Origin of the sequence: Flavobacterium sp. UW10123 (genome assembly GCF_040538975.1) — a bacterium.
GTDB lineage: Bacteria > Bacteroidota > Bacteroidia > Flavobacteriales > Flavobacteriaceae > Flavobacterium.
In genome coordinates this window covers 1-57,671 of sequence record NZ_JBEWQE010000011.1, presented here as the reverse complement: position 1 = coordinate 57,671, position 57,671 = coordinate 1, and the positions used below count along the sequence as shown (strand labels likewise).

The 57,671-nt window shown below is 33.1% G+C and carries 52 protein-coding genes and 2 pseudogenes (1 of these 54 running past the window's edge); 26 read left to right on the top strand and 28 right to left on the bottom strand.

Annotated features, from left to right (window positions below):
• Positions 1 to 525, bottom strand: the start of a protein-coding gene (gene ychF, locus ABXT06_RS13990; RefSeq protein WP_354591298.1) for a redox-regulated ATPase YchF. It extends 570 nt beyond the left edge of the window; 525 of the gene's 1,095 nt are visible here — the first part of the coding sequence; it begins with the start codon at positions 523 to 525; its stop codon lies off the left edge, out of view.
• Positions 526 to 820: 295 nt separating this feature from the next.
• Between ychF and ABXT06_RS13985 the strand changes: the two genes are divergently transcribed.
• Entirely contained in the window at positions 821 to 3,487 is a 2,667-nt protein-coding gene (locus tag ABXT06_RS13985) for a TonB-dependent receptor (RefSeq protein ID WP_354591297.1), read from the top strand.
• A gap of 186 nt (positions 3,488 to 3,673) precedes the next feature.
• Here ABXT06_RS13985 and ABXT06_RS13980 read toward each other — a convergent pair whose 3' ends face one another.
• Both ABXT06_RS13980 and ABXT06_RS13975 read right to left on the bottom strand, forming a co-directional pair.
• Positions 3,674 to 4,705 carry a hypothetical protein gene (locus tag ABXT06_RS13980; RefSeq protein ID WP_354591296.1) on the bottom strand — a complete coding sequence of 344 codons (1,032 nt, stop codon included), beginning with the start codon at positions 4,703 to 4,705 and terminating at the stop codon, positions 3,674 to 3,676.
• 300 nt (positions 4,706 to 5,005) lie between these two features.
• Positions 5,006 to 5,356, bottom strand: a complete 351-nt coding sequence (locus tag ABXT06_RS13975) for a 4Fe-4S dicluster domain-containing protein (RefSeq protein WP_111366760.1) — start codon at positions 5,354 to 5,356, stop codon at positions 5,006 to 5,008.
• Positions 5,357 to 5,548: 192 nt separating this feature from the next.
• On the opposite strand from ABXT06_RS13975, the gene ABXT06_RS13970 reads away from it, so the two are divergent.
• The 6 genes from ABXT06_RS13970 to ABXT06_RS13945 all read left to right on the top strand — a co-directional run bounded on the left by ABXT06_RS13970 (position 5,549) and on the right by ABXT06_RS13945 (position 10,490).
• A complete protein-coding gene (locus ABXT06_RS13970) occupies positions 5,549 to 6,622 on the top strand; it encodes an acyl-CoA reductase (protein WP_354591295.1) in 1,074 nt (357 codons plus the stop codon).
• Positions 6,623 to 6,715: 93 nt separating this feature from the next.
• The gene (serC, locus tag ABXT06_RS13965) at positions 6,716 to 7,786 is read left to right on the top strand and encodes a 3-phosphoserine/phosphohydroxythreonine transaminase (protein ID WP_354591294.1); all 1,071 of its coding nucleotides are present in this window, start codon (positions 6,716 to 6,718) and stop codon (positions 7,784 to 7,786) included.
• A gap of 149 nt (positions 7,787 to 7,935) precedes the next feature.
• Positions 7,936 to 8,886 (top strand): D-2-hydroxyacid dehydrogenase, encoded by a 951-nt coding sequence (locus ABXT06_RS13960; RefSeq protein ID WP_354591293.1) that lies wholly within the window; start codon positions 7,936 to 7,938, stop codon positions 8,884 to 8,886.
• Positions 8,887 to 8,988: 102 nt separating this feature from the next.
• Complete coding sequence (locus tag ABXT06_RS13955) at positions 8,989 to 9,552, top strand: DUF937 domain-containing protein (protein WP_129748632.1); 564 nt, start codon at positions 8,989 to 8,991, stop codon at positions 9,550 to 9,552.
• A 169-nt stretch (positions 9,553 to 9,721) separates the two neighbouring features.
• A complete protein-coding gene (locus ABXT06_RS13950; RefSeq protein WP_354591292.1) occupies positions 9,722 to 10,156 on the top strand; it encodes a DUF6146 family protein in 435 nt (144 codons plus the stop codon).
• 31 nt (positions 10,157 to 10,187) lie between these two features.
• Entirely contained in the window at positions 10,188 to 10,490 is a 303-nt protein-coding gene (locus ABXT06_RS13945) for a DUF6787 family protein (protein WP_354591291.1), read from the top strand.
• Here the strand turns inward: ABXT06_RS13945 and ABXT06_RS13940 are convergent.
• The gene (locus tag ABXT06_RS13940) at positions 10,487 to 10,783 is read right to left on the bottom strand and encodes a hypothetical protein (protein WP_354591290.1); all 297 of its coding nucleotides are present in this window, start codon (positions 10,781 to 10,783) and stop codon (positions 10,487 to 10,489) included. The genes ABXT06_RS13945 and ABXT06_RS13940 overlap by 4 nt on opposite strands.
• A gap of 222 nt (positions 10,784 to 11,005) precedes the next feature.
• Here ABXT06_RS13940 and ABXT06_RS13935 point away from each other — a divergent pair.
• The 4 genes and pseudogenes from ABXT06_RS13935 to ABXT06_RS13920 form a co-directional block, all read left to right on the top strand.
• Positions 11,006 to 11,218 (top strand): annotated as a pseudogene (locus ABXT06_RS13935) (ATP-binding cassette domain-containing protein); the annotation flags it as partial.
• 216 nt (positions 11,219 to 11,434) lie between these two features.
• Positions 11,435 to 11,884: pseudogene (locus tag ABXT06_RS13930) on the top strand (ABC transporter ATP-binding protein); the annotation flags it as partial.
• 121 nt (positions 11,885 to 12,005) lie between these two features.
• On the top strand, positions 12,006 to 12,770 hold the full coding sequence (locus tag ABXT06_RS13925) for a TIGR02757 family protein (protein ID WP_354591289.1): 765 nt from the start codon (positions 12,006 to 12,008) through the stop codon (positions 12,768 to 12,770).
• Positions 12,771 to 12,872: 102 nt separating this feature from the next.
• Positions 12,873 to 14,219 (top strand): DEAD/DEAH box helicase, encoded by a 1,347-nt coding sequence (locus ABXT06_RS13920; RefSeq protein WP_354591288.1) that lies wholly within the window; start codon positions 12,873 to 12,875, stop codon positions 14,217 to 14,219.
• 116 nt (positions 14,220 to 14,335) lie between these two features.
• Here the strand turns inward: ABXT06_RS13920 and ABXT06_RS13915 are convergent, their stop codons facing one another.
• Positions 14,336 to 15,448: a lactonase family protein gene (locus ABXT06_RS13915; RefSeq protein ID WP_354591287.1), complete on the bottom strand. Its 1,113-nt coding sequence runs from the start codon at positions 15,446 to 15,448 to the stop codon at positions 14,336 to 14,338.
• Positions 15,449 to 15,698: 250 nt separating this feature from the next.
• Here ABXT06_RS13915 and ABXT06_RS13910 point away from each other — a divergent pair, with 250 nt between their 5' ends.
• The 5 genes from ABXT06_RS13910 to ABXT06_RS13890 all read left to right on the top strand — a co-directional run bounded on the left by ABXT06_RS13910 (position 15,699) and on the right by ABXT06_RS13890 (position 20,767).
• A complete protein-coding gene (locus ABXT06_RS13910) occupies positions 15,699 to 17,627 on the top strand; it encodes a BatA domain-containing protein (protein WP_354591286.1) in 1,929 nt (642 codons plus the stop codon).
• Between the two features lie 155 nt (positions 17,628 to 17,782).
• Positions 17,783 to 19,033 carry a dihydroorotase gene (locus ABXT06_RS13905; RefSeq protein WP_354591285.1) on the top strand — a complete coding sequence of 417 codons (1,251 nt, stop codon included), beginning with the start codon at positions 17,783 to 17,785 and terminating at the stop codon, positions 19,031 to 19,033.
• A gap of 4 nt (positions 19,034 to 19,037) precedes the next feature.
• Positions 19,038 to 19,364 (top strand): hypothetical protein, encoded by a 327-nt coding sequence (locus ABXT06_RS13900; RefSeq protein ID WP_354591284.1) that lies wholly within the window; start codon positions 19,038 to 19,040, stop codon positions 19,362 to 19,364.
• Between the two features lie 140 nt (positions 19,365 to 19,504).
• The gene (locus ABXT06_RS13895; RefSeq protein WP_354591283.1) at positions 19,505 to 20,149 is read left to right on the top strand and encodes an alpha/beta hydrolase; all 645 of its coding nucleotides are present in this window, start codon (positions 19,505 to 19,507) and stop codon (positions 20,147 to 20,149) included.
• Positions 20,150 to 20,197: 48 nt separating this feature from the next.
• Positions 20,198 to 20,767 (top strand): cysteine hydrolase family protein, encoded by a 570-nt coding sequence (locus tag ABXT06_RS13890; RefSeq protein ID WP_354591282.1) that lies wholly within the window; start codon positions 20,198 to 20,200, stop codon positions 20,765 to 20,767.
• An 87-nt stretch (positions 20,768 to 20,854) separates the two neighbouring features.
• Here ABXT06_RS13890 and ABXT06_RS13885 read toward each other — a convergent pair whose 3' ends face one another.
• From ABXT06_RS13885 to ABXT06_RS13875, 3 genes are read right to left on the bottom strand one after another with little or no spacing between them, the layout of a single operon-like run.
• The gene (locus ABXT06_RS13885; protein ID WP_354591281.1) at positions 20,855 to 21,283 is read right to left on the bottom strand and encodes a hypothetical protein; all 429 of its coding nucleotides are present in this window, start codon (positions 21,281 to 21,283) and stop codon (positions 20,855 to 20,857) included.
• A gap of 44 nt (positions 21,284 to 21,327) precedes the next feature.
• Complete coding sequence (locus ABXT06_RS13880; RefSeq protein WP_354591280.1) at positions 21,328 to 21,831, bottom strand: hypothetical protein; 504 nt, start codon at positions 21,829 to 21,831, stop codon at positions 21,328 to 21,330.
• 12 nt (positions 21,832 to 21,843) lie between these two features.
• Positions 21,844 to 22,608, bottom strand: coding sequence for an MBL fold metallo-hydrolase (locus ABXT06_RS13875; RefSeq protein ID WP_354591279.1), 765 nt, complete (start codon positions 22,606 to 22,608; stop codon positions 21,844 to 21,846).
• Between the two features lie 90 nt (positions 22,609 to 22,698).
• On the opposite strand from ABXT06_RS13875, the gene ABXT06_RS13870 reads away from it, so the two are divergent.
• On the top strand, positions 22,699 to 24,159 hold the full coding sequence (locus ABXT06_RS13870) for a TonB-dependent receptor (RefSeq protein ID WP_354591278.1): 1,461 nt from the start codon (positions 22,699 to 22,701) through the stop codon (positions 24,157 to 24,159).
• Between the two features lie 319 nt (positions 24,160 to 24,478).
• Here the strand turns inward: ABXT06_RS13870 and bcp are convergent, their stop codons facing one another.
• Positions 24,479 to 24,931, bottom strand: a complete 453-nt coding sequence (gene bcp / locus ABXT06_RS13865) for a thioredoxin-dependent thiol peroxidase (RefSeq protein WP_354591277.1) — start codon at positions 24,929 to 24,931, stop codon at positions 24,479 to 24,481.
• A 301-nt stretch (positions 24,932 to 25,232) separates the two neighbouring features.
• On the opposite strand from bcp, the gene ABXT06_RS13860 reads away from it, so the two are divergent.
• Positions 25,233 to 25,895 (top strand): endonuclease III domain-containing protein, encoded by a 663-nt coding sequence (locus ABXT06_RS13860; protein ID WP_354591276.1) that lies wholly within the window; start codon positions 25,233 to 25,235, stop codon positions 25,893 to 25,895.
• Between the two features lie 58 nt (positions 25,896 to 25,953).
• On the opposite strand, the gene ABXT06_RS13855 is transcribed toward ABXT06_RS13860, so the two are convergent.
• The 3 genes from ABXT06_RS13855 to ABXT06_RS13845 all read right to left on the bottom strand — a co-directional run bounded on the left by ABXT06_RS13855 (position 25,954) and on the right by ABXT06_RS13845 (position 28,350).
• Entirely contained in the window at positions 25,954 to 27,018 is a 1,065-nt protein-coding gene (locus ABXT06_RS13855; protein WP_354591275.1) for a tetratricopeptide repeat protein, read from the bottom strand.
• A 553-nt stretch (positions 27,019 to 27,571) separates the two neighbouring features.
• Positions 27,572 to 27,715, bottom strand: a complete 144-nt coding sequence (locus ABXT06_RS13850; protein ID WP_008462533.1) for a hypothetical protein — start codon at positions 27,713 to 27,715, stop codon at positions 27,572 to 27,574.
• Between the two features lie 50 nt (positions 27,716 to 27,765).
• Positions 27,766 to 28,350 carry an RNA polymerase sigma factor gene (locus ABXT06_RS13845; protein ID WP_354591274.1) on the bottom strand — a complete coding sequence of 195 codons (585 nt, stop codon included), beginning with the start codon at positions 28,348 to 28,350 and terminating at the stop codon, positions 27,766 to 27,768.
• Positions 28,351 to 28,863: 513 nt separating this feature from the next.
• Between ABXT06_RS13845 and uvrA the strand changes: the two genes are divergently transcribed.
• Positions 28,864 to 31,659: an excinuclease ABC subunit UvrA gene (gene uvrA, locus ABXT06_RS13840; protein WP_354591273.1), complete on the top strand. Its 2,796-nt coding sequence runs from the start codon at positions 28,864 to 28,866 to the stop codon at positions 31,657 to 31,659.
• Between the two features lie 80 nt (positions 31,660 to 31,739).
• On the opposite strand, the gene ABXT06_RS13835 is transcribed toward uvrA, so the two are convergent.
• The 6 genes from ABXT06_RS13835 to ABXT06_RS13810 all read right to left on the bottom strand — a co-directional run bounded on the left by ABXT06_RS13835 (position 31,740) and on the right by ABXT06_RS13810 (position 39,638).
• Complete coding sequence (locus ABXT06_RS13835; protein WP_354591272.1) at positions 31,740 to 32,039, bottom strand: hypothetical protein; 300 nt, start codon at positions 32,037 to 32,039, stop codon at positions 31,740 to 31,742.
• 228 nt (positions 32,040 to 32,267) lie between these two features.
• Positions 32,268 to 33,917 (bottom strand): mechanosensitive ion channel family protein, encoded by a 1,650-nt coding sequence (locus ABXT06_RS13830; RefSeq protein ID WP_354591271.1) that lies wholly within the window; start codon positions 33,915 to 33,917, stop codon positions 32,268 to 32,270.
• 96 nt (positions 33,918 to 34,013) lie between these two features.
• Positions 34,014 to 35,483: an oligosaccharide flippase family protein gene (locus tag ABXT06_RS13825; protein ID WP_354591270.1), complete on the bottom strand. Its 1,470-nt coding sequence runs from the start codon at positions 35,481 to 35,483 to the stop codon at positions 34,014 to 34,016.
• 36 nt (positions 35,484 to 35,519) lie between these two features.
• Positions 35,520 to 36,806, bottom strand: coding sequence for a glycosyltransferase family 4 protein (locus ABXT06_RS13820; protein WP_354591269.1), 1,287 nt, complete (start codon positions 36,804 to 36,806; stop codon positions 35,520 to 35,522).
• Between the two features lie 50 nt (positions 36,807 to 36,856).
• Positions 36,857 to 39,295, bottom strand: a complete 2,439-nt coding sequence (locus ABXT06_RS13815; protein ID WP_354591268.1) for a YfhO family protein — start codon at positions 39,293 to 39,295, stop codon at positions 36,857 to 36,859.
• A gap of 49 nt (positions 39,296 to 39,344) precedes the next feature.
• Positions 39,345 to 39,638 (bottom strand): DUF4834 family protein, encoded by a 294-nt coding sequence (locus ABXT06_RS13810; RefSeq protein ID WP_354591267.1) that lies wholly within the window; start codon positions 39,636 to 39,638, stop codon positions 39,345 to 39,347.
• A gap of 124 nt (positions 39,639 to 39,762) precedes the next feature.
• On the opposite strand from ABXT06_RS13810, the gene ABXT06_RS13805 reads away from it, so the two are divergent.
• Together ABXT06_RS13805 and ABXT06_RS13800 are read left to right on the top strand one after the other, a co-directional pair.
• Positions 39,763 to 40,731: a transporter gene (locus ABXT06_RS13805; protein ID WP_354591266.1), complete on the top strand. Its 969-nt coding sequence runs from the start codon at positions 39,763 to 39,765 to the stop codon at positions 40,729 to 40,731.
• A gap of 45 nt (positions 40,732 to 40,776) precedes the next feature.
• Positions 40,777 to 41,895 (top strand): GTP cyclohydrolase, encoded by a 1,119-nt coding sequence (locus ABXT06_RS13800; protein WP_354591265.1) that lies wholly within the window; start codon positions 40,777 to 40,779, stop codon positions 41,893 to 41,895.
• 83 nt (positions 41,896 to 41,978) lie between these two features.
• Here ABXT06_RS13800 and ABXT06_RS13795 read toward each other — a convergent pair whose 3' ends face one another.
• Both ABXT06_RS13795 and capB read right to left on the bottom strand, forming a co-directional pair.
• A complete protein-coding gene (locus ABXT06_RS13795; RefSeq protein WP_354591264.1) occupies positions 41,979 to 42,464 on the bottom strand; it encodes a hypothetical protein in 486 nt (161 codons plus the stop codon).
• A 125-nt stretch (positions 42,465 to 42,589) separates the two neighbouring features.
• A complete protein-coding gene (gene capB / locus ABXT06_RS13790) occupies positions 42,590 to 43,849 on the bottom strand; it encodes a cysteate-C-fatty acyltransferase (RefSeq protein WP_095929960.1) in 1,260 nt (419 codons plus the stop codon).
• Positions 43,850 to 44,108: 259 nt separating this feature from the next.
• Between capB and nirK the strand changes: the two genes are divergently transcribed.
• From nirK to ABXT06_RS13775, 3 genes are read left to right on the top strand one after another with little or no spacing between them, the layout of a single operon-like run.
• Positions 44,109 to 45,554, top strand: a complete 1,446-nt coding sequence (gene nirK / locus ABXT06_RS13785; protein WP_502909041.1) for a copper-containing nitrite reductase — start codon at positions 44,109 to 44,111, stop codon at positions 45,552 to 45,554.
• Between the two features lie 16 nt (positions 45,555 to 45,570).
• Positions 45,571 to 46,347, top strand: a complete 777-nt coding sequence (locus ABXT06_RS13780; protein WP_354591262.1) for a formylglycine-generating enzyme family protein — start codon at positions 45,571 to 45,573, stop codon at positions 46,345 to 46,347.
• Positions 46,348 to 46,364: 17 nt separating this feature from the next.
• Complete coding sequence (locus ABXT06_RS13775; protein WP_354591261.1) at positions 46,365 to 46,961, top strand: SCO family protein; 597 nt, start codon at positions 46,365 to 46,367, stop codon at positions 46,959 to 46,961.
• A gap of 318 nt (positions 46,962 to 47,279) precedes the next feature.
• On the opposite strand, the gene ABXT06_RS13770 is transcribed toward ABXT06_RS13775, so the two are convergent.
• The 5 genes from ABXT06_RS13770 to ABXT06_RS13750 all read right to left on the bottom strand — a co-directional run bounded on the left by ABXT06_RS13770 (position 47,280) and on the right by ABXT06_RS13750 (position 52,855).
• Positions 47,280 to 48,503: a hypothetical protein gene (locus tag ABXT06_RS13770; RefSeq protein ID WP_354591260.1), complete on the bottom strand. Its 1,224-nt coding sequence runs from the start codon at positions 48,501 to 48,503 to the stop codon at positions 47,280 to 47,282.
• 269 nt (positions 48,504 to 48,772) lie between these two features.
• Positions 48,773 to 49,504, bottom strand: coding sequence for an iron-sulfur cluster repair di-iron protein (gene ric, locus ABXT06_RS13765; RefSeq protein ID WP_354591259.1), 732 nt, complete (start codon positions 49,502 to 49,504; stop codon positions 48,773 to 48,775).
• 11 nt (positions 49,505 to 49,515) lie between these two features.
• On the bottom strand, positions 49,516 to 51,765 hold the full coding sequence (locus ABXT06_RS13760) for a nitric-oxide reductase large subunit (RefSeq protein WP_354591258.1): 2,250 nt from the start codon (positions 51,763 to 51,765) through the stop codon (positions 49,516 to 49,518).
• Positions 51,766 to 51,857: 92 nt separating this feature from the next.
• Positions 51,858 to 52,385, bottom strand: coding sequence for an azurin (azu, locus tag ABXT06_RS13755; RefSeq protein ID WP_354591257.1), 528 nt, complete (start codon positions 52,383 to 52,385; stop codon positions 51,858 to 51,860).
• 20 nt (positions 52,386 to 52,405) lie between these two features.
• Positions 52,406 to 52,855 (bottom strand): RrF2 family transcriptional regulator, encoded by a 450-nt coding sequence (locus tag ABXT06_RS13750; RefSeq protein ID WP_354591256.1) that lies wholly within the window; start codon positions 52,853 to 52,855, stop codon positions 52,406 to 52,408.
• 200 nt (positions 52,856 to 53,055) lie between these two features.
• Here ABXT06_RS13750 and ABXT06_RS13745 point away from each other — a divergent pair, with 200 nt between their 5' ends.
• Positions 53,056 to 53,835 (top strand): NYN domain-containing protein, encoded by a 780-nt coding sequence (locus tag ABXT06_RS13745; RefSeq protein WP_354591255.1) that lies wholly within the window; start codon positions 53,056 to 53,058, stop codon positions 53,833 to 53,835.
• Between the two features lie 36 nt (positions 53,836 to 53,871).
• Positions 53,872 to 55,386, top strand: a complete 1,515-nt coding sequence (locus tag ABXT06_RS13740) for an FMN-binding glutamate synthase family protein (RefSeq protein WP_354591254.1) — start codon at positions 53,872 to 53,874, stop codon at positions 55,384 to 55,386.
• 261 nt (positions 55,387 to 55,647) lie between these two features.
• Here the strand turns inward: ABXT06_RS13740 and ABXT06_RS13735 are convergent, their stop codons facing one another.
• The 3 genes from ABXT06_RS13735 to ABXT06_RS13725 all read right to left on the bottom strand — a co-directional run bounded on the left by ABXT06_RS13735 (position 55,648) and on the right by ABXT06_RS13725 (position 57,547).
• Positions 55,648 to 56,079: a hypothetical protein gene (locus ABXT06_RS13735; protein WP_354591253.1), complete on the bottom strand. Its 432-nt coding sequence runs from the start codon at positions 56,077 to 56,079 to the stop codon at positions 55,648 to 55,650.
• Positions 56,080 to 56,344: 265 nt separating this feature from the next.
• Positions 56,345 to 56,752 (bottom strand): hypothetical protein, encoded by a 408-nt coding sequence (locus ABXT06_RS13730; RefSeq protein WP_354591252.1) that lies wholly within the window; start codon positions 56,750 to 56,752, stop codon positions 56,345 to 56,347.
• Between the two features lie 6 nt (positions 56,753 to 56,758).
• Positions 56,759 to 57,547 carry a glycoside hydrolase family 88 protein gene (locus ABXT06_RS13725; protein WP_354591251.1) on the bottom strand — a complete coding sequence of 263 codons (789 nt, stop codon included), beginning with the start codon at positions 57,545 to 57,547 and terminating at the stop codon, positions 56,759 to 56,761.
• Positions 57,548 to 57,671 lie beyond the last annotated feature (124 nt).

Sequence of the window (57,671 nt, the reverse complement as noted above, 5' to 3'; positions counted from 1 at the left end):
AGATTTAGCTTGCAAAAGAGCTTCTCTAATTCTGTTTAATAAGGCTTCTTCTGTTTGAGCTTCTTTATTTCCTGTTTTTGCAGCACGTTTTACTTTTTCTAAACGTTTTTCGATTGTTTCTAAATCTTTTAACTGCAATTCGATATCGATAGTTTCTTTGTCACGAATTGGGTTTACGTTTCCGTCAACGTGTACAATATTATCATTGTCAAAACAACGTAAAACGTGAATGATAGCATTACACTCTCTAATGTTTCCTAAAAACTGGTTTCCAAGACCTTCACCTTTACTAGCTCCTTTTACCAAACCTGCAATATCAACGATATCTACAGTTGCCATTTGAACGCGTTCTGGTTTTACCAATTCTTCCAATTTATTGATTCTTGGATCTGGAACGTTTACAACACCAATATTTGGCTCGATTGTACAAAACGGAAAGTTTGCACTCTGCGCTTTTGCATTAGATAAACAATTAAATAATGTTGATTTTCCAACATTTGGCAATCCTACAATTCCTGCTTTCATCTGTTTGTTTCTATTTATTTTATGCGGGTCTTCAAATTTAACCCCTTTACATTAAACCTTGTGATTTAATGCCTTATAATTTACACGTTTTATCATTTTTCTGCCAAAATGCTATTTTTTGGCTTTAAAATTTTGCAAATATAAGATTTAATAGCTCTTGCACGAAGTAAAAATGTTCAATAATATAATTTTAGATATACGTAATGAAATTTTTAAACATTTTATTAAATTTTTGTTAAAAAACATTACTTTTATAAAACTAATCAACAAAAAACAAACCAATAAACCAACAACTATGAGAAAGATTGCATTATTATTATTTCTGCTGAATTCAGCATTTCTTTTTGCCCAAAAAGAGGTCTCGGGTCTTGTAAAAGATAAAACTGGAAATCCTCTTCCAGGAGTTAATATTCTCGAAAAAGGAACTTCTAATGGTGTCTCTACCGATTTTGAGGGAAGCTTTAGAATAAAAGTTAAAGAAGGCGCAACATTGGTTTTCAGCTATGTAGGATTTACAACAGTTGAAAAAACAGCTTCTGGAGATAAAATAAATGTTACTTTAAGCGAAAATGATGGCCAGGTTTTAAATGACGTTGTAGTCGTTGGTTCCAGAAATGCAAAACGTACGGTTGTAAATTCGGCAGTTCCTATTGATGTAATCAATGTAAAAGATGTTACGACGCAAAGTGGAAAAATTGAAATCAATCAGTTATTGCAGTATGTAGCTCCTTCATTTAATGCCAATAAACAATCGGGATCTGATGGTGCCGACCACGTAGATCCTGCTTCTTTGAGAGGTATGGGACCTGATCAGACTTTGGTTTTGATTAACGGAAAAAGAAGACATCAATCTTCTTTAATCAATTTATTTGGAACTCGCGGACGCGGAAACACAGGAACAGATTTAAATGCCATTCCTGCTGCCTCTATCAAAAGAATTGAGATTTTGCGTGATGGTGCTTCTGCTCAATATGGTTCCGATGCCATTGCCGGAGTTATCAATATTGTAACCAATGATAATATTGATGAATTAACTGGTTCTGTTACGTATGGCGTTTTTAACACAAATGCAAAAGGAGATTTCTTGCCAGGAACTCCAAATACAAAAGGATTCAGATTAGATCAAAATGGAAATGGAAATTCATACGGTAAAGATCAGGATTTTGACGGAGGTTCTGTTAGAGTTGCTGCAAACTATGGAACCGGAATTGGCTCTAAAGGCGGTTATGTAAATGTTACAGGTGAATTCTTAAGCAAAAACAAAACACTAAGACCTGCTTACGATTTTAGAAAAGGTTTTGGAGATGCTGAAATGACAGGCGTTAACTTGTTTGCCAATTTAGCAATTCCTATTTCTGATAAAACCGAATTTTATGCTTTTGGCGGAAGCAATTTCAGAGACACAGATGCCTATGCTTTTACCAGAAATGATGGCGAAAGAGTTGTAGAATCTGTTTATCCAGGCGGATATACTCCAAGAATTACGTCTAAAATTAATGATAATTCCATCGCAGCAGGAATTAGAACTGAATCTTCTGGCGGATGGAAATTTGATTTGAGCAATACTTTTGGTAAAAACAAATTCCAATACGACATTAAAGGAACTATAAATGCTTCACTAGAAGAAAAATCTCCTCACGAGTTTGATGCTGGTGGCCATAGTTTGCTTCAAAACACTACGAATTTTGATATTTCTAAAAATTATGGAGATGTTTTAAAAGGTTTAAATATTGCTTTTGGAGCAGAATTTAGAGTGGAACAATTTGAAATTTTTGCTGGTGAAGAAGGTTCATACGCAACTTATGATACAAACGGAAAACCTATTACCGATCCAACAACGCAAAGCGCACCAACTGTTCCAAATCCTGATTATGACCCAACAGATCCGGAATCTTCACCAACAATTCCACGACCAGGAGGTTCACAAGGTTTCCCAGGATATAGCCCTGCAAACGAAGTCAATAAAGACAGAACCAATTTTTCTCTTTATACTGATGCTGAATTAGATGTTACAGAAGCTTGGATGGTTAGTGGTGCTTTACGTTTTGAAAATTACAGCGATTTTGGAAGCACACTAAACGGAAAATTAGCATCGAGACTTAAAATTACAGATCATATCAACGCTAGAGGATCCATAAGTACTGGTTTCCGCGCGCCATCCTTAGCCCAAATTTATTATAATTTACGTTTTACCAACTTTAATGCAAGCGGAGCAACAGAAGTTTTACTAGCTCCAAACGATAGTCCAGTTACAAGAGCGTTTGGAATTGAGAAATTAAATGAAGAAAAAGCGGTAAATGCTTCGTTAGGATTTACAGCTTCATTTGGTGATTTTACAGCTACAATTGACGGATATTATATTCAGGTAAAAGACCGTATCGTTTTGACAGGATATTTTGATGCAAGCGCTTTAAATCTAGGCGTTTCTGAAGCTCAATTTTTTGTGAATGGTGTTGACACAAGCACACATGGTTTAGACTTGGTTTTTTCTTGGAAAAAGGCATTTGATTTCGGTCAGTTTGGTGCAACTTTAGTTGGAAACATTAATGATATGAAAATCGACAAAGTAAAAAACGGCACTCTTGACGAATCTATTTTCTTCGGAAAACGTGAAAAAGCTTTTTTACTGGCTTCAGCTCCAGATAATAAATTTGGTTTAAACCTTACTTACGCAAAAAACAAATTTGATGCTGGTTTAGCTTTTACTCGTTTCAGCAAAGTAGTTTTGGTTGATTATGCTGACGAAGATGATGTCTACAATCCGAGATTGATTACAGATTTAACGTTTGGACATCAGTTTACCAAAAGCTTAAAACTAACTCTAGGTAGCAACAACTTATTTAATGTTTATCCAACTAAACAAGACGAGCAAGGAAATACAGAAGCTGGAGGTTATTGGGATGCTGTACAAATGGGTTTCAGCGGAGCTTATTACTACGCAAGACTTGGATTTAATTTTTAAGAAAGAGCTTCGACTCCGCTCAGCCTGACAATTAAATGAGTTATTTTTTGTCGTCCTGAGCGAAGTCGAAGGACACGAAAGAAACTCTACAAAGCACATCACAAATCATAATGGGCTTCAGTTTTGCTAAGTAACGAAACAAAAAATCCTGAACTAATGTTCAGGATTTTTTGTTTCTATTTATAATTACAATTTAAATTCTAAAGATGCAATGATTGCTTTTTCCTCATCGGTTGCTGTAAATCCTGAAATGTCCCAGTAATTCGTCAGGATTTTGTTTTTCTTATTAAAAAGTGATTTTTCTTTAAAAACATCACTTTCGTTATAAGTGAAATTTTGTTTATTGAAACCTGTAGTTACAAAACTATTTCTTACTTGAATATTTTTAGTTTTATCTTTTAAAACAACATTATAACCAATTTCTTCATTAGAACTCAATAAATAATAATCGGTTCCATCCCATCTGTAATTTATTTTTACAAACGATTTTGTGATGTTTTTTTCACCTTCCTTTGTCTTCTCTTCCACTTTATCAAGAGTTGCAGGAGTAACAGAAATAGTATATTCTACAATAATTTTTTTCAGAGGATCGTAAATGATTTCGAAATTATCAATTGCTTCTTTGGCTTTATCCAAAGGAACAACTGACATTACGTAGTAATCTTTGTTTTTAGAATGTCCTTTGGTTGTAAAATCATATTCCTTTTTTGCTTTTGGAGTCAATAAAGGTTCTAAATATTTAAAATTCAAATAATTCTCCATTATATCATTCAAATTATATCCTTTTAAATCAGCACTTACATCTGCTTCTAATAATCCGTAGGAACGATTTTGCTCAACCAGTAAAGTGGTTGCATTATTATTTTTATCAAATTGAAAATTTACCAATCCATCATTATAATACGTATACTGATTATCGAGCATAAAAAACTCTCTCACATATACTTTCTGTCTATGGGAGATGCTAATTTTCTTTGTAGAATTGTTAACCAATTTCTGAAGTGTTTTTTCTGGAGATTCCTTAGACAAAACTACTTCATCTAATTTATTGTTTTTACTCTTTAAATAAATAACAAATTTTTGATCTCCATTTAAAGAGGTCCAGCGTACAGACAAATCTTCATAGTTAGTCTCAGAAACCTGAACATTAGAGCCACCAGTCAGCATAAAAGTAACTTTCCCTTCTTCATTGCTCAATAAAATCTGCTGGGTTTTCATTATTTTGACGGTAGCATTTTGTATTGGCTCCAAGGTTTCTATATCCTTAACAATAATAGAATACTCTTCGCTTTGTGCAAAAACACTTATGCAACTGAGGAAAACAACAAATAAAAGTAGCAATTTCTTCATAGGCATTGTAATTTTTCAACTAAAATATTGTTTTTCTAACAATTACGCAATAGCCTAAAAATAAAACATTCGCTATCAAGAAAGTAAGGTTTACAAATACCTGAAATCAGGGTAAAAAAAATCCTGAGTTTTTCAACTCAGGATCCTATACAATTTCAAGAACTATTTTTACTCGTTATGTAAAAAAGCTTGTCTTTCTAATAAAGTTTCTTCGTCTTCAACGTGATTATCATCAGGTACACAACAGTCAACAGGACAAACAGCAGCACATTGTGGCTCATCATGGAAACCTTTACATTCTGTACATTTTCCGGGTACAATATAATAGATTTCATCAGAAATTGGAGTTTGCGCGTCATCAGCGTCAACTTCAGTTCCGTCAGGTAAAACTATTTTTCCAGAAAGACTAGTTCCGTCTTTATATCTCCAATCATCTGCTCCTTCATATATTGCTGTATTTGGGCACTCTGGTTCGCAAGCCCCACAATTGATGCATTCGTCAGTTATAATAATTGCCATCTTTTTTAGTCTTAAAGTTTAAAAGTCATAAAGTCTAAAGCCATAAAATCTGTCATAAAGTTTGAAAGTATTAAAGTAAAAGTATTAAAGTCTTTTCAACTTTGGTCTTTCAACTTTTGACTTTTGTCTTTCGACTTAATTATGCTTATTTTTGTGCAAAATTACAATCAAAACAATTCATAAACAAACATTATGACATTAGAAACAAAAAAAAGTGTTTTTGTTGAATTAGGAAAATTTTTAAGTCAGTTTTCTGAAGACGCTTCTGCGCAAAAATCTGACGTTTTATATAATGATATCTTTTTTGATGATTTCAACAACCTGATTCATTTATCACAATCTCATAATGGATGGTACACTCCAGAGCAAGTTTATTTCTCTATACAATCTTGGGCTGAAGCTTTGACAAAAGAAAACATTGACAAATGGCTTTCGGCTTATTCCTTCGACTCCGCTCAGGATGACAAAAATGGAAAAACTGTTGCTTTGATTTTAGCTGGAAATATTCCATTAGTGGGTTTTCATGATTTTTTATCGGTTTTAATTACAGGAAACAAAGCTTTAATCAAAACTTCATCAAACGATCAGCATTTATTGCCATTTTTAGCTAAATATTTAATTGCTGTTGATGAAAATTTGAAAGAAAGCATCACTTTCGTGGAAGGAAAACTGGAAAATTTTGATGCTGTAATTGCTACTGGAAGCAATAATACTTCTCGCTATTTTGAATATTATTTTAAAGATAAACCATCAATTATTCGCAAAAACAGAAATTCGGCTGCGATTTTAACCGGAAAAGAAACCAATGAAGATCTAGAAGCACTTGGTGAAGATATTTTTAGATATTTTGGTTTAGGATGCCGAAATGTTTCTAAACTTTTTATTCCGAAAGACTATTCTTTTGAACCGTTTTTTCAAGCAATGTTCAAATATCAAGATGTTATTCATTATGAAAAATACGCTAATAATTATGATTATAATAAAGCGGTATTTTTAATGAGCAATTTCAAATTATTAGACAACGGATTTTTGACTTTAAAAGAAGATTCAAGTTACGCCTCACCTATTTCAAGTGTTTTTTATGAGTATTATGAAAACCTTGAAGAACTGCAAAAACGCCTTCAGGAAGACACAGATCAAATTCAATGCATTGTTAGCAGCAATTTAACGACAAATAGCATTGCATTTGGCGAAACGCAAAAACCGCAATTGTGGGATTACGCAGACAATGTCGATACTATAACGTTTTTGTTAACAACAAAGTAATAAATTGTTTAATTATTTCGAATATTTTAACGCTTTTTCGGCTCTTATTGCCGAAATTTGCGTCTTTAAAATTTTCGACTATTAACAACAACCATGAAAAAACACAACTACAGCGCAGGACCAAGTATTTTACCTCAGGAAGTTTTTGAGAAGGCATCTAAAGCAATTTTAAATTTTAATGATTCAGGATTATCTATTCTTGAAATCTCGCACCGAAGCAAAGATTTCGTTGCAGTTATGGAGGAAGCTCGTTCCCTTGCTTTAGAATTATTAGGACTTCAAGGAAAAGGTTATCAGGCTTTATTTTTACAAGGTGGTGCCAGCACAGCATTCTTAATGGCTCCATACAACTTAATGAAAGAAAACGGAAAAGCGGCTTATCTAGATTCTGGGACGTGGGCAACTGCGGCGATTAAAGAAGCTAAACTTTTCGGTGAGACTGTTGTCGTAGCTTCTTCAAAAGAAGACAATTATACTTATGTTCCAAAAGGTTACGAAATTCCAGCTGATGCTGATTATTTTCACTGCACAAGTAACAATACCATCTTTGGAACTCAAATGAAAGAATTCCCATCAACAAATGTTCCTGTTGTATGCGATATGAGTTCTGATATTTTCTCACGCGAATTAGATTTTTCTAAATTCGATTTAATCTATGCTGGAGCTCAAAAAAATATGGGACCTGCAGGAACTACACTAGTAGTAGTTAAAGAAGAAATCTTAGGCAAAAACGGAAAAACAATTCCAAGTATGCTAGATTATGCTAAACACATTAAAGGCGAAAGTATGTACAATACTCCACCTGTATTTGCTGTTTACGTTTCTCTTTTAACTTTACAATGGATTAAAGAAAAAGGCGGAATCGCTGCTGTTGAGAAATTAAACAACGCTAAAGCAGAATTGCTTTACGCTGAGATCGACAGAAACCCATTGTTTAAAGGTGCTGCTGCAGTAGAAGATCGTTCAAACATGAACGTAACTTTCTTATTGAACAATCCTGAACATACTGAAACTTTTGATGCTTTATGGAAAGCTGCAAATATTTCTGGATTGCCAGGACACCGTTCTGTTGGTGGTTATAGAGCTTCTATCTACAACGCTATGCCAATTGAAAGCGTTCAGGTTTTGGTTGACGTAATGAAAGCATTGGAATCTAAAGTTTAATCTTTTTTTTCGGTTAATCGTTAATTTGTTTAACTGTTTAATCGTCAAAAAATACTTGCTTTAAAAATATCAAAAAAGAAAAATCAAATAGATTGGCTGATCGATTAAACGGTTAATCGATTAAACCAAATAAAAAAATAAACCCTGCAATGAAAGTATTAGCAAATGATGGAATTTCTAAAAGCGGAATTCTAGCCTTAGAAAAAGGCGGTTTTGAAGTTATCACTACAAAAGTAGCTCAAGAACAAGTGGCTAACTATATAAATGATAACAACATTGACGTAATTTTGGTTCGTAGTGCAACTAAAGTTCGTAAAGATATTATCGATTCTTGTCCTGGTATCAAAATCATCGGTCGTGGTGGTGTTGGTATGGATAATATCGATGTTGATTATGCAAAAAGCAAAGGAATCCATGTAATCAATACTCCTGCTTCATCTTCTGAGTCTGTTGCAGAATTAGTATTCGGACATTTATTCTCTGGAGTACGTTTTTTACATGATTCTAACAGAAATATGCCTCTTGAAGGAGATTCAAACTTTGATGGCTTGAAAAAAGCTTACGCTAACGGAACTGAATTGAGAGGAAAAACTTTAGGTATTGTTGGTATTGGTCGTATCGGACAAGCTACTGCAAAAATGGCTCTTGGTCTTGGAATGAAAGTTATCGCTGCAGATAGCTTTATTCCTGAAGTTGATGTAAAAGTTGAATTCTTCGACGGACAGTCAATCACAACTAAAATCGTTTCTCAGTCTTTAGAATCTTTATTTAAAGAAGCAGATCTCATCACTTTACACGTTCCTGCTCAGGATGGTTACATCATTGGAGAGAAAGAACTTGAAATCATGAAAGATGGTGTTGGAATCGTAAACTGCGCTCGTGGTGGTGTTATTGATGAAGTAGCTTTAGTAAAAGCTTTAGATTCAGGAAAAGTTGCTTTTGCTGGTTTAGACGTTTTCGAAAGCGAACCAAAACCAGAAATGGCAATCTTAATGCACTCTAAGATTTCATTAACTCCTCACATTGGAGCTGCTACAGGAGAAGCACAAGATAGAATTGGTACAGAACTAGCTTCTCAAATTATTACTTTGTTAAGCTAATTAACTATAATTAAATTACTTGCAAGGGATTTATTAACACAGTTTAATAAATCCCTTTCTTTTTTTGTTTAAATTTGATTTGTAATCTAAACCCTAAATATCATGTTTGAACAATTAACCCAATTAGTACAGCAATATGGAGGCGATGCTGTTGTAAACAATAACGCTGTCCCAAATGAACATAATGACGCCGTAATAAGCGAAACAAGCAGTTCTATTTTTGAAGGATTAAAAAAGATTGTTTCTGAAGGAAACACAGATCAGATTGCAGGATTATTTAATGGAAATTCTCCAATAGACAGTTCAAATCCAGTTGTTCAGCAAATTCAACAGCAATTAAGCGGCAATCTTGGTGAAAAATTTGGTTTGAGCAGCGCAGATTCAAACGGAGTTGCTTCCAATTTGATTCCGCAGATTTTAGGCTCTTTAGTTAATAAAGCAAAAGATCCAAACGATAGCAGTTTTCAAATTTCAGATATTATAAACTCCATTTCAGGAAACAGCGGACAAGCTTCTGGAATCATGGATACCATCTCAAAATACGGAATGCAATTTGGACTTGACCAAAACAACGACGGAAAAGTTGATGTTGCAGATGTATTAGTAGTTACCAAAAGCAAAGGAGGAATCGCTGGATTTATCGGAAAGCTGTTTGGAAGCAAATAACTCTTAAGATACCAAATTATATAGGTTCAAAAAAACAAAGGCTTTTGAAGAAAAACTCTAAAAAAGGATTACAAAATTGTAATCCTTTTTTATTAGTAAGAAGTTAAACCTTTGTTACTTTGAACCTTTGCATCTCTGAACCTTAAAAAATTATCGTAACTTTATGGTCATGAAAAAATGCATTTCCATATTAATTATTTTACTTACCATTCTCGCATGTTCTACAGCTTCGAAGAATATTGCCAGCACTGATCCTGTTTCGAATAAAAAGGGAAATGATACCGTTAGAATTGCAAACGATTCATTAGAATACGAAGTTATTATTATCGACAATGGATTCTCGACTTGGCTTGCTTCTCGTGCTTATCCAAGAAACTATTATTCATTGCAATATCTTGAAAACAAAAACTACCTGTATGTAACGGAATGGAATAATCGTTTTTCACAACCACAGCGTTACAACCCAAATCTATACGAAATGTCTATTGACTACCGACCTGACATTCATTACGGCTATGAAGTAAATTACCTAATTTACAATTACATGATTTATTTCCAAAATACTTACAAACAAAAGCTTTGGGGTAACGTTCCTTTAAGATAATATACTATATTTGTAATCATTACAAATAGCAATGAACAGATTAAAAAAACGCTGGGGAATTACCTCCAATTTACAAGCCGTAATTATATTTATCGTTTTTGCCATCACAGGATCGGCATCTGCTTGGTTGTCTAAACCTTTCTGCGTTTGGGTAGGAATTACTAAAGAAGATTTTGGAAGTTGGTTTACACTTATTCGTCTTATTATTATCTTTCCAATTTATCAGGTTTTATTGGTGGCTATCGGAACTATTTTTGGGCAATTTAAATTCTTTTGGAACTTCGAAAAGAAAATGCTGAAAAATATGGGACTTGGTTTTTTATTTAAAGATTAAGCATCATTTTTCTCCTTTGAGAAGAAATAAGTGTAAATCCATGTCAAAGTAAACGAAGGAATAATATCTGTAAACGGAATAATCTCTTCTAGAAAAGTCAAAACTCCTGCAACCTTCCCTACTCTTCCTTTATACATTCTCGCCATAATTATTGCCGCAATAGGCGCCCAGACAACATCGGAGAATTCACCAAGAAACGGAATCGAGAAAGAAATCATACCAATTCCATCCAAAACCAATCCGATGATTAATTTTGACATTCTGTTATCTTCTACAACTTCTAAATCTTGCATAATATATTCACTTTTAAGTTAATCGAAATTAAAAAGAATTCCCTAAAGTAGTCTTACTTATTTATTAAATTTAATTTCCAACATTCCCATATCAATTTATATACCAATTGTTTATTTTTAAAATAGTCTCTTTCTTTTTGAAATTTGAGATTTGGAATTTAAAAATATTGGAATTTGATTATAATGATAATCTTCGTTTCTTTGTAAAAACAGTTTCAGTACATGATACACGCAAAAAACATACATAAATTCTACGACAAACTTGAAGTTCTAAAAGGAGTCGATCTACATATTAAAAAAGGTGAAATTGTTTCTATAGTTGGTGCTTCAGGTGCCGGTAAAACGACATTATTGCAGATTTTAGGAACTCTAGACAAACCAGACCATAATACAGATTCATCTTTAACTATCAACGGCAGAAATGTTTTGGAGTTACAAAACATTAAAAACGAAAGCTCAAATCAAGAAAAAGCTTTTAAAATTATTACTTGGTTAGGAGCCCTTTATTTCATTCTATTGGCAGTCTTTGTGTTGTTTTTTAGAAGTAAAATAGAAAACGACATTTTTGGCTACGGCACTTGGGCAGTAATCCTGACACCGACTTTGCTATTATTATTTTACTATAATCGCTACTTCAAAAAGAAAAGCAAACAAGACAAAGTTTTATCCGATTTTAGAAACTTAAATCTCGGATTTATTTTTCAGTTTCATCAGCTTTTGCCTGAGTTTACAGCCTTAGAAAATGTTTGTATTCCAGCTCACATTGCAGGTAAAAAAACAGCCGAAACCGAAGAAGAAGCAAAAAAACTCCTTTCATATCTAGGACTTTCGCATAGAATTAATCATAAACCTAGCGAACTTTCGGGCGGTGAACAGCAGCGTGTTGCCGTTGCAAGGGCTTTAATCAATAAACCTGATGTCATTTTTGCCGATGAGCCATCAGGAAATCTGGACACGCATTCTGCCGAAAACTTGCACCAATTGTTTTTTCAGCTTCGAGATGAGTTTGGACAGACTTTTGTTATTGTAACTCATAACGAAGAATTAGCCAATATGGCTGATAGAAAATTAGTTATGGTTGATGGTCAGATTAGTAATTAAAATAATCAGGAGCTAACTCCTGCTGTCCGCTATATCTTTTCCTGGCTAAAGAAGCCAGCAAAAGGATGCCGCTCCCATCAGGGCTAGGGCACTCCAATACATTAGAAGATTTCATTTCAACATGAACCAAAAAGAACTCAAAGAATTTCTAGACGAAAAAGTCATTCAATATAACAATCAGGATTTTATTGAAAGTGATCCTGTTCAAATTCCGCATCTTTTTACCCAAAAAGAAGATATTGAAATTGCAGGTTTTCTGAGCGCTTCTATTGCTTGGGGAAATCGCAAAATGATTATCAAGAATTCGCATAGAATGATGGAATTAATGGGCAATACGCCCTACGATTTTGTTATGTCACATTCTGATGAAGATTTGGCAAGACTTGAAACTTTTGTACATCGAACTTTCAACGGAAATGATTTTGCTGGTTTTATCAAAGGTCTAAAAAACATCTATCAAAACCACAACGGATTAGAAAATGTCTTTGCTAAAAATCAGGAAAAAGATAGTTTGCAGAAAAGCATCAGCGAATTCAAAAAAATATTTTTCGAAACAGATCATTTAGCAAGAACTCAAAAACATATTTCAGATCCGTTGAATAATTCAGCAGCGAAGAGAATCAATATGTACCTGCGCTGGATGGTGCGCCAAGATGCAAAAGGAGTCGATTTAGGAATATGGAAAACTATTTCACCATCTGTTTTGTCTTGTCCGCTTGACGTTCATTCTGGAAATGTTGCGCGCAAACTTGGAATTCTTTCGCGAAAGCAAAATGATGCAAAAGCTTTATTAGAATTAGACACCAAATTAAGGGAAATGGATGCAAAAGATCCTGTAAAATATGATTTTGCTTTGTTCGGATTAGGGGTTTTTGAAGGGTTTTAATGTTGAAAATTAAATAGTTAGACTAATAAATTACCAGATGATTTTAAGAATTTGATAAACAAACCATGAATTTAACGTACATTTGCACAAAATTTAAAGCAAATGAGCACTTTCGAAAAATTTAATCTTCCAAAATCATTACAAAAAGCAGTTGACGAATTAGGATTTGTTACGCCTACTCCTATTCAGGAAAAATCTTTTTCTGTAATCATGTCTGGACGTGATATGATGGGAATTGCACAAACCGGAACCGGTAAAACATTTGCTTATTTACTGCCTCTTTTAAAGCTTTACAAGTTTACTCATACCAATACTCCAAAAATTGTAATTCTAGTTCCAACACGTGAATTGGTTGTTCAAGTAGTTGAAGAAGTAGAAAAACTGACCACATATATGTCGGTTAAAACTCTTGGAATTTATGGAGGTGTAAACATCAATACACAAAAGAAAGCGGTTTATGAAGGTGTTGACATTTTAGTGGGAACGCCTGGTCGTACAATGGACTTAGCACTAGATGCTGTTGTTCGTTTTGACGAAACACAAAAACTGGTTATTGACGAATTTGACGAAATGCTGAATTTAGGTTTCAGACCACAACTGACTTCGCTTTTTGCGATGATGAAAACTAAACGTCAGAACATTCTATTCTCGGCAACGATGACAGACGAAGTTGATGATCTTTTAAATGATTATTTTGATTTCCCTGAAGAAGTGACGTTAGCTCCATCAGGAACTCCTCTTGAAAAAATTACTCAGATTACTTATAATGTTCCTAATTTCAACACCAAAGTAAATTTATTAAAGCATTTATTGGAGACTAATGAAAGCATGAGTCGCATTCTAGTTTTCGTAAACAACAAAAAGATTTCAGATATGCTTTTTAATCGTATTGATGAACTTTTTGAAGGACAATTTGGTATAATTCACTCCAATAAATCTCAAAACTACCGTTTGAACACAATGGCCGAATTTCAAGAAGGAAATCTTCGCGGCTTAATTACAACAGACGTTATGGCAAGAGGTTTGGATATTTCGAATATTACGCATGTAATTAACTTTGAACTTCCTGAAGAACCTGAATTGTACATGCATAGAATTGGCCGTACAGGTCGTGCAGATGCTACGGGAACAGCAATCAGTTTTGTTACTCCAAGAGAAGAAGAATTCAAAATTGCAACAGAACTTTTAATGGATCAGGAACTTGATATTGCTGATTTCCCTGAAGAAGTAGAAATTTCAGAAAAGCTTATTGAAGCTGAAAAAGATAAATTGCCAAGAAAGTTTTTAATGAAAAAAGTAAAACTAGAAGGTGATGGCGCTTTTCATGAAAAATCTAAAAAGAACAAAAAAGTTAATCTTGGTGGTCCTTCAAAAACCAAAAAGAAAACGCATGGTTCTGTCAACAGAAATATGTTGAAGACAAGAAATGAAAAGAAAAAGAAAAAATAGTTTTTTTTTTAAGTTACAAAGGTTCAAAGTCACAAAGTGACAAAGCACACAAAAGGCTCAAAAGTACAGTTTTAAACCTCTGTACCTTTGAGCCTTTGCTACTTTGAACCTTTGAACTAAATTTTCGTAAACAACAATCCCACTGGCGAACACATCTGGATTCTTCTTCCAGTATCTACAATCTTTCCTGTTGCAATATCTCTTTTAAAAATAACTATATCATTAGTATATTGATGTCCTACTAAAAGGTAATTTCCTGTTGGGTCAATTGCAAAATCTCTTGGGCCTTTTCCTAAAGTGCTTTGCTGTTCTACCAATTCTAAACTTCCTGTTTTAAGGATTTTGTATACTGAAATAGCGTTTGCATCAACACGATCTGAAACATACAAAAAGTTTCCGTCTGGCGAAAGTTTGATTGCCGCTGCTCCTGTTCCGCCTTTAAAATCTTTTGGAAGAATACTTGTTTCAGCAACTACTTTTAAACTTCCTGTTTTATCCCAGCTTAAAGTTGTTAAAGTTCCGTCTAACTCTTGAACTAAATACACGAATTTTCCGTCTTTACTGAAAGTTAGGTGTCTTGGTCCGCTACCAGGTTTGACATCAACACTTCCTTTTAAAGTCAAGATTTCATTTTTTGAAGCTGGATTGTATTTATAGATAAACACTTTATCCAAACCTAAATCATTTGACAATACAAACTTTTTGTCTGGAGAAAACATAACCATATGCACGTGCGCTTTTTCCTGACGTGCTGCATTTGGTCCTTTTCCTTCGTGTTGAATCAATTGTTGCGCTTCTGTAATGCTTCCGTCTGGATTTTTCTTAAAAACAGCAATGCTTCCACCTGAATAATTGGCCGCAATTACATTCTTATCATCATTTATCAAATGGCAAGGATCTGCTCCTAGAGCATCATTTTTATTTAAAAGATTGATTTTACCAGACTGCGAATCATAAGAAAAAGCACTTACTGTACTTTGTGTCCCGTTTTCGTTTACAGCATAAATAAATTTATTATCTGCTGAAACCGATAAATAACTTGGACTAACAACATTTTCTGAAGAACTCTTTAGTTTATAATCACCTGTAGAAGCATCAAATTCATATACATAGATTCCGTTGCTTTGGCAAGTATTGGTGTAAGTTCCAACCAGTAAGTTAAATTTATTTTGAGCTTTAACCGCGGTTAATGATAAAGCTGAAAATAACACTAAATATATTTTTTTCATAGTTTGTTTTTATTTTTTTGAATTAGCTAAAATAAGTAATAATATCTGTTTGGAGGAGCTTCTAAGTTACAAAGAAATTACAAAAGTTACATTTTTTGATAGTTTTCTTGCTTCTCAAAACATTTTGAATTTATAATTGACAATTAACAATTCATAATTCTCCTACTTATATGGTTTAATAATTTTAATTTGTATTTTTGACCTGCATCTTCGCGAAAAACAAAACGTAGTGAAGTAAATCGAAGCCAGAATGCATTTTAAACATCCCGAAATTCTATACTTTCTGTTTTTATTGATCGTTCCAATTTTGGTTCACTTATTTCAATTAAGACGATTTAAAACTTCCTATTTTACCAATGTACGCTTCTTAAAAGAACTTGCTATCCAGACTCGTAAGAGTTCTAAAATCAAAAAACGTCTTTTATTAGCTACTCGTCTATTATTGCTTGCTTGCGCCATTATTGCCTTTGCACAACCTTTTTTTGAAGCAGCCGACAGTAAGAACGCTTCAAACGAGATGTATATTGTATTGGATAATTCTTTCAGTATGCAAGCAAAAGGCAAAAAAGGAGAATTATTAAAAAGAGCGGTCCAGGAACTGCTTGAAAACACTCCAGAAAACACTCAGTTTTCATTATTAACCAACACCGAGAATTTTTGGAATACAGATATAAAATCTTCCAAAAGCGCTTTGCAAAACCTAAAATATAGCGCTTCTTCTTTTGATCTTTCTGCAATTTCAGCCAAAATAAAAGCGCATAAATCGGCTCATAAAAAAGATATTGTCATTATTACTGATGCTGTCGGTTTAAAGGAAAAAGATATTAAAAATATAGATTTCGAAGAAAAACCATATTTTATTGTTCCAGAAGCTGAACAGAAAAACAATGTCTCAATAGACAGCGTTTACATCAACCAGACTTTGGAAAACTTTTATGAAATCGGAATTGACTTATCGGCTTATGGCGAAGATTTTAAACCTGTTTCAACAGCGCTTTACAATCAAAATAAACTGATTGCCAAAACAATTGTCAATTTTGACGCGAAGAAAAAGAAAATCAATTTCACGATTCCAAAAGAAGCATTTCACGGATATGTAGCAATTGAAGACAATGGATTAACTTACGACAATAAATTGTTTTTCAGCATTTCAAAAAATAAAAAAACAAACGTTATCAGCATTGGCGAACCTCAAAAAAGCAATTTCTTATCGAGAATTTATACTTCAGTAGAATTCAATTACCATAATTACTCCATCAGCACTTTAGATTACAATAGTTTAGAAAAACAAAACACTATTATTCTAAACGAATTAGTTGATATTCCGCAAGCGTTGCAAACCACTTTAAAAGCTTTTGTTTTTAAGGGAGGAAATTTAGTTGTGATTCCGTCTGAGAAAACAGCTCTTTCTAATTTAAATGCATTGTTGGCGAATTTTGGAAAAATTCAATTCGGAAATTTAGAAACCAACAGCAAATTAATTACGAAAATCAATTTTGACCATCCTTTATTTTCGGGAGTTTTTGAAAACAAAATTTCTAATTTCCAATATCCAAAAGTAAACAGTTCGTTTGCTGTTTCTAGTTCTTATCCGGCTGTTCTCTCTTTTGAAGATCAGACTGCATTTGTAACAGCCGTTCAAAATCAAGTTGCAGGAATAACTGTTTTTACAGCACCAATTAATAGTGCAAATTCTAATTTTCAGCAATCTCCTTTAATTGTTCCTTTGTTTTATAAAATAGCTCAGAACAATCAGAAAACTGGTGTAAACGCTTTGACAATTGGAAACAATCAGCCTTATTTTGTTGATGTGTTACTGACTAAAGATGCTATTTTGGAAGTAAAAGGAAATGAAGATTCTTTTATTCCGGTTCAACAGATTTTAAACAATAAAGTAAAATTAACTTTTAATGATTTTCCAGAAACTGCTGGAAATTATGGAATTTTCGATAAAAAAGAATGGGTCGAAAATATTAGTTTTAATTACAAAAGAACCGAAAGCGATTTGAGTCAAGTAAACACCAATGTAGTTTCAGATTTCAAAACTGCCGATACGATTTCGACTATTTTTAATACGCTACAAACTGAACGAACTGACAGCCAAATTTGGAAATGGTTTGTTATCTTTGCACTGTTATTTTTAGCATTAGAAATGGCAATTATAAAATTTGTGAAATAATTTTTTCACCATTAAGACATTAAGATTATTAAGCCTTCCCTTTATGGTTTTACTTTTTAATGTCTAGAAAATTAAGTTCTCCTCTTTATGAACTTAATTTCTTAATGGTAGAAAATAAAAACATTTAATGTTTGAATAAAATAAATATCCAAAATATGAAAATAATCATCAAAAGCGCCAAAATTATCGACTCAAAAAGTCCGTTTCACAATCAGACCGTTGATCTTTTAATTGCAGATGGTTTAATAGAAAAAATAGGAGTTTCACTTCCAAACGACGATGCAGAAGTCGTACGATTTGAGGACCTTCATGTTTCTCAAGGTTGGTTTGACAGCAGCGTCTCACTGGGCGAACCAGGCTACGAAGACAGAGAAACTATCGCAAACGGATTGAATGTTGCAGCAAAAAGCGGTTTTACAGCAATTGCATTACAGCCCAATTCATTGCCAATTATTGACAATCAATCTCAGGTAAGTTTTGTAAAAAATAAAGCAAACGGTTTTGCAACAGAAATTTTCCCAATCGGATCTTTGACCAAAGCAAGTGAAGGAAAAGATATGGCAGAACTTTACGATATGAAAAATGCTGGTGCAATCGCTTTTGGAGACTACAATAAAAGCATTGATAACGCTAATATCCTGAAAATTGCTCTACAATATGTGCAAGATTTTGATGGTTTGGTAATCGCCTATTCACAAGATCCAAACATTAAAGGAAATGGTGTGGCTAACGAAGGAATTGTTTCTACAAGATTAGGATTAAAAGGAATTCCAAATCTAGCAGAAGAACTTCAAATCTCGAGAAACTTATTTTTATTGGAATATACAGGCGGAAAACTTCATATTCCAACCATTTCTACCGCAAAATCGGTTGAATTGATTAGAGAAGCTAAAGCTAAAGGCTTAAATGTTACTGCAAGTGCTTCGGTTCATCATTTGGTTTTAACAGATGAAAAACTGGACGGATTTGATACTCGTTTTAAAGTAACGCCTCCACTAAGAACTGAAGTTGACAGACAAGCTTTACTAAACGGAATTGCTGACGGCACAATCGATATGATTACTTCAGACCACAACCCTATTGATATTGAATTCAAGAAAATGGAATTTGATACGGCTAAAAATGGAACTATAGGTTTAGAAAGCGCTTTCGGAGCTTTATTAACCGTTTTACCTGTTGAAACGATTGTTGCAAAACTAACAGCAGCTAGAAATGTTTTTAGTTTAGAAAACAATGTTATTGAAGAAGGAGCAAAAGCAAACCTAACTTTGTTCACAACAGAAGGAAAATCAACTTTTACAAAAGAAAACATTCTTTCAAAATCTAAAAATTCTGCTTTCTTAGGAACTGAACTTAAGGGTTCTGTTTACGGAATTTTAAATCAAAATCAATTAGTTACAAAATAATACAATGAATAATTCAGTCGAAGAAGGAAAACCAATTGCAATTACCAGCTATATTCTAATCATTGGCGTTTTGATTGCCATGAGCATGAATTCTGAAAATAAAAACAGTTTTGCTTCTTTTCATATCCGTCAATCTTTAGGATTGTCTTTAACCTTTATTTCTTTGGGTGCAATCATCAGTAATTTTGATAGTTTCTTTATTACTTTCCCAATGTGGATCTGTATTTCTATTCTATGGACTTTTGGTATTTTTAATGCCATTCAAGGACAAATGAGACCTATTCCTTTGGTTGGGGAATTGTTTCAAAAATGGTTTAAAAAAATCGGTTAATTTTTAAAATTCCTCCCGATAGCTATCGGGACCAAATTCCAACTTGAACCTTTGTCAAAGTTAAGAACTGAAAACCGAGACTGAGACTGAGACTGAGACTAAAAATTTACAATTCACAACTTACAATTCACAATTAAAATATGAGTTTATCTTTAGAATATAAAATAAGAGAACCAAAAGTAATTCTAGACAAAAATCCGTTATTGCTTTTATTACATGGATATGGCAGCAATGAAGCCGATTTATTCTCTTTTGCTTCTGAACTTCCAGATAATTATTACATCATTTCTGCAAGAGCTCCTTACGATTTACAATATGGTGCTTATGCTTGGTATGCCATCAACTTTGATGCAGATCAAAATAAATTTTCAGATAATGAACAAGCTAGAACTTCAAGAGATGTAATTGCTACTTTCATTGATGAATTAGTAGCAAAATATCCAATTGACGCTAATGATGTCACTTTAATCGGATTCAGTCAAGGATCTATTTTAAGTTACGCAACAGCACTTTCTTACCCAGAAAAAATTCAGCGAGTTGTGGCAATGAGCGGTTATTTTAACGAAGAAATCATCAAAGAAGGTTTTCAAAACAATGATTTCAAAAACTTAAAGTTTTTCGCTTCACACGGAACTGTTGATCAGGTTATTCCAATTGAATGGGCAAGAAAAACACCTGCTGCTTTAGAAAAATTAAATATTCCGCTTACTTATAAAGAATATCCTGTTGGACATGGAGTTGCTCCTCAGAATTTCTTTGATTTTAGGAATTGGCTGATTAATTAGTATTCAGTCACAGTTTTAAGTCGCAGTTCACTCTAAATTATTTATAAAATGAGCATTTCGAAACTTAATAATCCGGCATTAATTCTAATTGATATTCAAAAAGGTTTTCACGATGTTGCCTATTGGGGCGGAGATCGAAATAATGTTACAGCCGAAGAAAAAGCGGGCGAACTTTTAGAGCTTTGGAGAACTAAAAAATTGCCTATTTTTCATGTACAACATTGTTCTTCAAATCCGAATTCGATTTTAAACGAGACAAATCCAGGAAATGAATTTCAAGATGTAGTAAAACCTCTTGAAGGAGAAATCATTATTAAAAAGAATGTCAACAGTGCTTTTATTGGAACCAACTTAAAAGAGCTTATTGATAATGCCGAAATAACTAATCTTGTTATTGTTGGGTTAACTACAGACCACTGTGTTTCTACTACCACAAGAATGGCTGGGAATTTTGGTTATAACGTTTTCTTGGTTTCTAATGCAGCAGCAACTTTCAATAAAAAAGGCATAAATGGAGAAAATTTCTCTGCCGAAATAATACATCAGACTGCTTTAGCAAGTTTAAACGAAGAATTTGCTCAGGTTGTAGATTCTGAGTTTATTAAAGAGATTATTTAAATTAAAATGTTCTGTCAGCTTGAGCGAAGTCGAAGGGCATCATGTGGCTTCGACTTCGCTCAGCCTGACAAACTGCGACTGTAAACTTTATTCTCCTGTATAAAGAATCTTCCCTGCTTTTTTCAAAACATATCCTTTCCACGGAATCAACTGCCAATCGCCGTTAATCCAAGAATCACCTTCTGATTTTCTTTCTAAAACGATAGATTCTTTTTGAGTATCTAAGAAAAGTTCTGCTTTATTTCCGTCAAAAATCACGTAAGAAACTGTTGAATAGGTTTTTCCATCTTCTGCATGATTTAGTCTTGTGCTGTTTTCAAAAACTCTGATGCACTCATTTTTAAGCACAGACCAAGTATAGCCTGCAGAAGCTTTACAACCATGAGAATCTGAATCTGCTCCTACAACAGCTTCTTTTGGCTGATCTTTTGGAGCTGTACTTACATTTTCTTGAGAAACTTTTTTTCCGCAAGAAACCGCACTTGCAATAATCAAAAACAAAAACATCTTTTTCATAATCCTAATTTATTTAAAGGCCAAAAAAATAGGATTATAAAATCCTATTTTTGATATAACCAAGTTTGATTTACTTCAAAGGTAATATTATCGTCGTTATCAACAAAGTATTTTAACAAGACTTCTCCCCATAATTCACCATTGCTGTAATCTGCAATAATCCATCTGTGGTTTAAAATTTTTACTTTATTGATGATAAATTTGTTTGGACCAATCTGATCTTGCCCTGTATACGGATTCCCTTTTGGATTTGAATTGAAGTCTAATAACTTCTCAGTCACAACTGGAATTAGTTTTTCATATAAAATCACTTTTCCGCCAGAAGCACTATTGTCAAAGTAATTTTGTGCATTTTCATTGTGTTCTAAAGAAAAATAATCAGCTTCTGCCAATTGAGTTTTCACTAGATTAATACTGTCTCTTAATTTCTTAGTTGTTTTATCGTACCTATTCTGTGCAAATTTTACTTCACCGCTGTAGAACGCATAAGTAAAGACATTCATTAAAATGGCAAGAATAAAAAGATAAAGCATTAAGGATTTTTTCATTGTGTGGTATAATTAAATTGTAATTTCTAAATTGTCGTATGCTAGAAAAACATTTTCAGGAAGTTTTTGCTGCACTTCTTCATGAAAGCCTAAAACATGGCTAATATGCGTTAAATAAGCTCTTTCAGGTTTAACAAGATCAATAAAGTCAAGTGCCTCTTGAAGATTAAAATGAGTATCATGAGGTTCAACGCGTAGAGCATTTACAACCAAAACTTTTATTCCTTTCAGCTTCTCAACTTCCGCTTGGTCAATCGTTTTTACATCGGTTAAATAGGCAAAATCTTCTATTCGATAACCAAAAACTTGTAAATCGCCATGCATGGCATTTATCGGAATTGCCATTTTATCTCCAACGGCAAAAGGTGCATTATTTTGCACTTCGATTGTTTTTACGCTTGGAGCTCCTGGATATTTATTTACAGTCTCAAAAACATAATCAAAACGGCGTCTAAGATTATCTAAAACGCGTTTATGTCCGTAAATCGGAATTTCTCCCTGTCTGAAATTAAATGGACGAATATCGTCTAATCCTGCAGTATGATCTGCGTGCTCGTGAGTAAAAAGAATTGCATCCAGTTTTCGACATCCGCATGAAAGCATTTGCTGCCTAAAATCGGGACCGCAATCTATCACATACGAATGCTCGCCCCATGTTATCCAGATGGATACACGAAGCCTTTTATCCTTAGCATCAGTGCTTTTACAAACTGGATGATCGATTCCGATAATTGGAATGCCTTGAGAAGTACCTGTACCTAAAAAATAAACCTTCAATTGAACTTAATTTTTTTACAAAAATAGGATTATTTCTCTTTCATTAGACTGCTAATTTACTAACTTTGTAACAAATCTATTTAAAACAAAATGGGTACAGAAATAAAACTCAAGGGTGACAAGGTCATCGAACAGATTCCTTCTATAAAAGACAAAGCGTTACGCATTAATTTAAACGAAAATATTTACGGAACATTTGCTGAGATTGGCGCTGGACAAGAGACAGTTAGACACTTTTTCAGATCAGGAGGTTCATCGGGAACTATTGCAAAAGCTATGTCTGCCTATGATAAAGATTTTAGTGACGCGGTTTATGGAGCTGAAAATGATGGAAGATATGTTACCGAAGAGCGTTTAAAAAAAATGCTTACCCATGAAGGGCAAATCATCGAAGAGCGTTTAAGCAGAGAGAAACACCCAACAAAACTTTTTTTCAGTTACGCCAATACTGTAGCTACAATAGATTTTGCCAAACAATTTAAAGGTCACGGATGGGTTGGAATTAGATACCAAATTGAACCAGACGAAGCTTATAACGAAATTATACTTCACATTCGTTTTAAAGAGACCGACGCAAGATTACAGCAAGAAACACTTGGTATTTTAGGAGTTAACTTAATTTACGGTGCTTTTTACAAATACAATGATCCAAAACGATTACTTCGTTATTTATACGATCATTTAGACAAAGACCAATTAGAGATCGACACCATTAACTTTTCTGGACCTCGTTTTGCAGACGTAGACAATCGTTTGATGAGTTTGCAATTGGTTAAAAACGGAATGACAGATGCAGTAATGTTTAACCCAGAGGGAAAAAACATTCTTCCGGCTGCTATTTTATACAAAAAGAATCTTCTAGCCTTAAGAGGAAGTTTCCGTCCTGTTACGAAAGTAAATATGGACATGTATGAGAAATCATTAGAAATGTTTCTTAAAGAGAATAAGGTTGAAAAAAATAACACATTAGTTATTTTCGAAATCACGCTTTCCAACTTACGTTCAGACGGCGAAATTGACGAACGTGACTTTATGGATAGAGCTGAATTACTTTGTTCGTTAGGACAAACTGTAATGATCTCCAATTTCCAAGAATATTACAAAGTGGTTGAATATTTTGCAAATTACACCAAAGCCCGTATGGGATTGGCAATGGGAGTAAACAACCTTGTTGATATTTTTGACGAGAAATACTATCGCCACTTAAGCGGAGGGATTTTGGAAGCTTTCGGAAAATTATTCTACCGCGATATGAAAGTTTTCTTATATCCGATGCTAGATGAAAATGGCGAATTAATGAACTCAAACAACTTGAAAGTTCATCCAAGAATGAAAGAATTGTATAAATTCTTTAAATTCAACGGAAAAGTAGTTGATATTGAAGATTATGACCCAACTATTCTTGATGTTTTCTCTAGAGAAATTTTAAAAATGATCAATCAAGGCAAAACAGGCTGGGAACCAATGCTTCCTCCTGGTATTCCAGAAATCATTAAAGAACATCATCTTTTTGGATATCATCCGCAGAAAGAATTAGAACAAAATACGTAATAAAAAAGTCCCAGAAAAGGGACTTTTTTTTGTTTCAAGTTTCAGGTTTCAAGTTACTATTGGAACGGGTATTTTTTTTTAACGCAAAGTTCGCAAAGTTTTTTCGCAAAGCTCCCGAAGAAATTATATAAGGCTTTGTAAAAGTTTTTTAAGTCCTCAAAGTAGTATAATCGATATTTCTAAGCTTTGAGAACTTAAAAAAAACTTTAATTCAAACTGTAAACCTTTGTGAACTTTGCGAAAAAACTTTGCGCGCTTTGCAGTTAAAATACAAGTCCCAACAGGCAACTTGAAACCTGAAACTTGAAACAAAAAATCTCTATTTCAAAATCTGCGAAGCGTGCTCTTTTGTTTTTACTTTCTCGATTACTTCTTCGATGATTCCTTTTTCGTTGATTACAAAAGTAGTTCTGTGAATACCGTCGTATTCTCTTCCCATGAATTTCTTTGGTCCCCAAACGCCAAAAGCATTGATAACCGATTTATCTTCGTCTGCGATTAATGGGAAAGGCAATTCATATTTATCTTTAAACTTAATTTGTGCTTTTGCACTGTCTGCACTTACTCCTAAAAGTCCGTAATTATTAGCCTGAAAACGGTGAAAATTATCTCTTAGGTCGCAAGCTTCGGCTGTGCATCCTGGTGTACTTGCTTTTGGATAAAAGAAAACTACTAATTTTTTTCCTGCGTAATCTGCTAGTTTATGCGTTTTTCCGTCTTGATCTGTTCCTGAAAAATTAGGCGCTTTATCTCCTGCTTTTAATGTTGTCATATCTTTTATTTTAGATTGTTGATTTTAGATTCTGGATTACTGATTTCAGATTATTCACAAAGATAACTTTTAACTCACAACTCTTAACCCATAACTTATAATTGATAACTTTTTTCATGCCCCAGATTGAAGTGGAAACCCCGGAATTATGATAGTTTACATTTTTGTATTTAAAAAGCGACCGAAGGAAGCTCTTTTAAATACTTAAAAATGTTACTAGCATAATGAGGAGTTGAAACGGAAAGCTGGATTAGGCACATCATTAAAATTATACTATTTTTACAGCACTAAAAATACGGAAATGAATAAAGAAGCTCGCGTACAATTTGTTATTGACAAATTAAAAGAACTCTACCCTACTATACCTGTTCCTCTTGACCATAAAGATCCTTATACACTTTTAATTGCGGTTTTACTTTCGGCTCAATGCACCGATGTAAGAGTGAATCAGATTACGCCTCTTTTGTTTGCAAAAGCCGATAATCCGTATGATATGGTTAAAATGTCTATTGAGGAAATTAAGGAAATTATTCGTCCGTGCGGTTTATCTCCGATGAAATCTAAAGGAATTCACGGTTTGTCTGAAATTTTGATTGAAAAACACAATGGCGAGGTTCCGCAGAGTTTTGAGGCACTTGAAGCCCTACCAGCAGTTGGGCACAAAACGGCTAGTGTTGTAATGTCTCAAGCGTTTGGCGTTCCTGCTTTTCCTGTTGACACGCATATTCATAGGTTAATGTATAGATGGAATTTATCTAACGGAAAAAATGTAGCACAAACGGAGAAAGACGCTAAAAGATTATTTCCGAGAGAATTATGGAACGACTTGCATTTGCAGATTATTTGGTACGGACGAGAATATTCGCCTGCACGTGGATGGAATCTTGAAAAAGACGTTATCACAAAAACTGTTGGAAAAAAATCTCTTATTGAAGAGCTAGAAAAAACAGTGTCAAAAAAATAAGGCACAAAGAAAAACTTTGTGCCTTTGTTACTTTGCAACTTTGTACATTTAACAGAAACTACATTCCTGCTTTTAAAGCATTGTATTCTGCCGTCATATCAAGCGATCTATAAACACCTAATAATGTTTTTGTTGCATCTGTATTTTTCGGTTCAAGTGTAAGCACTTTTTTTAGATAGGGAATCGCGCTTCTAGCAATATCATCCTTTCTAGCATTAAGCTTATCGTACTTCTGCATTTCAGCCGGAGTAGTTCCTAGTGAAGATATTTCATCAGCTAAGTCCTTCTTCATTTGCAATTTTAAGTAAGCTAGATTAATATATGCATCGATATAATTCGGATTCAATTCTAAAACATAATTGTAAACCGATTCAGCTTTAGAATAATCCTTTTTCTCAAGGTATGCATAAGCAAGATTATTGTTTACTTCTATTTTTTTAGAAGGTACAGATTCTGTTCTTGGCTTTTCATAAAATCCTTGCTGAATTGCGGACTCCCTAGCCTTTGGGGAAACAAAAGCATCTTCTTCTTTTGTCTTTTTATTGGTAGCAAAATACAAAACACCTTTTCCAGAATAATTAATCTTTTTCAGAAGTTCGTAATAAGTAACGGCTGCATTGAAATCTTTTGCATTTATAGATGAAGATGCCGCATTGAACAAGTTTAAAGTATCTTTCTTATCAAATAGATAAACCTTATAACTTTTCTCTGCACTTTCTTTAAATTTACCAGCAGTAAAATCGGCCATTGCGCCATTTACAAGACTGGCTTTCATATCTTTTAAAGCCATATTGGCTTTAACTGTCCATTTAAATTTTCCTGACTCATTCTCATACAAAAATACATCTTGATATGATTGGGATGCCAAGGTAAAATTATTTGCCGCATCAATATTTTTCACGGCTAAATCCTTTAAGACGTTGCCTTTTAAATAATAATAATCGGATTTGTCTTCATCAGATGCGTTAAGAATAAGATATTCTGTTTTGGTTAAAATTGTCAAAGCTTCTTGGCTATTTCCTTTATCAAACAAAGACTGCGCTTCTTTAATTTTGTCTTTTTGAGCAAATACGCCAATACTCATTAATAATAAGCATGACAACACTTTAATGTTCTCTTTCATTTTTGCGGTTAAGTTTTGGTGATTAAATGATTTTCCTTGTTTCTTTTGAATCATAGTAATAACAGATAATTAAACTGGTCAAAAAATTATCCTTACTATTTTTTTGAGTAAACACTTGCTGGTCCAAATATTTTTTTTCAAAAAATCAAACGAGCATCAAACTTAACGAAATAAAGCATTGTAATTTTTCTTCATGAACAATCTATTTTAGGGGTTAAATATTTAATTCTTAGTTTATTATTTTCACAATTCTTTACACAAACTTCCTTTTAATACGAATAACACTTATCAAAAGCAATTTAAACGATTAAAAAAATAGTTTTTTAACTAAAATAGAATTAAAAACTAAATAAACACATTAATCCTGATCAAAATATTAAATTTTAACAAAACAGAAGAAAAATGCTGTAAAATACTTATACTTTTTATTTGTAAAAATACTAAACAAAAAAAACTCACTACTTGCATATAAAATATACAAGCAGTGAGTTCTTAAACCAAAACGACCATTTGGTTTGTTTTTTATAAACATCCGACAGGAGCAGTGGGCTGTTTAGTTAGCTATAATCTCAAAATTTTTATCGTCTATCTTAACAACAGTCAAGGCTTTAGAATAATTAAGTAAAAAAGAAACTACTTCTTTTTTAGGTTTAAGATTTTTAGAAGCTAATGCTTTTTTTGAGTAAATTTTCCCCATACTATCACAATGTTTTATATTAGTATAACGGGCTAGTTATCAAAATAGTATTAGTTGGTTAAAATAATTTGATGTTTATCTATAATTTTTCTCAAATTCATCAACGCGTAACGCATTCTTCCTAGTGCTGTATTAATGCTTACGCCTGTTATTTCTGAGATTTCTTTAAAACTCATATCTTGGTACATACGCATTACAAGCACTTCTTTTTGATCATCTGGAAGTTCTTCAATTAGCTTTTTTAAATCGAGTTCCACCTGATCCACAATCATTTTGCCCTCAATTGTCAACGCATCGTCAGACATAATAGAGAAAATAGAAAACTCTTCTGTTTCTCTGTACATTGGCATTTTTTTATTTTTGCGAAAATGATCAACGATTAAGTTATGAGAAATACGCATTACCCAAGGCAAAAATTTACCTTCTTCGTTGTACGAATTGCTTTTTAAAGTTTTAATTACTTTAATAAATGTGTCTTGAAAAATATCATTTGAAATATCTCTATCAGCAATCTTAGAATATATAAACCCATATATCTTAGATTCATGCCTTTTTATTAATGTTGCCAGCGCAGCTTCGCTGCCGTCAACATAATTTTTTACTAATAGAGCGTCTGGAGTATGCAGATCAGCCATAATAACTACTTTTTTAGTTTTATTTTAAAATTTGGAGTATTTTCTAAAAAGTAGTTTTCTTATATAGGCGTGTCTTTTTTAAGTTATGTTAATATTGTGACCAAATTTAACAAATTTTAATTTTAAAAAGCAAATAAAATCATTAATTATTATTAATAAAACTTTTATTAATGTATAATAAACATAAAATTTACGCAAAAAGAGCTAAAAATCCGTAAAATAAAAGCTCTTGAAAAGTGTTAAAAAATAAACGTAATTACCTTACAATTAACACGATAAAATATATTTATTGCATAAATCTAAATTTAAATTACAATTTTTATTGAAATAAAACGACAATTCATCGATATTTTTCTAAAAAAGACTTTAAACTACATGTTTTCACATTCTAAAAATAGATTTTTTTAGCCAAATAAATTATATAAATTATGATAAAAATAGTTATGATTCGGAACTAAATCCTTAACTAAATCCAATTCAAAATTGATTACTTTTGTAAAAATTGACTTTTTTATGCAAATTGACCTTTCTAAAATAGATCCAAAATCAAATATTATAATTAAGGGAGCACAGGTACATAATCTAAAAAATGTAGATGTCGTTATTCCAAGAAATAAACTGGTTGTCATTACAGGTCTTTCAGGATCAGGAAAATCCAGTTTAGCTTTTGATACTTTATATGCCGAAGGACAAAGGCGGTACGTAGAAAGTTTGTCTTCTTATGCTCGTCAGTTTTTAGGTCGTTTAGATAAACCTAAAGTAGAATACATTAAAGGTATTGCTCCTGCTATTGCGATTGAGCAAAAAGTAAATACAACCAATGCTCGTTCGACTGTTGGGACTTCTACAGAAATTTACGATTATATCAAACTTCTGTTTGCCAGAATTGGGCGAACGTACTCTCCTATTTCTGGGCAAGAGGTCAAAAAAAATACAGTTACAGATGTTATTTCTGACGTCAAGGGCCTTCCTCTAGACAGCAGATGGCTTTTACTTGCTCCTATTCATCTTGAAGAAGGAAGACAGCTTGAAGATAAACTAAAAGTACTTTTACAGCAAGGTTTTGCTCGTATTTTGGTTGACAACGAAATGATTCGTTTAGACGAATTTCCAGCTTCAGATTTACATCAATTTGATAATAAAGATATTCTATTAATTATTGACCGTATTGTGGTTAAGGAAGAAGAGGAGTTTTACAATCGTCTGGCAGATGCCGTTCAAACTGCTTTTTTTGAAGGAAAAGGAATTTGTTTTCTTCAGGAATTAAATGGAGAAAAGAGATTTTCTTATTCTAACAATTTCGAACTTGACGGAATAACTTTTCTTGAGCCAAACGTTCATTTATTCAGTTTCAACAATCCGTACGGAGCTTGTCCTGTTTGTGAAGGTTACGGAAACATCATTGGAATTGATGCTGATCTAGTTGTTCCAAACACTTCTTTATCAATTTACGAAAGTGCTATTTACCCTTGGCGAGGCGATAGCATGAGCTGGTATAAAGATGAATTGGTTAAGCATGCTTATAAATTCGATTTCCCAATTCATAAGCCTTATTTTCAATTAACAGAAGAACAAAAAGATTTAATTTGGACTGGAAATCAATATTTTCAAGGTCTAAATGATTTCTTCAGGGAATTAGAAGAAAAAAATTATAAGATTCAAAATCGTGTAATGCTTTCGCGTTATCGTGGTAAAACAAAATGTCATGCTTGCAAAGGCAAACGCTTGCGCGAAGAAGCCTCTTATGTAAAAATCAACGGAAAAACAGTTTCTGATTTAGTTGATTTACCAATTAAACATTTGGCTACTTTCTTCAAAAACATCGAATTAAATCAGTACGAACAGCAGATTGCTAAACGTTTGATGGTCGAAATCAATAATCGCTTATCTTTTTTAACTGAAGTTGGATTGGATTATCTTACTCTAAATAGAAATTCTGCAACTCTTTCTGGTGGAGAATCACAGCGAATTAACTTAGCAACTTCTCTTGGAAGCAGTTTAGTTGGATCGATGTATATTCTTGATGAACCGAGTATTGGTTTGCATCCTAAGGATTCAGAAAGATTAATAAAAGTACTGCTTTCTCTTCGAGATCTTGGCAACACGGTAATTGTGGTTGAACATGATGAAGATATTATGAAAGCTGCCGATATGATTATCGATATTGGTCCCGAAGCTGGAACTTTTGGAGGAAAATTGGTGGCACAAGGAACTTACGACGAGATTTTAAAATCAGATTCTCTGACAGCAAAATATTTAAATGGTGACTTAGAAATTTCTGTCCCAAAGAAAAGAAGAAAATTTAAAAATCACATTGATATTATTGGTGCACGCGAAAACAACTTAAAAAATATTAATGTTACTTTCCCTTTAGATGTTCTAACTGTTATTACAGGTGTTTCTGGAAGTGGAAAAAGTACTTTAATCAAGAAAATTTTGTTTCCTGCCGTTCAAAAAAAATTAGAAAGCGCCTCTGAAAAACCAGGGCAATTTACTGAGATTTCAGGATCATTTTCTCAGATTAAGCATATTGAGTATGTAGACCAAAATCCAATTGGAAGAAGCTCAAGATCAAACCCGGTAACGTATATCAAAGCTTATGATGATATTCGTGATTTGTATGCCAAAGAAAAATTATCAAAAATAAGAGGCTATCAAGCCAAACATTTTTCTTTTAATGTTGACGGAGGAAGATGCGAAACTTGTAAAGGAGAAGGTTCTATAAACGTCGAAATGGTTTTCATGGCCGATGTTTCACTTCCTTGTGAAACCTGTGGCGGAAAACGATTTAAAAAAGAAATTTTAGAAGTTACTTTTGACAACCAAAATATCAATGACATTCTTACAATGACGATTGATGACGCGATTACTTTTTTCGAAAAAAATAAGCAATCCAAAATCACTCAAAAATTGCAACCTTTGCAAGATGTTGGTTTAGGATATGTTCAATTAGGGCAATCTTCTTCTACTCTTTCTGGCGGAGAGGCACAGCGTATTAAATTGGCTTCTTTTCTAGTAAAAGGTGCCACGAAAGACAAAGCTCTATTTGTTTTTGACGAACCTACAACAGGTCTTCATTTTCATGATATTAAAAAGCTTTTGGCTTCATTTGATGCTTTAATAGAAAAAGGACATTCAATAATTGTAATTGAACATAATCTGGATCTAATTAAATGTGCCGACTGGATACTTGATTTAGGCCCAGAAGGCGGTGAAAATGGAGGACATTTGCTTGCTTCTGGAACCCCAGAAGACATTGTAAAAGTAAAAGAATCTGTAACGGGAGTTTATTTAAAAGATAAATTATAATCTTTCTTTAAAATAATTAAGCCATAAATACAATTGATTAGTTTGTATTTATGGCTTTTATTTTATTTCTCTTTAATTGTTTAAGCTACAAGACACTTTTCTTCAAAAGGAAGGCCATCTTCGTCTATAGCTACTAAAATCTTTTTCTGTTTTGATGCCTCAAAAGTGAGATAAAGCCATGCAAATGACCATAAACCTAGAGTTAAACAAAAAATCATAAAATTTAAACTGTGATTAACCACTTTTCCACCTTTGGATAAGACAGCAAAAAGTAGTTCGTCATTCCTCTCTTCTAAAGTAAATCCGTTATGAACTTTGTTTGATATCATATTAGAAAATACCTGCATGCTTTGTTCTTGGCTGAGATGATTGTACTTCATAATTACTAATCTACAATTAATTCTGGTTAGACTTTTATTCGTAATTTCCTGCAAAAATATTTAATTCTAAAAAATAAAAAAACACCTATATTTAGACATTTTTGTTACAAAAAAAATGTGTTTTTGGCAAAGTACTACTAAACTTTCATATAAAGTTAATTTTTATTAAATTAATTACAAAGAACTCAAGTGTTAAAGTTTTAAATTTAATCACTCGTTATCAATAATTTAACCTCTATTTTTAATATTAAAAACAGGAGATTCGTAATCTTCTTTTAAATAATTTGGCGGAATCGTTGTGGTATTTCCGTCTCGTAAAGCGCTATAATGTGGTGACATGATCTCAATACCAGCAGCATTAAAAGAATCTTGAATATTCTGATGAAGCGAAGAATAAATGCGAGGCTGTTTTGTTGGCTCTTTTGTATAAACATTAATCTGATACGAAACGTAAAAATCATCTAAACTAGTTTGAAGCACAAACGGTTTAGGCTCTTTTTCTGTCATTTCTGTTTTTAAAGCAGCATCAATCAAAGCGGCATGAATATCTTTCCAAGGAACATCATACCCAATTGTTACTGTGGTATGAATTAATAACCCGTTTGTTGAATGTTTGGTATTCGCAGAATAATTGGTAGAAGTACTCGATAACACTGTTGCATTTGGAATTGTAATATCTTCAAATTTTGGTGTTCTAATTCTGGTTACCAAACCTGTTTTTTCGATTACTTCGCCACTAACATCTCCAATTTTTATGTAATCACCTACTTTAAATGGACGCATATAGGTAATAACCAAACCTGCTACCATATTGGCAATAGCATTTGAAGATCCCAATGAAAATAGAACTCCTACAAACACTGAAACCCCTTTAAAAATAGGAGAATCTGATCCAGGGAGGTACGGAAAGATAACGACCAGCATAAAAGCGTACATCAAAAGTCGTATTACGTTGAATGTTGGCAACGCCCAATCACTGTAGAATCCATCAATTTTAATATTTTCTAATTTTATTTCATCAAAGAAAAACTTAATGACTTTGAGGGAATATTTAAAAATGATGATAATTACAATAATAGTAAATAGACTTGGCAGAAATCCCAAAAATCCCATTACTGCAGATTTAGCTGGGGTTAAAATCCATCTAAGCAACATAGTAGTGTAATCTTTGGTAGCCGGAAAGATGCTGAATAAAATAGGAAGTGAAAGATATACAATTAAAACTAGCGTTACTATTTTTACAAATCCAAAAAAACGTAGAAATAAAAACAACTGCTTTTCTGGAGATAATATTTTGATTGTATTATAATTAAATCCTTTAAAATATCTTGCTTTATTCTTGACAATATAATTTTTGATCAGATTAAAAACCTTACCAACTAAAAATAGAATAAAACCAATTATGAGAATTAACAGAACTGTATAACCTATTCGTTTTGGCAATTGCGAGTAATTTTCGTTCTGATATAGTATCGCACTTTTAATCTTCGCCAGATTTCGGTTAGCAATGTTTTTTACAGTGCTTTTCTCAGCTTTCGCATCGGCATCCAAAACAGACATTATAACGAAATCGCTTTGGTAAACAATATCCATGGAAACATCTGAAGGGACAATTTTAATCGAATCCTTTTCAAAAAAAGATTCATTGTAGAGCCTTTTTATTTTATTACTAATGTATTCTGCCCGTTCTTTTGCAGAAAAAGAACCAACATTGTGGTAAACATAAAAAAGAGTGTCTTTGAATGGTTTTACAGGATAACCTTTTAGTTTTTCCGCAACAGAATCTTTATTAACATTTTTCTGGTTAGTCTGCGCAAAAACTGAAAAAGAAAACAAAACAAAAAATAAAACTAATAACCTAAGTACTTTTACTTTCATATAATATTAGAAATAAATTAGCTATCCTTTCTAACAAATATAAAAACAAAAAAGCTACAATTTTACATTATTTACTTTTTTTCCTACAGTGCGCAATTAAATTTTAAAGCCTAACTTTTTAAAAATTGAATCAATAACGTTATTGATATCTGACGAAATCTTGAACTTATAGTTCAAATACAGATATAAAATGGTTACCAATATCGATTTTAAAGCAATACTAATTAATTGGAAAAATGGAAATTCCCAGAAATAAAACAGTAAAAACAATGCAAATGTTAATAGTATTGAATGAATTGTCTGTTTTGTAAAAGGATACAAATCAAGCTTTTTAACTACAAAAAGTAATTTTGCCAAACTGTACAACGTAATAGACAAAAGTGTTGCAAATGCTGAACCCATAATTCCAAAATCAGGAATAAACAGCATATTTAAAATCACAGTTAAAACAACCAGCATTAATCCTAAATACAAAACCATTCGGTAATATTTAGTATTAAAAATAATGGCATTGTTATTTCCTAAGATCAAGTCAAAATATTTAGAAAGTCCAATCATAAATACAACTGCAATTCCTCCACTGTATTCTTTTGGAACTAATTCGTATAATTGCCTGATATTCACAAAAATACACAACATTACAAATCCACCTACAATCTGTAAGTTAATTGACGTTTTTTTGTACAACTGATTTAATTCGTCGTGTTTATTTTCGTGCATTAATTTTGCTGTAATTGGATATACGATTTGATGCATGGCACGACTCGGTACAGAAATAACCAAAGCAATATAAGTTGCTACAGAATAGTAAGCAATATTTTCGATCTTCATGTACTGATTCAGCATCAGTTTATCTCCGTCCAAAAGTAAATTAGCAACACTTCCTGAAAGAATAATGTAAAAAGTATATTCCATTACTGCTTTTACATTTTCAGGTATTGTAATCTGGAAATTTGGTCTTTTGATGTAAAATGCATAAAACATCGTAATCAAAAATGCAAAAAAATAGATTCCTGCCGTTATGTACACAAATCCAACCAGTGAAATCCAATTAAAATACAAACCTATCAAGGCAAAAGTCGAAAGCAACCTTAAACCAACTTCTTTAATAAAGTTCCCAAAAACAGAATGCATATGCACTCGCGCCCAAGCATAAAAAATTTCAAAATATGCCATACAGATTCCGATAAATGGAATAAGAAGCATAAACTCGCGAACAACAGGGTTTTCTTTAGAAACAAAATCGGTTATATCGTCATAAAAGAAGATTCCGATAAGTCCTAACGGAATACACATTAAAATTGGAAACAGCGCTGTAAAGGACAAAAACTGCTCTCTTTCTTCTTCTGTTTTATACTGCGAATAAAATTTCACAAGGGTATTCTGCATTCCAATTGCAAACAAAGGCATGATTACGTTTGCTGCAGAAGTAATGTAATTGGTTAATGCGTAATAAGTTGCCCCAAGAAAAACGGGATAAAGATATAATGTATTAATGGCTCCGATACCAAAACCAATGTATGTAATTATAGTGTTTTTAAAAGACTGATTTAAGACAATACCCATTTCTTGAGTTTAGATTGTATTTTAATTTTTAAATGATTATTTCTTAATCAGCTGTGCCAATTGTTGAGTTAGATTTTTTCTTGAATATTGCTGTAAACCAATCCCATGCGATTGTAATTTCCCTTCCAAAAACTGATTAAAAAAGTCCAAAATTACACTTTTTAATTTCGCTTTTTCAGAATAATCAAAAAATACTCCAGTATTGGTCTGCGTAACGATATCGGCAAAGTCAGAACCTTGAGGGCCAATAGCGATTATCGGACGGTTTGAGACCATATACTCAAATAATTTTCCTGGAATAATGCTTTTAGTATCTTCAGAATTAATTTCTATTAAAAGTAAGACTTGAGATTTTCTTTGATGCGCCACAGCTTCCTTATGAGAAACGTAACCAACTAAATTCAAATAATCCTTTAATTGATGTTCTTGAATAGCATCTAAAACTTCTTGACTTACGGCGCCAATCAATTTTATTTCTAAATGAGTCTTAAATTCTGGAACTTCTTGTATCAATTCAACTAAAACTTCCCATAAAAATGGAGGATTTCTATCTGATAAGAAAGAACCAATATGAGCTAAAGTAAATTTAGTGTCTAAAGTTTGTTTCTCTACTGTTTCAACATCATAACCGTTTGTAATTACCGTAATTGGCTTATTAGTTATAGCCTCAAATTCAGCTTTTGTAGTTTTACTCGTTACAATGATTTCGTCTGCAGAATTAAGCACTTTATGCTCTAAGCTCTTATGTTTTTTCTCAGCGTAAGAAGACAAACGAAGCGCTTTGTGATAACCAATAGTTGTCCATGGATCACGAAAATCTGCAAACCATTTCACTTTCAATTTTTGCTGTAATTCTAAACCAATTAAATGCAAACTATGTGGCGGTCCAGAAGTTACAATAGTATCAATATTATTTTCTTGAATGTATTTTTCTAAATAGGAAACAGATGGTTTTACCCAAAATACACGGGCGTCTGGAATAAAAAGATTTCCTCTTACCCAAAGAAATGTTTTATCTAAAAAAGTCTGTTTTTTCTTTTGCGGAAAAATCCCAGAACTGATTTTCTTGGTCTTATTTTTCGAAAAAATGGAAGCCAATTGATAAGGCTCCCAAATTTTATTCTTTAATACAATTACTTTATCTGATATTTCGCTCACCAATCCTTCATCAACAATTGGGTAAGTCGGATTTTCTGGAACATAAACGATTGGCTGAACGTCAAACTCAGGAAGGTATTTCACAAATTTTAACCAACGCTGTACACCTGGTCCTCCCGCAGGCGGGAAATAATAGGTAATTATTAAAAGTTTTTTTTGTTCCAAGGAAAATGAGTTTACTATTTTTTAAAGTGCAAAGTTAGAATTTTGAAGTTTTATACTTCTTTTTCCTTATTAGATTTTCTACTTTCAAAATAAACTCCTCCAGCCAAAAGCAACAACATTCCAATTGAACTTATTAAAGTAATTGTTCCCCCTGTTTTAATAATCTGAGGTTCAAATTTAAATTCAATGGTGTGTTTTCCAGCAGGAATTTCCATTGCTCTTAAAACATAATCAACTGGGAAATGATCTGTTAATTTTCCGTCAATATAAGCGTTCCAACCATTTTTATAATACATCTCAGAGAAAACAGCTAAACCATCTCCTTTATTTTCTGATTTGTATTTGATATAATTTGGTTTGTAAGTAACCACTTTAATCGTTCCTGTTGTATCAAAAGCTTTCTTTAATCTTGCATTTAGGAATTTACTTTCATGCTCGTGAACATTGAAAACTGCTACTTTTTTAGTATCTAAAGTATTCAAAGCTTTCATTACGTCGTCTGGCTTATTTACCAGTTTTACCGACTCTACAAACCAAGCATTCCCGTTAGCATCTGGATTAACTGCAGGAATTTGATTTCCTTCTTTATCCACTTGAATAACATACTTAACATTCAACATATTAAGTATTTCCATATTGTTTTTAGCAATTTGATAATCATACAATTGTTGCATTCTTCTTGGTCTTACAGCACTGTAACCTCCAATTGTTTTATGGAAATAAGAAGATCTTCCTTGCAATTGTCCTTGAAGATCAAATACGCGGTAAACTGAAGTGTCTTTTAATATCTGAGCATCTGCTTGTGTTTCTTGGAAAGGTGCAGCAATCTGAACCGGACTTACAAAATCTTTGGCAGAAACGTATTTTTTGTCTACAAAGAACAGATCAAAAATCATTACTATTCCAACCACAATTAAAGTTGTTGTTTGAGAAAGTTTATTTTTTACAAACATCCATAGAACAGCAAATGTTACTATAATCAAGAATCCAGAACGCAATAAATCTGCATAATACATCGTCATTCTGTCTTCTTTTAAAGCATCAACGAAACCTGGTCCGTAGCTTTCTAAGAAATATTGATCGCTTGTTCCTGTAAAATGGAAGAAGCTTTTTGCTATTAATAAAATAAGAAGTACTCCTAGACCAAAAACTCCAGTCTGCACTAATGCTTTCTGCTGTAATTTTGGTTCGTCTTTAGCTTTAAAGAATGATTGTAACCCCATAACTGCCAGAACAGGGAAACATAATTCTAATATAACTTGAATTGAAGATACTGCTCTAAATTTATCATAAAGAGGAACATATTCAATAAAAAAGTCTGTCAATAAAGAGAAGTTTTTACCCCAAGAAAGCACTAAAGTAAAAAGTGCTCCCGTAAGGAAAACATATTTAATTTTTCTTTCGTCAATAAACAACGCTAAAACTGCCAAAAAGAAAACAACAGCTCCAATATAAGCCGGTGCCGAAACAATTGGCTGATCTCCCCAATAAGTAGGCATTCCCGAAACAAAATCCTGAGCTTGAGATGCTGGAACTCCTTGTTCAAGCATAAAAGCATACATACGGCTGTCTGTACCTACATTTTCGTGGCTTGAACCACCAAAAATTCTTGGAGCGATTAAATTCAAACTTTCTGCAATACCATAACTATATTCAGTAATATAATCTGTAGTCATAGACGCAGTAGTTTCATTTTTAGATCCATCTGGATTAAAAGTCAGCTCGCTTTTATCTCTAATACTATATTTAGCATATTCGTTTGTTGCCATTAGATTTCCTGCATTGGCTCCCAAAGCAAAAATTCCAGCAACCAATAAAACGCCACAAGAAATTAGAAGTCCTTTAAAATCTTTTTCTTTTATAAAGTTGTAAGCATAATAACCTGAAAGTATCAATAAGAAAATCAATAAATAATAGGTCATCTGGAAGTGATTGGCACTAATTTCTAATGCCACAGCAAACATGGTGAGCAAACCACCTTTAATATATTTCTTTTGAAAGACGAGTATAAAACCAGCTATTACCAAAGGCATATACGCAATAGCATGCGCTTTTGCATTATGTCCAACTCCTAAAATAATGATCATGTAAGTTGAAAAACCAAACGCAATTGAGCCAATAAAGGCTTTCAATGGATCTGTTTTTAGAACCAATAATAAACCGTAAAAACCAAGGAAATATAAAAATAAGTAATCTGCAGGACGTGGAAGAAAACGCAAAACGTCATCAACTTTACCAATAAAATCGTTCGGATAATTTGCTCCAAGCTGATACGTTGGCATCCCACCAAAAGCAGAATTTGTCCAATAAGGTTCAGCATTTTCCATCGCTCTAAAGTCATTTTGCTCTTTTGCCATTCCGGTGTATTGAGCAATATCAGACTGGAAAATTTGTTTTCCTTGCAGAACTGGATAAAAATAAATTAATGAAACAAAAATAAAGCCCAGAATAACAAGGGCATGCGGATAGAACTTATTTACTATTTTCAATTTTGGCTGGTTTGGGTTAAAATGAATCCTAAATTTTCAGGACACAAATCTAATCTATTTCTTCGTAATCAACATACTCTCCCACTTTTTTGGTTTCGCGCGGGTTTTTAGCATTGGCAGTATTAACAATTATTTCATCTTTATTGTTATTGTTATTCTGCCAAGCGTTACCTTGATTATATTGATTGTATTGTTGTTGCTGTCTCTGAAAATTTTCGCTCGCATTTTCTACTGCTTTTTTTACCAAGACTGGCAAAAAGATTCTAGCCAAAAATTTCATGATATAATAAAAGGCAATTAGCCCAATAATGAATCTTAAACCTGAAAATGATGCTTCTTGCATAACTCTATAATTTTTTTCCAAAATTAATAAATCCGTTGTTTAAAAATAAAATATGAATCTTAAATAAATAATAAAATATGTACATTTGAAATGCGTTATTATTTTTTAATCCAAAAAAAATTATATGTCCAAAATTAAAAACTTACTTGCCCCGGTACTTTTTTTTATTCCACAACTATTTTTTGCGCAATACACTGATGTTATCAATTCCAATCGCCCAGGAGAAACCATGTCTGCCTATGCTGTTGGAAAATCTGTAATTCAGACCGAACTTGGTGTTTATGGCATTAAAGAAAAACACGATTTATTAGACTACGATGCCAGCGGATTTGGCACAGATTTAACCATTAGATTTGGTGCTTTTCTAGAACAATTAGAGTTTATTGCTGATCTACAATATCAGGCAGAGAACTTTGACACTCCGTACACTAGCTACAAAAAAAACAATTTTAGACAAACCGTTTTAGGAGCTAAATATCTTATTTATGATCCATACAAAAATTACAAACGCGAAGTAAATATTTATAGCTATAAAGCTAATCGTAATTTTCAATGGCGAGAGCTGATTCCTGCTGTTTCGGTTTTTGCTGGAGCTAATTTTGTTGGCGCTGACAATCCTTATTATTTTTCTCCAGATGGAGCCATTTCTCCTAAGGTTTCGATCATTACCCAAAACCTTCTTGCAGGCGGATCTTGGGTTTTTGTTACTAATATTATTGCAGATTATATCGGTACAGACTATCCAAGTTACGGATATGTATTAACTTTGACGCACGGATTTAATGACCGTTGGTCCGGTTTTATTGAAAATCAAGGATATAAAAGCGACTTTTATAGTGATTCAATTTTGCGTACAGGTGCTGCTTATTTGCTTTCTTCAAACTTACAGGTTGATGCTTCTATAAGCACTAACTTTAAAAATACGCCTTCTATTTTATATGGAGGAGTTGGAGTATCATGGCGTTATGACGGATGGTACAAAGAAAAAGTAATAGAGGAAAAAGCAGCCGCTAGAGCAAAAAAGAATCCTGACAATGAGAAGCCAATAGATTATCAGGAAAAAGAAAGAAAACGTAAGGCAAAATACGAATAAACATAAATAACTAGATCCTTTTTTAAGGACTTTCAATACCAACTAATGATTACAATTAAAGAAGCCAAAAGCAAGAAAGAATTAACCGAATACATCAAATTTCCTTTTTCATTGTACAAGGACAATCCGTATTGGGTACCGCCTATTATTTCAGATGAATTGGCATCTTTTGACAAAACTAAAAATCCGGCTTTTGATAATGCCGAAGCTTATTTTTATTTAGCATACAGAGACAATCAAATTGTTGGCCGAATTACTGCCATTATCAATTGGTCTGAAGTGAACAATCAGCATAAAAGAAAAGTTCGTTTTGGCTGGTTTGATGTAATTGATGATATTGAAGTTACGAAAGCGCTTCTTGAAAAAGTATATGAATTAGGAAGAAAACACAACTTAGAACATGCTGAAGGACCAATGGGATTCTCAAATCTGGACAAAGTTGGAGTTCTTACTGAAGGTTTTGATCAGGTTGGAACTATGATTACATGGTATAATCATGAATATTATGTAAGACATTTTGAAGAATTAGGCTTTCAGGTTGAAAAACAATATATTGAAAGTATATTTCCTTTTTCTAATGTTAAACCTGAATTTTTTCAGAAGGCCACCGCGTTGATCAAAAAGCGTTATGAATTAAAAACGCTAACTTTTACCAAAACAAAAGACATTATGCCACATGTTGACAAAATGTTCGATTTGTTTAACGAGTCTTATGAGAAACTAGCTTCTTTTGTTGCTATTTCTGATGTTCAGAAAGAATATTTTAAAAAGAAATACATCAGCTTTATCAATCCTGAGTATATCAAGTTCGTAGTTGACAAAAATGACGATTTAATAGCTTTTAGTATTGTAATGCCAAGTTTTACGGAAGCATTGCAAAAAATAAAAGGAAAATTATTTCCATTTGGTTTCTTAGAGTTGCTAAAAGCAAAAAAACATAGTAAAGATGTCGTATTCTATTTAATTGGAGTTCATCCTGATTATCAAAATAAAGGCGTTACAGCACTTATTTTTGATGAATATTATAAGACTTTTTCGGAGAAAGGAATTAGAAATTGCATCAGAACGCCTGAGTTATTAGAAAACAATGCAATTCATTTGCTTTGGAAAAACTTTGATCCAATTATTCACTGCCAAAGAAAGACTTATTTGAAAAACCTTTAATTGTTTTTCAGTTTCAGTTTAAATCATAAAAAAAAATCCATTCGCCCCCAAACGAATGGATTTTTCACTTTATAAACACATCATTACTCTACTTTACAATCTACCTTTGTCAAAGTATTTTTTGCATCAAATTTTAGTTTTGATTTATCTTTAAAAGAAACTTTATCATTAGCTGTTGTTACATCACCATACCCCTCAATAAAAGCTCCGTCTTTTTGCAGAAAAGCAACTTCTCTCACAGATGAAACTCCTTCCGAATTAAAAGTGTAATCTGCAATTAAGGTATCTCCTTTCATGTTTCCTATCAAAGTTCCTTCATTTTTATCTTTTCCGACCAAATTATAGCTTAGCTTTCCGTTTACCTCTTGATGAGAATTAACATTAAAACTCATTTCAATAACACTTCCATTAGACCTCCAAGCATAACATTGATCTCCAGCTGGTTCAACAATTTCAGCTTCTTTTGGCGGATTTGGTGTAATTTGTACAGGTTCGACTGTAGTTGTTTCTTTTTTACAAGAAATTAAAACTGTTAAAATAAGGGACGATATTGCTAAGGCTTTTTTCATAATTACTTTTTTTTTATTTTGCTGATTATGAAATAAAGTTACTTTAAATAAAAAAAATCCATTCGCATAACGAATGGATTCTTTTACATAATTCCCATGTCCTGAGAATTTATTTTTTTAAGTCATTACGAAACGTCAACAGTTGTACGTTCTGCAATTTCTTTATAAGTTCCGTTAACTAATTTCTCACGGATTGCCTCGAAAGCTGTTAAAGTCTCTTCGATATCGGCTAATGTATGAGAAGCTGTCGGGATCATCCTTAATAAGATAATTCCTTTTGGAATAACTGGGTAAACCACAATAGAAAGGAAAATACCATAGTTTTCTCTTAAATCGTTAACCATAACCATCGCTTCAGGAATACTTCCTTCTAAGTAAACTGGTGTAATACAAGTATTTGTATCTCCAATATTAAATCCTTTTTCTTTAAGACCGCTTTGCAATGCATTTACGTTTTCCCAAAGTTTATCTTTAATTGCAGAAGATTTGCGTAACAATTCTAAACGTTTCAAAGATCCAATTGTCTGAATCATTGGCAATGCTTTAGCAAACATTTGAGAACGTAAGTTGTATTTTAAATAATCAATAACTGTTTTATCTGCCGCTACAAAAGCTCCGATATTAGCCATAGATTTTGCAAAAGTAGAGAAGTAAACATCAATCTGATCTTGAACTCCTTGCTCCTCACCTGCTCCAGCACCTGTTTTACCTAAAGTACCAAAACCGTGAGCATCATCTACTAATAATCTGAAATTGTATTTTTTCTTTAATTCAGCAATTTCTTTTAATTTTCCTTGCTGTCCGCGCATTCCAAAAACACCTTCAGTAATAAATAAAATACCTCCACCTGTTTCTTCTGCCATTTTAGTAGCACGCTGCAAGTTTTTCTCCATACTTTCCAAATCATTGTGTTTGTATGTGAAACGTTTACCCATGTGTAAACGAACACCATCAATGATACAAGCATGTGAATCTACGTCATAAACAATAATGTCATTTTTAGTAACCAAAGCGTCAATGATAGACACCATACCTTGGTAACCAAAATTTAATAAATAAGCAGATTCTTTCATTACGAATTCAGCCAATTCATTTTCTAATTGCTCATGGTACGTAGTGTGTCCAGACATCATACGAGCTCCCATCGGATAAGCTGCACCAAACTGAATTGCTGCATCTGTATCTGCTTGACGAACCTCTGGATGATTAGCTAAACCTAAATAATCATTTAAACTCCAATTTAAAATATTTTTTCCGTGAAATTGCATTCTAGGACCCAACTCTCCTTCTAACTTTGGGAAAACATAATAACCTTCTGCTTGAGAAGCCCATTTTCCTAAAGGTCCTTTATTGTCCTGAATTCTTTCGAATAAATCTTTTACCATAATATAATGTAGTAATATTTTTTTACTTAATCAGCGAGCAAAAATAATCATTATTAATTTAAAATGAAGAACCTCAATTATTTTTATTCAAAAATATTATGCTTACATAAAATAATAAGGTTTTACGTATATTTGTTTAATCCCAAAAAAGCCCTTAGCTCTGTAATTATGTAAAAACATGATTAATATCATAATAAAGGATAAAAAAGTCTTTTATTTTTGTTTAGAAGTTTAACGCAAAACAAAATCTAAATATATCATGAAAAGAACTAACAAAACCTGGATTAAAATGAGCTTTCTTACATGCTCATTATTTATGCTGCTGATTTTAGGCGGTTGCAAAAAAGAAGAAGCTAAAGATTACGCAGACATTATGACTGAAGGCGAAATGGATGCAGAACTTACATCTCCTCCGCACGTTCCGAAACCAGTTGGAAACAGAACAGCCATGAAACTAAAATTAAACATGGAAATCAAAGAACAAGAAGGTACAATGACTGATGGCGTAAAATATACGTATTGGACATTTGGAGGTTCTGTTCCGGGAAGTTTTATTAGAACTCGTGTTGGTGACGAAGTTGAATTTCATTTAAAAAACCATCCTGATAATAAACTTCCTCACAATATTGATTTACACGCCGTAACTGGCCCAGGTGGTGGAGCAACTTCTTCTCTTGTAGCGCCTGGACACGAAAAAGTATTTAGCTTTAAAGTAATCAATCCGGGATTGTATGTATATCACTGTGCAACAGCTCCTGTGGGAATGCACATTGCAAATGGTATGTACGGATTAATTTTGGTTGAACCAGAAGGCGGACTTCCTCCTGTTGATAAAGAATATTATGTAATGCAGGGTGATTTCTACACTCAAGGTGAATACGGCGCAAAAGGTCTTCAGCCGTTTGATATGAATAAAGCCGTAAAAGAAACTCCTGATTATGTTGTGTTTAATGGGAAAGTTGGTTCTTTAACCAATGGAAATGAATTGACAGCAAAAGTGGGAGAAACAGTTCGATTATTTGTTGGAAATGGTGGACCAAATCTAGTTTCTTCTTTTCACGTGATTGGAGAAATATTTGACAATGTGCATGTTGAAGGCGGAAGTACTGTAAATAAAAATGTTCAAACGACTTTAATTCCTGCTGGTGGTGCTGCAATTGTAGATTTTAAAGTTGAAACTCCAGGAACTTTTATTTTGGTTGATCACTCTATTTTTAGAGCATTTAATAAAGGCGCTTTAGGAATGCTAAAAGTTGAAGGAAAAGAAAACAAAAATATTTACTCTGGAACTATTCAGGAAGGAATTTATTTGCCTGAAGGTGGAACAATTCAGAAAATGCCGGGCGGAACGACTGCAAAAACAGCAGTTCCGAAACGAACAATTGCTGAGAAAATTAATATTGGTAAAGAGATTTTCGGAACAACTTGTTTTGCCTGCCACCAATCTGAAGGACAAGGAATTCCGAGTACTTTCCCTCCTTTGGCAAAATCAGATTATTTAAATGCCGATTCTAAACGTGCCATTAAAACAATTCTTCATGGTTTAACTGGTGAAGTAACGGTTAACGGAAAAAAATATAACAACGTAATGCCTGCTCAGAATTTATCTGACGATGAAATTGCAAATGTATTGACCTACATTTATAACAGTTGGGGCAACAATAAAACTGAAGTTACGCCAGAAATGGTAAAAGCATTAAGATAAACAGCAAACAATCAGCATGAAAAAATACATTTTCATACTAACTATCTTTTTCTCTGTGTTTAGTGTCATGAAAGCTCAGGAAAAAGGAATGGCTTTCATAAAAGAGGGATCTTATGTCCCTCTTTATGGAGCTGTTTCTCAAAAACCTGTTGCTGTAAAATCTTTTTATATAGACATTTATCCTGTGACAAATAGTGAGTTTTTAGAATTTGTCAAAAAGAATCCTTCTTATCAAAAATCAAAAATTAAAGGAATTTTTGCCGATAAAAGTTATCTCTCTTACTGGACAAATGATTTTGATTTTGGAAGTGCCAAGCCTAAATCACCCGTAACAAGCGTTTCTTGGTTTGCTGCTAAAAAATACTGCGAATGTCAAGGAAAACGTTTGGCAACAATGGACGAATGGGAATATGTGGCAATGGCAGACACCAAAAAAATTGATGCACGAACCAAAAAAGAATTCAACGAATACATTTTATCCTGGTACGAGAAATCTAAAACCTATGAAAATGAGATTGGAAAAACGTTCAAAAACTATTGGGGCGTTTATGATATGCACGGTTTAGTTTGGGAATGGACATCTGACTTTAACAGCATCTTTTTATCAGGAGAATCTAGAAAAGATAAAAGTACAGACAAAAATCTTTTCTGCGGAAGCGGATCAGTAAATGCTTCCGATTTAATGGATTATGCGGCTTTTATGCGCTACGCCTTTAGAGGAAGTTTAAAAGCGCAATATTCAACTCGAAATCTTGGCTTTAGGTGTGCCAGCACAACAAAACCGAAAATCTAATTTAAAATTAGTTTACAATGAAAAAAATAGCCATGGCTTTTCTTCTCCTATTCTCATTTTACAGCTGTAAAGAAGCAGATAAAAAAGAAGCTAAAGTAGAAACAAATAAAGAAATTAGTGATTTATCGATTTATAATCTGCCATCAAAATGGACAACGCAAGACGGAAAAGATATCGAATTGAAATCACTTCGAGGAAATGTTCTCGTAATGGTAATGATTTATACGAGCTGCAAAGCTGCATGCCCAAGATTAGTAGCCGATATGCGTGATATTGAATCAAAACTCGAGAAAAAAACAAAACAGCATGTAAAATTGATTTTGGTTAGTATTGATCCGAAAACAGATACCCCGCAAAGATTAAAATCGTTTGCAATTGAAAATAAAATGAATCAAGATCCTTGGATTTTCCTTCGTTCGTCTGAAGAAAATACAAGAGAGTTTGCGGCAGTTTTGGCTGTCAATTACAAACAAATTTCACCAATAGATTTTTCGCATTCTAATATTATTAGCGTTTTTAATCCAGAAGGAGAATTGGTTTTTCAGCAAGAAGGTTTAGGTGTAAATAATGAAAAAACAATCGAAACCATAAATCAAGAAGCAGCAAAAATATAGATATTTAAATAGGTTAATTAGTAAGAAACAAGAGCAGGTTTATGATAAAATCGGCTCTTGTTTTTTATTTATATAAGAAGCCAAGTTAAGCTTCGGGGAAGCGAAATATTTATAGAAAAATCTAAATCATCTACATAGAGAGCTCCAGCGGAGCGAAATATTTATCAGGTTAACAAATTATAATCCTAATATGATTGTATAAATATATCGCTCCGCTGGAGCTTTTTATCTTCGCCAAACGTTTTCTATAAATATTTCGCTTCTCCGAAGCTTTACAATATGTCATCCCTCTAATATAAAAATGCCGTCCGCAGGGACTTAACTACTATGACAATATGATTTTCGTTTAATTATTGAACTCATCATTAAAAATAATCCCAAAACCAAAAGAATACTCAATATCAAAATACTTTGAAAATATCCAGGAAGAGTTCCTTCTCCAAAAAAGAAAAACCAGCCTTGCAGAAACAATAAAACTTCGGTTGCAATATATCCTAAAATAAAACACTTCACTCCTATTTTCAATATTCGAGAGTGAACAGAAAGCATTTTATTCTGAAGTAAAATTCCAAATAAAAATCCTGTTATGATTCCCAAAGTGGTTAAATGGATAAAACCAATCACAAAATTTCTGATTTGATGCGAAACTTCAGCTAAGTTTGGAAAAAGAGTCAGTAATTGAATTCCGACTTTCAAAAACAAAGAACACAAAGCCAAACCGTAAACTATTTTAGTCGTTTTATTTAATGTGTTTTTGAAATCACTGATTTGCGGTTTCAGCATTTTATAGAAATAAATAAAAGCCATCAACTGAATTAAAACTCCCAAAACATTGATATAACTCAAAACATCATCTTCGACAAACCATCGCACAGGAAAACAAACGGTTAAAAGTGTAGAAACAATAATCAAAAAGTAAAACTTTTTAAACTTTACCTCATCAATTTTATTTTGAAATTGTTTTAAAAACAAAGCTAGAATTGCCAATATGAACCAGCCATTAAACTGAAAATGCAGAAAAAACTGAATCGCAATCTGATAAAAAGCACTTTGTTTTCCTAATGTGCTCACGGCTGGGCCAAGGCACCAAACGCCGAAAGTCGATAAAACCATAAATAAAATTGAAGTCAATAAAAGCCTTTGCGATGGCGATTTATCTTTTGAGCAATCTTTCCAAACCAAACGGCAAAAAACATAACTCAGCAAAATATGCATGGTCGAAAAAACAATCGAAAACAAAGCATATCCTTGAATCGGAAAAGCAATCATCATTCCGACAACCGAAAACTCCGTAAGCCAGAATAAACGGTTATAAATTGGTTTCTGACTTTTTTCTTTCGGAATAAAAAAATGGACAACTAAAACATAAACAATCAAATACACCCAGCCTAGCATGGCAACATGTGAATGCGCATGAAGCAGAAAACTATAGTTTAGAAAATCTAAAGGAAACAGATACATCAACCGCATTAACAATCCGAAAACACAGGCAATCAGAAAATTAAAAAAACAACAAAGTATCCAACTTTTTTGAGAATTCATTTTAGAAATATTTTTAAAACACATAGAGACATAGATTTTTTATTTTCTACACAATCTTGTCATCCTGACGAAGGAAGGATCACACTAGAAATTCCACAAAGTATTTCTTCAATCTTTGTCGATTTCCGAGTGTGATTTCTCGTTCCTCGAAATGACAAACTTTACCGTAAAGCTCAGCAGCTAAAATTGCATTTCTTGAAATAAAAAACACCGATAATTATCATGTTTAGATATTCTATCGGTGCTTTTTCCACTATTAAAATTAACCTTTATTCTACTTCTACAAAGTCTTTTTCTAAAGTCACAGCTTTTGGAAATAAAATATTGTTTTCCAAATGAATATGTTTGTGCAAATCTGCTTCAAACTCTTTCAGCATCGCAAAAGTCACTCTGTAAGTTGTACAGGCATCTGCTGGTGGAGTGTAATTATTGGTCAATTCGGCAATTTCTCTAAAGCGTTCCCCTTCATTGTCATGTTCGTGCATCATCATCGCAATCGGATTGGAAACGGTTCCGAAAGATGGCTGATGTAAAATTCCATCTGTATCTTTCGTTTTCACCATTCTTTTTACAAATGGAAATAAAACCAATTCTTCTTTTTTCATGTGTTGAGATAATTCTCCTGCACAGCCAATAAACAATTCATTAATCTTAAATAATTCTGGATGATTTGCTCCATGAACTTTACACAATTTATCTAAAAACGGAAGCAAAACGTTTGTTTTTTCTTCTACATAACGATGATGTGTTTTCTCAATATAATCTGCCAATAAATCCAATGGCCATGAATTAAAATCAATGCTTCCATTATTTTCTGATTGTACCACTTGCAGTACATTTTCTAATAAAGCATCTGCATCAATATTTTGTTTTTCGCATACTTCGGTTACTGTTCGGTTTCCTTTGCAGCAAAAATCTATTCTATATTTAGAGAATACGGCAGCTGTTCTAAAATCCTCAGCTACAAATGATCCTATAGTTTTGTTTTTTAAATTTTCCATGATAATCAATTTTAAATTTTGTGTTTAATTTTTTTGTTTTTTAACGTCAGCTCAAATACAAACCAAGCCATTGTAATAAATCCTATTCCGAAAATAGAATCTCCAATAGCACGAAGCCATTTTAAAGTAATCATTGTTGGCTGTTGCATTAATTCTGATGAACGAGCATACCACATTCCGTGATTGATACTTTCAATTGCCTGCCAAACGCCAATTGGCAATAAACTCAAGATTGCCATTAGGAACAATCCAATATTTAAAGACCAGAAAGTGATTTTAAGCAGTTTAGTGTTCCAGCTTACATTTCGATATAAACTTCTCAATACAAATAATACCAGACCAATTCCCAACATTCCGTAAACTCCAAATAAAGCCGTATGTCCGTGCAAAGGCGTTGTATTTAATCCCTGAACATAATACAATGCGATTGGCGGATTAATAATGAATCCGAAGATTCCGGCACCAAGGAAATTCCAGAAGGCAACAGAAATCATAAAATAAATTGGCCATTTATAGTCTGCGATCCATTGCGTTGATTTTGAGATTTTATAGTTTTGATACGCTTCAAATCCGATTAAAGTCAGCGGAACCACTTCTAAAGCACTGAATGTTGCCCCCAAAGCCATAATTGCAGTTGGTGTTCCTGAGAAATAAAGGTGATGGAATGTTCCTAAAATACCTCCAGACATGAAAATAATGGTTGCAAAAAGCACATTTAAAGTTGCTGTTTTAGTCTTTAATAATCCTAAACGAACAAACAAGAACGCAATTACAACTGTAGCAAATACTTCGAAGAAACCTTCAACCCAAAGGTGAACTACCCACCATCTCCAATATTCAGCAATTGCAAGATTGGTTTGTCTTCCCCACATTAATCCAGCTCCGTAAAACATGGCAATTGCAGTACAAGAAACTAAGAACAAAATGATTAGGTTTTTCTCTTCTGTTTTTTTCTTTAAAACCGGAAGCAACGGACGAATCATTAAAGCCAACCATAAAAACAATCCCACTAAAAGAAAAATCTGCCAGAAACGTCCTAAATCAACATATTCGTAACCTTGATGTCCAAACCAGAAATTTTGAACTAAATTTAATTTCTGCATTACTCCAAACCATTGTCCAGCCATTGAACCTAAAACAATAATCAACAAGGCAATAAAGAGAAAATTAATACCAAAACACTGAAATCTAGGATCTTTGCCAGAAACAGCTGGAGCAATATACAATCCAGTTGCCAACCAAGCTGTTGCAATCCAGAAAATTGCCAATTGTGTGTGCCATGTACGTGTTACGGCATAAGGCAGAATTTTATCAATTGGAATTCCGTACAAACCATGTCCTTCTACTCCATAATGCGCTGTGATGATTCCGAAAACCATTTGTAAAACCATAAGCAAACTCACAATCCAGAAATATTTGGTAACCAATCCCATAGATTTTGTTTTTCCCTGCTTAATAAGCGGATCTTCTTTTGGAAGCGGAAATTCTTCTTCTTCACCCGATTTTGCATGATAGAACACTAAGATTCCGACACTCAAAATCAATAAAATAATACTAACTCCAGACCAAGCTAAAAGTTCTGTTGTTGCAGTATTTCCAACCAATTCATCTGAAGGCCAATTGTGCGTATAAGAAATGTCTCCATCTGGACGATTGGTAACTGTTGCCCAAGTTGCCCAAAAGAAAAAGGCATTCATTTTATGCATTCTTTCTACATCTTTGATAGAATTTTTAGGAATGGCATATTCTTCTCTCAGTTTATCAAATTGCGGATCATTTGTAAAAAGACCTTTATAATATTCGCTTAAATGCTCAATTGCAGCCAAACGATTTTCAGAAATGGTAAGCACTCCTGTTGCTGCGTCATACCGATTGGTTCTTAAATCTTCCTGAAGACGAATCTTTAAAGCCGATTGTTTTTCGGCGTCTAATTCATCATATTTTTGATTAAAATCTTTCTTAGCATAAATATCCAAGATAAAAACGGCTTCCCTGTGCAGCCAATCTGCGGTCCAGTCTGGGGCCACATAAGCGCCGTGCCCCCAGATAGATCCCACTTCCTGGCCACCTATACTTTGCCAGATATTTTGCCCGTCTTTAATTTCGCTTTCGCTAAAAACAACTTTACCAGAATCGGTTACAATTTCTTTTGGGACTGGTGGTGCTTGCTGATAGATTTCGTAACCAAAATAGCCCAGCACTGCAAATGATATACTCATTACCAATGCAAAAACCAGCCATAATTTTTTTTCTCTTTTCATTCTTTTTTTATTCAATAAAAGATATTTTTGTCTTTTATTAGTTTTTAAAAAAACTCCAAAGCCCGTTACAGCATTTGGAGCTTTTTGATTATTTACTCAACAATTAATACGCCTTTCATCATGGCTACGTGACCAGGGAAAGAGCAAATAAATGGATATGATCCTTTTTTATCAATTGTAAACTCGATTGTATCTTCTTCTCCACCACCAATTAATTTAGTGTGTGCAATGATTGAAGCTTTTTCAGATTCTGGAATATAATCAGTTGCTTTCGCATCATTCGCTTTTAAAGCAAAAGCTGCTTGGTCTGTTCCTTCTTGCAAAATCACTAAATTGTGTCCCATTGCTTCTTTTGGAATTTTACCAACGTGTTTCAAAGTCAATTTGATTGGTTTTCCGGCAACAGCTTTCAATTCATTTACATTAAATTGCATTTGGTCATTTCCTTCAATAACTAAAACATTTTCCTCTGTGGCTGCAACTGCTGGAGCTTGTTCGCCTTCAGTAGACGTTTCAATTGTTTCTGTCGGTTCAGCTGGAGTTGTTTCTTTTTTACCGCAAGAAGTAACTGCTAAAAATCCCATTAGGATTAATACTGAAATTTTGGTTTTTGTATTCATTTTTAAGATATTTAATAATATTAATTGTTCGAATTTGTTGCCTTGAGAAAGAAATCTCCCGATTTGACATCAGAAGCTAACTGTTCTAAAGTTGTATTTTTAAGCATTTCTAACAGCAACCCTCTAATCTTCTTAAACTCATGGTGAACCGGGCAAGGATGTTCTTCTGAGCATTCCTTTAATCCAATTCCACAACCGCTGTATATTTTATTTCCGTCAATAGCATCCACAATCTGAATTAATTTTATTGTTTTTGATGCTTCTGGCGAAACTTCAAATCCGCCCCCTACTCCTTTTGCCGAATGAATTATGCCACTTTTGGTTAAAATCTGCATAATCTTGGCTGTAAATGGTTCTGGCGAATCAATTTCTTTAGCTACATCTTTTATTCCAACCCTAATTCCTTTAGACGATTTGGTTGCAATAAATATTGAAGCTCTTATTCCGTACTCACATGCTTTTGAAAACATACATCCTTTATTAATTCCATACAAATATAGAGAGGTTTTAAATAAAAGACAAATTTATCTTTAATTATTTTTTTAGCATTTAGATATTATTTATAATGAAACTAATTAGCGCTAGTAAAAACACATATTCATCATTCAATTCTTATAAAAACCAATTTTAATTTTAACTTTGAGAGTATTAAATTTTAAATATTTAACAAATGCCTTTAAGCAATTCAAAAGACTTAAAACTGGCAGTCCTTATTGATGCAGACAATGTGCCCTACAGCAATGTAAAAGGCATGATGGAAGAAATTGCAAAACTAGGAACGCCAACTACGAAAAGAATTTATGCCGATTGGACGAAACCGAATGCAAATGGCTGGAAAAGCGTTTTATTGGAACATGCCATTACTCCTATTCAACAATATAGTTACACGGTCGGGAAAAACTCATCAGATTCGGCTCTTATTATCGATGCAATGGATTTGCTTTACTCTGGAAAATTAGATGGTTTCTGCATTGTTTCTAGCGATAGCGATTTTACAAGACTTGCGGTTAGACTTCGCGAATCGGGAATGAAAGTAATTGGCATTGGAGAAAAGAAAACGCCAAACTCTTTTATTGTAGCCTGCGACCGTTTTATTTATATTGAAGTTTTGGATGGTGCAACTCAAAAGAAAAAACCAAAAGCTGTAGCCGCAGATACTAAAAAACCAGTTGAAAAACCTGCTGAAAAAGCACTTCATAAAATTGACAAACAAACCATTGAACTTATTGAATCTACCATTGAAGATATTGAAGATGATGATGGCTGGGCATTTCTAGGAGATGTCGGCAATTTAATCGTGAAGAAAAAACCTGAATTTGACCCTCGAAATTATGGTTATTCAAAACTGACTCCAATGCTTAAATCATTAACCGATATTCTGGAGATTGACGAGAGAGAGTCGGATAAAAAAGGAATCAAGCACGTTTATGTACGCTTAAGATTCAACTAATTATCGCATTTATTACCTATTTAATTTTTTAAAAACATGAGAAAGAAATTCTTTATTTACGGATTCTTATTGTTTCTAATTGTTGCAGCAATTTACTATTACACAGGACGAGGTTATTTACTCGTTATTATTATCCCAATTTTGCTAATTGTGGGTATTTACAACGCATCTCAAGAAAAACATGCTATTTTAAGGAACTTTCCTGTTCTGGGCTATTTCAGATATTTATTTGAAATGATTGCGCCTGAGATTCAGCAGTATTTTATTGAAAGATCTACAGACGGAAAACCTTTTTCAAGAAACCAACGTTCTTTAGTATACCAAAGAGCCAAAAATATTGATTCGAGCACTCCGTTTGGAACGCAATTAAACTTAAATACAGAAAATTACGAAGGAATTAAACATTCTATTTTCCCTGCAAAAGTAAACGAAGAACTGCCTCGTGTGCTCGTTGGCGGAAAAGATTGCAAACAGCCTTATTCTGCTTCTTTATTTAATGTTTCGGCAATGAGTTTTGGTTCATTGAGCGAACATGCAGTTCGCGCCATTAATATTGGAGCAAAAAAAGGTAATTTTTATCAAAACACAGGAGAAGGCGGATTAACTGAATTTCATCTTGAAGGCGGTGGAGACATTACGTGGCAAATTGGAACAGGGTATTTTGGATGCCGCGATGCCGAAGGAAATTTCAGTCCTGAAAACTTCAAAGAAAAAGCCAATCTTCCAAATGTAAAAATGATCGAGATTAAACTTTCTCAAGGTGCAAAACCAGGTCATGGAGGTGTTCTTCCAGCTCGAAAAAACACGGAACAGATTGCTAAAATTAGAGGTGTTGTGCCTCATACAATGATTCTTTCTCCTCCAGGCCATCATGCTTTTTCTGATTCCAAAGGGTTAATTCAGTTCATAAAACAATTGCGTGATTTATCTAACGGAAAACCAATTGGTTTTAAATTATGTATTGGAAATACCGCTGAGTTTGAAGCTATCTGTCAAGAAATGATTAACGATGATACTTACCCAGATTTTATTACCGTTGACGGCGCCGAAGGAGGAACAGGGGCTGCTCCGCTTGAATTTGCAGATGGTGTCGGAATGCCTTTTGAACCGGCATTAATTTTCGTAAACAAAACTTTAGTACGTTTAGGTATTCGCGATAAAATGCGCATTATCGGAAGTGGAAAAATTATTTCTGGTTATTCTATTCTGCATGCAATTGCTTTGGGTGCCGATATGTGCAACAGCGCAAGAGGATTTATGTTTTCTTTAGGCTGTATTCAGGCTTTACGCTGCCATAATAACGAATGTCCAACGGGAGTAGCAACGCAAAACAAAATGCTTATGAAAGGTTTAGTTGTGACGGATAAATCAGAAAGAGTGTTTCACTTTCATAAAAACACACTTCATTCTGCAAATGAACTTTTGGCTGCAGCCGGAAAAACATCTTTTGCAGATGTTGATATCAATATTTTTATGCGCGGAGATGAGTTTACCAACTTATCAGAACTCTATTTCCCAGATAATCTTAAAAACGTTACTCAATTCTCATAAACAAAAAGCCTCTTCAAAATTGAAGAGGCTTTTTGTTTATTTGAAATAAGGCAATCAAATAATCGAAATTCATTCCGTAGGAATGTCTCATTGGTAGAATTAAATTTGAGTTATTTTTACGCGTACGTTCCGTAGGAACGTTTGATTAACAATACATATATTCAACATAAAAAACAGGTGTCCCTACAGGACACAATGCAAAACAATACCTTTTTTCTACCGATGAGATATTCCTAACGGAATATTAAGAATTGTTTATGTCTATAATTTTGCCGTTTCTTTTCCTGCTTTTGCAGTTCCTTCTAAAACTGCTAACTCATCTTGATCTACTAATTCTTGAGCCAAAATAGCATTATTATAGGCTAAGAAATACACATCAAACTTTACTCCTTCTGCAATAAGAGAAGACGAAATCTGATCGTTTTTAATCATCTCTTTTAATAAGTCTGGGAAAGATTCTTTGTAGGCTAATTTGTTTGCATCGTTTTCTTCTAAATTAGTTTCAATTCTAATTTCGATTTTATTGTCATTTAGAAAAGCTTTTGCCGATGTACTCGTAATTCCGCTACCTTTTATCGAGACAGAATTATTGTAATTACTTACATGTTCCTGTATTTTCTGCTTGGTATTTTTACAGCTTACTAAAAATAATGCAAAAGCAAACGCAAATGCGATTTGGGTAATTTTTTTCATAAATTTTTGGTTTAATAGTTATTTTTTAACTCAAACATAATTAATTTATAACTTAAAACCAACATTCAATTACAAAAAACAAGGCTCCAATTCTTTGAAAACAAACCGGTTAGAATCTTAAAACAATATAATTTGTAAGAATAAAATATTTCTTTTACACTTAACTTTTAACTGCAAATACAAAAAAGTCTCTTTAAATAAACTTTAAAGAGACTTTTAATATGTAAGAATTAAAATAATTTGTTTTCTGCAAAAACTCAATCTTTTATTTCAAAAAATCTTTAAGAGATTCACCTGTTAAGGTTTCCTTATCTAAAACGGTATTATCGTCTGCCAGAAAATAAACATCAAACTTTACCCCTTCTTCAATTAATTGCCTCGGAATCTCGTCTTTGCCAATCATTGTTTTTATCAATTTTGGAAAAGAAATAACAGCTGCCGATTTGTTAGCTTCATTTTGCTCTAAATCAGTTTCAAATCGCAATTCAATTTTATCGTCATTAATATAACCTCTTGCCGTGGTAAGTGTTACATTATCGGCTCTAAAGCTTGGCGCAATGTTTTTGTTGTATGTAACAACATACTCTTGAAGTTTTTGTTTGGTATTTTTACAGCTTACAAGTGTTACTACCATCACTATTACAAAGGCAACTTGGCTTATTTTCTTTAGCATAATATTCTATTTTAGTTTTTGAAGTCTTAATAATGCCTCAAGATAGTAATAATCTGCGTAATTTATAGAACAATCTATTTCACTATTTGCTGGTTTATGTCCTGTTGAATGCAATAAAAATGCTGAATTCACATCGTGGCTTTGATAATTATCTGAAAGCGAAACGATCATCTTCTTCGCTTTTGTCAAATATTCAGCTTTTAAATTCTTGTCTTTTGTGTAAGAACTTAATTCTAAAAGTGCAGAAGATACAATCGCAGCAGCCGAAGCGTCTCTTGGTTCGTTAGGAATGTTTGGCGCATTAAAATCCCAATACGGAATTAAATCTTCTGTCGTTAATTTATCCAAGTAAACACGCACTAATTTATGGGCAAAATCTAAAAACTTAGTGTCTTTTGTTTCCCTGTAAGTCATAGTAAAACCATAAATAGCCCATGCTTGGCCGCGCGCCCACATACTATCATCACTATATCCTTGAGCTGTTCTTCCTTTTATTTTTTTACCCGTTTCAAAATCATAGATTATAACATGATAAGAAGTATTATCTGGTCTAAAATGATTTGCCATTGTAGTTTCGGCATGTTTTACAGCGATATCATATAACTTTTTATTTCCACCATTTTTTGAAGCCCAAAACAAAAGCTCCAAATTCATCATATTATCAATAATGGTATTGTGACCGCCCATTTTATTATGAGGCCAAGATTGGATTGTTCCCACTTTTGGGTTAAAAAGCGTTGCTAATGTATCGGCTGTTTTTAGAATAATTTCTTTGTATTCTGGATTTTTGGTCAATCTGTATCCGTTTCCGAAACTATTAAAAATTTGCGCTTCGATAATTTTTTGTTAAAGATATAAAAATGTTTAATTCGCAAAAAAGTTCTTTACCTTAGTTGACAAATTTTGCACTATTTGTGAC

Excerpts from the sequence above, each read along its gene's own strand:
- ABXT06_RS13920 (WP_354591288.1), top strand. The coding sequence starts at position 12,873 with ATGAGCACTTTCGAAAAATTTAATCTTCCAAAATCATTACAAAAAGCA.
- capB (WP_095929960.1), bottom strand. The coding sequence starts at position 43,849 with ATGGTAAAAGATTTATTCGAAAGAATTCAGGACAATAAAGGACCTTTA.
- ABXT06_RS13955 (WP_129748632.1), top strand. The coding sequence starts at position 8,989 with ATGTTTGAACAATTAACCCAATTAGTACAGCAATATGGAGGCGATGCT.
- ABXT06_RS13800 (WP_354591265.1), top strand. The coding sequence starts at position 40,777 with ATGATTACAATTAAAGAAGCCAAAAGCAAGAAAGAATTAACCGAATAC.
- ABXT06_RS13980 (WP_354591296.1), bottom strand. The coding sequence starts at position 4,705 with ATGAAAACCCAGCAGATTTTATTGAGCAATGAAGAAGGGAAAGTTACT.
- serC (WP_354591294.1), top strand. The coding sequence starts at position 6,716 with ATGAAAAAACACAACTACAGCGCAGGACCAAGTATTTTACCTCAGGAA.
- ABXT06_RS13925 (WP_354591289.1), top strand. The coding sequence starts at position 12,006 with ATGAACCAAAAAGAACTCAAAGAATTTCTAGACGAAAAAGTCATTCAA.
- ABXT06_RS13900 (WP_354591284.1), top strand. The coding sequence starts at position 19,038 with ATGAATAATTCAGTCGAAGAAGGAAAACCAATTGCAATTACCAGCTAT.
- ABXT06_RS13750 (WP_354591256.1), bottom strand. The coding sequence starts at position 52,855 with ATGTTTTCAAAAGCATGTGAGTACGGAATAAGAGCTTCAATATTTATT.
- ABXT06_RS13835 (WP_354591272.1), bottom strand. The coding sequence starts at position 32,039 with ATGAAGTACAATCATCTCAGCCAAGAACAAAGCATGCAGGTATTTTCT.
- ABXT06_RS13735 (WP_354591253.1), bottom strand. The coding sequence starts at position 56,079 with ATGAAAAAAATTACCCAAATCGCATTTGCGTTTGCTTTTGCATTATTT.
- ABXT06_RS13915 (WP_354591287.1), bottom strand. The coding sequence starts at position 15,448 with ATGAAAAAAATATATTTAGTGTTATTTTCAGCTTTATCATTAACCGCG.
- ric (WP_354591259.1), bottom strand. The coding sequence starts at position 49,504 with ATGGAAAATTTAAAAAACAAAACTATAGGATCATTTGTAGCTGAGGAT.
- ABXT06_RS13975 (WP_111366760.1), bottom strand. The coding sequence starts at position 5,356 with ATGGCAATTATTATAACTGACGAATGCATCAATTGTGGGGCTTGCGAA.
- ABXT06_RS13985 (WP_354591297.1), top strand. The coding sequence starts at position 821 with ATGAGAAAGATTGCATTATTATTATTTCTGCTGAATTCAGCATTTCTT.
- ABXT06_RS13890 (WP_354591282.1), top strand. The coding sequence starts at position 20,198 with ATGAGCATTTCGAAACTTAATAATCCGGCATTAATTCTAATTGATATT.
- ABXT06_RS13830 (WP_354591271.1), bottom strand. The coding sequence starts at position 33,917 with ATGAAAGTAAAAGTACTTAGGTTATTAGTTTTATTTTTTGTTTTGTTT.
- ABXT06_RS13860 (WP_354591276.1), top strand. The coding sequence starts at position 25,233 with ATGAATAAAGAAGCTCGCGTACAATTTGTTATTGACAAATTAAAAGAA.
- ABXT06_RS13760 (WP_354591258.1), bottom strand. The coding sequence starts at position 51,765 with ATGAAAAGAGAAAAAAAATTATGGCTGGTTTTTGCATTGGTAATGAGT.
- uvrA (WP_354591273.1), top strand. The coding sequence starts at position 28,864 with ATGCAAATTGACCTTTCTAAAATAGATCCAAAATCAAATATTATAATT.
- ABXT06_RS13740 (WP_354591254.1), top strand. The coding sequence starts at position 53,872 with ATGAGAAAGAAATTCTTTATTTACGGATTCTTATTGTTTCTAATTGTT.
- ABXT06_RS13805 (WP_354591266.1), top strand. The coding sequence starts at position 39,763 with ATGTCCAAAATTAAAAACTTACTTGCCCCGGTACTTTTTTTTATTCCA.
- ABXT06_RS13950 (WP_354591292.1), top strand. The coding sequence starts at position 9,722 with ATGAAAAAATGCATTTCCATATTAATTATTTTACTTACCATTCTCGCA.
- ABXT06_RS13870 (WP_354591278.1), top strand. The coding sequence starts at position 22,699 with ATGGGTACAGAAATAAAACTCAAGGGTGACAAGGTCATCGAACAGATT.
- ABXT06_RS13845 (WP_354591274.1), bottom strand. The coding sequence starts at position 28,350 with ATGGCTGATCTGCATACTCCAGACGCTCTATTAGTAAAAAATTATGTT.
- azu (WP_354591257.1), bottom strand. The coding sequence starts at position 52,385 with ATGAATACAAAAACCAAAATTTCAGTATTAATCCTAATGGGATTTTTA.
- ABXT06_RS13940 (WP_354591290.1), bottom strand. The coding sequence starts at position 10,783 with ATGCAAGATTTAGAAGTTGTAGAAGATAACAGAATGTCAAAATTAATC.
- nirK (WP_502909041.1), top strand. The coding sequence starts at position 44,109 with ATGAAAAGAACTAACAAAACCTGGATTAAAATGAGCTTTCTTACATGC.
- ABXT06_RS13795 (WP_354591264.1), bottom strand. The coding sequence starts at position 42,464 with ATGAAAAAAGCCTTAGCAATATCGTCCCTTATTTTAACAGTTTTAATT.
- ABXT06_RS13970 (WP_354591295.1), top strand. The coding sequence starts at position 5,549 with ATGACATTAGAAACAAAAAAAAGTGTTTTTGTTGAATTAGGAAAATTT.
- ABXT06_RS13960 (WP_354591293.1), top strand. The coding sequence starts at position 7,936 with ATGAAAGTATTAGCAAATGATGGAATTTCTAAAAGCGGAATTCTAGCC.
- ABXT06_RS13880 (WP_354591280.1), bottom strand. The coding sequence starts at position 21,831 with ATGAAAAAATCCTTAATGCTTTATCTTTTTATTCTTGCCATTTTAATG.
- ABXT06_RS13825 (WP_354591270.1), bottom strand. The coding sequence starts at position 35,483 with ATGGGTATTGTCTTAAATCAGTCTTTTAAAAACACTATAATTACATAC.
- ABXT06_RS13745 (WP_354591255.1), top strand. The coding sequence starts at position 53,056 with ATGCCTTTAAGCAATTCAAAAGACTTAAAACTGGCAGTCCTTATTGAT.
- ABXT06_RS13780 (WP_354591262.1), top strand. The coding sequence starts at position 45,571 with ATGAAAAAATACATTTTCATACTAACTATCTTTTTCTCTGTGTTTAGT.
- bcp (WP_354591277.1), bottom strand. The coding sequence starts at position 24,931 with ATGACAACATTAAAAGCAGGAGATAAAGCGCCTAATTTTTCAGGAACA.
- ABXT06_RS13905 (WP_354591285.1), top strand. The coding sequence starts at position 17,783 with ATGAAAATAATCATCAAAAGCGCCAAAATTATCGACTCAAAAAGTCCG.
- ABXT06_RS13910 (WP_354591286.1), top strand. The coding sequence starts at position 15,699 with ATGCATTTTAAACATCCCGAAATTCTATACTTTCTGTTTTTATTGATC.
- ABXT06_RS13770 (WP_354591260.1), bottom strand. The coding sequence starts at position 48,503 with ATGAATTCTCAAAAAAGTTGGATACTTTGTTGTTTTTTTAATTTTCTG.
- ABXT06_RS13945 (WP_354591291.1), top strand. The coding sequence starts at position 10,188 with ATGAACAGATTAAAAAAACGCTGGGGAATTACCTCCAATTTACAAGCC.
- ABXT06_RS13810 (WP_354591267.1), bottom strand. The coding sequence starts at position 39,638 with ATGCAAGAAGCATCATTTTCAGGTTTAAGATTCATTATTGGGCTAATT.
- ABXT06_RS13730 (WP_354591252.1), bottom strand. The coding sequence starts at position 56,752 with ATGCTAAAGAAAATAAGCCAAGTTGCCTTTGTAATAGTGATGGTAGTA.
- ABXT06_RS13775 (WP_354591261.1), top strand. The coding sequence starts at position 46,365 with ATGAAAAAAATAGCCATGGCTTTTCTTCTCCTATTCTCATTTTACAGC.
- ABXT06_RS13850 (WP_008462533.1), bottom strand. The coding sequence starts at position 27,715 with ATGGGGAAAATTTACTCAAAAAAAGCATTAGCTTCTAAAAATCTTAAA.
- ABXT06_RS13885 (WP_354591281.1), bottom strand. The coding sequence starts at position 21,283 with ATGAAAAAGATGTTTTTGTTTTTGATTATTGCAAGTGCGGTTTCTTGC.
- ABXT06_RS13855 (WP_354591275.1), bottom strand. The coding sequence starts at position 27,018 with ATGAAAGAGAACATTAAAGTGTTGTCATGCTTATTATTAATGAGTATT.
- ABXT06_RS13895 (WP_354591283.1), top strand. The coding sequence starts at position 19,505 with ATGAGTTTATCTTTAGAATATAAAATAAGAGAACCAAAAGTAATTCTA.